The 57,394-nt window shown below is 73.2% G+C and carries 47 protein-coding genes (1 of these 47 cut by a window edge); 17 read left to right on the plus strand and 30 right to left on the minus strand.

The genetic code is table 11. The features are described from left to right. Positions 1-288: 288 nt before the first annotated feature. The 5 genes from ACFYZL_RS35760 to ACFYZL_RS35780 form a co-directional block, all read right to left on the minus strand. Positions 289-2,154, minus strand: a complete 1,866-nt coding sequence (locus tag ACFYZL_RS35760) for a glycoside hydrolase family 3 protein (protein WP_384744815.1) — start codon at positions 2,152-2,154, stop codon at positions 289-291. A gap of 133 nt (positions 2,155-2,287) precedes the next feature. Next, entirely contained in the window at positions 2,288-4,357 is a 2,070-nt protein-coding gene (locus tag ACFYZL_RS35765; protein ID WP_384744813.1) for a SpoIIE family protein phosphatase, read from the minus strand. Positions 4,358-4,431: 74 nt separating this feature from the next. Next, the gene (locus tag ACFYZL_RS35770) at positions 4,432-6,528 is read right to left on the minus strand and encodes a SpoIIE family protein phosphatase (protein WP_388684865.1); all 2,097 of its coding nucleotides are present in this window, start codon (positions 6,526-6,528) and stop codon (positions 4,432-4,434) included. Between the two features lie 249 nt (positions 6,529-6,777). Then, on the minus strand, positions 6,778-7,803 hold the full coding sequence (locus ACFYZL_RS35775) for an arylamine N-acetyltransferase (protein ID WP_384744808.1): 1,026 nt from the start codon (positions 7,801-7,803) through the stop codon (positions 6,778-6,780). 22 nt (positions 7,804-7,825) lie between these two features. Then, positions 7,826-8,062 (minus strand): hypothetical protein, encoded by a 237-nt coding sequence (locus ACFYZL_RS35780; RefSeq protein WP_384744807.1) that lies wholly within the window; start codon positions 8,060-8,062, stop codon positions 7,826-7,828. Positions 8,063-8,123: 61 nt separating this feature from the next. On the opposite strand from ACFYZL_RS35780, the gene ACFYZL_RS35785 reads away from it, so the two are divergent. Next, a complete protein-coding gene (locus tag ACFYZL_RS35785; RefSeq protein WP_388684868.1) occupies positions 8,124-8,666 on the plus strand; it encodes a hypothetical protein in 543 nt (180 codons plus the stop codon). Here ACFYZL_RS35785 and ACFYZL_RS35790 read toward each other — a convergent pair. The 4 genes from ACFYZL_RS35790 to ACFYZL_RS35805 all read right to left on the minus strand — a co-directional run bounded on the left by ACFYZL_RS35790 (position 8,663) and on the right by ACFYZL_RS35805 (position 15,978). Further along, the gene (locus ACFYZL_RS35790; RefSeq protein ID WP_384744803.1) at positions 8,663-9,988 is read right to left on the minus strand and encodes a M1 family metallopeptidase; all 1,326 of its coding nucleotides are present in this window, start codon (positions 9,986-9,988) and stop codon (positions 8,663-8,665) included. The two genes, ACFYZL_RS35785 and ACFYZL_RS35790, sit on opposite strands and share 4 nt — an antisense overlap. 56 nt (positions 9,989-10,044) lie before the next feature. Further along, entirely contained in the window at positions 10,045-14,025 is a 3,981-nt protein-coding gene (locus tag ACFYZL_RS35795) for a Pls/PosA family non-ribosomal peptide synthetase (RefSeq protein WP_388684871.1), read from the minus strand. 454 nt (positions 14,026-14,479) lie between these two features. Continuing rightward, entirely contained in the window at positions 14,480-15,343 is an 864-nt protein-coding gene (locus tag ACFYZL_RS35800) for a 2'-5' RNA ligase family protein (protein WP_388684874.1), read from the minus strand. 59 nt (positions 15,344-15,402) lie between these two features. Further along, entirely contained in the window at positions 15,403-15,978 is a 576-nt protein-coding gene (locus tag ACFYZL_RS35805; RefSeq protein ID WP_384744797.1) for a hypothetical protein, read from the minus strand. Between the two features lie 318 nt (positions 15,979-16,296). Here ACFYZL_RS35805 and ACFYZL_RS35810 point away from each other — a divergent pair, with 318 nt between their 5' ends. Then, positions 16,297-17,598 carry a cytochrome P450 gene (locus ACFYZL_RS35810; RefSeq protein ID WP_388684876.1) on the plus strand — a complete coding sequence of 434 codons (1,302 nt, stop codon included), beginning with the start codon at positions 16,297-16,299 and terminating at the stop codon, positions 17,596-17,598. Positions 17,599-17,629: 31 nt separating this feature from the next. Next, complete coding sequence (locus ACFYZL_RS35815) at positions 17,630-18,664, plus strand: amidohydrolase family protein (protein WP_388684878.1); 1,035 nt, start codon at positions 17,630-17,632, stop codon at positions 18,662-18,664. On the opposite strand, the gene ACFYZL_RS35820 is transcribed toward ACFYZL_RS35815, so the two are convergent. Next, a complete protein-coding gene (locus ACFYZL_RS35820) occupies positions 18,632-19,879 on the minus strand; it encodes a glycosyltransferase (protein WP_384744792.1) in 1,248 nt (415 codons plus the stop codon). The two genes, ACFYZL_RS35815 and ACFYZL_RS35820, sit on opposite strands and share 33 nt — an antisense overlap. 333 nt (positions 19,880-20,212) lie before the next feature. On the opposite strand from ACFYZL_RS35820, the gene ACFYZL_RS35825 reads away from it, so the two are divergent. After that, positions 20,213-20,515, plus strand: coding sequence for a DUF1876 domain-containing protein (locus ACFYZL_RS35825; RefSeq protein ID WP_384583892.1), 303 nt, complete (start codon positions 20,213-20,215; stop codon positions 20,513-20,515). A gap of 108 nt (positions 20,516-20,623) precedes the next feature. On the opposite strand, the gene ACFYZL_RS35830 is transcribed toward ACFYZL_RS35825, so the two are convergent. After that, on the minus strand, positions 20,624-20,875 hold the full coding sequence (locus tag ACFYZL_RS35830; protein WP_384744790.1) for an acyl carrier protein: 252 nt from the start codon (positions 20,873-20,875) through the stop codon (positions 20,624-20,626). A 125-nt stretch (positions 20,876-21,000) separates the two neighbouring features. Between ACFYZL_RS35830 and ACFYZL_RS35835 the strand changes: the two genes are divergently transcribed. Continuing rightward, positions 21,001-21,783, plus strand: a complete 783-nt coding sequence (locus ACFYZL_RS35835; RefSeq protein ID WP_384744789.1) for a lysophospholipid acyltransferase family protein — start codon at positions 21,001-21,003, stop codon at positions 21,781-21,783. 45 nt (positions 21,784-21,828) lie between these two features. Here the strand turns inward: ACFYZL_RS35835 and ACFYZL_RS35840 are convergent, their stop codons facing one another. After that, positions 21,829-23,403 (minus strand): hypothetical protein, encoded by a 1,575-nt coding sequence (locus tag ACFYZL_RS35840; RefSeq protein WP_388684882.1) that lies wholly within the window; start codon positions 23,401-23,403, stop codon positions 21,829-21,831. A 23-nt stretch (positions 23,404-23,426) separates the two neighbouring features. Further along, positions 23,427-24,872 carry a hypothetical protein gene (locus ACFYZL_RS35845; RefSeq protein WP_388684885.1) on the minus strand — a complete coding sequence of 482 codons (1,446 nt, stop codon included), beginning with the start codon at positions 24,870-24,872 and terminating at the stop codon, positions 23,427-23,429. 291 nt (positions 24,873-25,163) lie between these two features. Between ACFYZL_RS35845 and ACFYZL_RS35850 the strand changes: the two genes are divergently transcribed. Continuing rightward, positions 25,164-25,826 carry a DUF2278 family protein gene (locus tag ACFYZL_RS35850; RefSeq protein WP_384744785.1) on the plus strand — a complete coding sequence of 221 codons (663 nt, stop codon included), beginning with the start codon at positions 25,164-25,166 and terminating at the stop codon, positions 25,824-25,826. A gap of 20 nt (positions 25,827-25,846) precedes the next feature. Then, positions 25,847-26,083: a hypothetical protein gene (locus ACFYZL_RS35855; protein WP_384744783.1), complete on the plus strand. Its 237-nt coding sequence runs from the start codon at positions 25,847-25,849 to the stop codon at positions 26,081-26,083. A 13-nt stretch (positions 26,084-26,096) separates the two neighbouring features. On the opposite strand, the gene ACFYZL_RS35860 is transcribed toward ACFYZL_RS35855, so the two are convergent. Genes ACFYZL_RS35860 through ACFYZL_RS35870 form a run of 3 tightly spaced genes read right to left on the minus strand, consistent with a single transcriptional unit; the run spans position 26,097 to position 29,534 of the window. Continuing rightward, a complete protein-coding gene (locus tag ACFYZL_RS35860) occupies positions 26,097-27,110 on the minus strand; it encodes a TolB family protein (RefSeq protein WP_384744817.1) in 1,014 nt (337 codons plus the stop codon). Between the two features lie 16 nt (positions 27,111-27,126). Further along, positions 27,127-28,650 (minus strand): MFS transporter, encoded by a 1,524-nt coding sequence (locus ACFYZL_RS35865; RefSeq protein WP_388684887.1) that lies wholly within the window; start codon positions 28,648-28,650, stop codon positions 27,127-27,129. Between the two features lie 2 nt (positions 28,651-28,652). Beyond that, the gene (locus ACFYZL_RS35870; protein ID WP_384744779.1) at positions 28,653-29,534 is read right to left on the minus strand and encodes a glycosyltransferase; all 882 of its coding nucleotides are present in this window, start codon (positions 29,532-29,534) and stop codon (positions 28,653-28,655) included. A gap of 309 nt (positions 29,535-29,843) precedes the next feature. On the opposite strand from ACFYZL_RS35870, the gene ACFYZL_RS35875 reads away from it, so the two are divergent. The 7 genes from ACFYZL_RS35875 to ACFYZL_RS35905 all read left to right on the plus strand — a co-directional run bounded on the left by ACFYZL_RS35875 (position 29,844) and on the right by ACFYZL_RS35905 (position 39,397). Continuing rightward, complete coding sequence (locus ACFYZL_RS35875; RefSeq protein ID WP_384744778.1) at positions 29,844-30,944, plus strand: Gfo/Idh/MocA family protein; 1,101 nt, start codon at positions 29,844-29,846, stop codon at positions 30,942-30,944. A gap of 67 nt (positions 30,945-31,011) precedes the next feature. Then, entirely contained in the window at positions 31,012-32,013 is a 1,002-nt protein-coding gene (locus tag ACFYZL_RS35880) for an NAD-dependent epimerase/dehydratase family protein (RefSeq protein WP_388684891.1), read from the plus strand. Further along, positions 32,010-33,152: a DegT/DnrJ/EryC1/StrS family aminotransferase gene (locus tag ACFYZL_RS35885; RefSeq protein WP_388684892.1), complete on the plus strand. Its 1,143-nt coding sequence runs from the start codon at positions 32,010-32,012 to the stop codon at positions 33,150-33,152. Before ACFYZL_RS35880 ends, ACFYZL_RS35885 begins: the two co-directional genes overlap by 4 nt. Next, on the plus strand, positions 33,149-33,919 hold the full coding sequence (locus tag ACFYZL_RS35890; protein ID WP_388684894.1) for a NeuD/PglB/VioB family sugar acetyltransferase: 771 nt from the start codon (positions 33,149-33,151) through the stop codon (positions 33,917-33,919). The genes ACFYZL_RS35885 and ACFYZL_RS35890 overlap by 4 nt, the downstream gene beginning before the upstream one ends. After that, positions 33,916-35,031 carry a DegT/DnrJ/EryC1/StrS family aminotransferase gene (locus ACFYZL_RS35895; RefSeq protein WP_384744771.1) on the plus strand — a complete coding sequence of 372 codons (1,116 nt, stop codon included), beginning with the start codon at positions 33,916-33,918 and terminating at the stop codon, positions 35,029-35,031. The genes ACFYZL_RS35890 and ACFYZL_RS35895 overlap by 4 nt, the downstream gene beginning before the upstream one ends. 17 nt (positions 35,032-35,048) lie before the next feature. Further along, positions 35,049-38,351 (plus strand): DUF4082 domain-containing protein, encoded by a 3,303-nt coding sequence (locus ACFYZL_RS35900; RefSeq protein ID WP_388684897.1) that lies wholly within the window; start codon positions 35,049-35,051, stop codon positions 38,349-38,351. Beyond that, positions 38,348-39,397 (plus strand): glycosyltransferase family 2 protein, encoded by a 1,050-nt coding sequence (locus tag ACFYZL_RS35905; RefSeq protein ID WP_388684899.1) that lies wholly within the window; start codon positions 38,348-38,350, stop codon positions 39,395-39,397. The genes ACFYZL_RS35900 and ACFYZL_RS35905 overlap by 4 nt, the downstream gene beginning before the upstream one ends. A gap of 17 nt (positions 39,398-39,414) precedes the next feature. On the opposite strand, the gene ACFYZL_RS35910 is transcribed toward ACFYZL_RS35905, so the two are convergent. Continuing rightward, positions 39,415-40,041, minus strand: coding sequence for a hypothetical protein (locus tag ACFYZL_RS35910; protein WP_384744765.1), 627 nt, complete (start codon positions 40,039-40,041; stop codon positions 39,415-39,417). An 88-nt stretch (positions 40,042-40,129) separates the two neighbouring features. On the opposite strand from ACFYZL_RS35910, the gene ACFYZL_RS35915 reads away from it, so the two are divergent. Beyond that, entirely contained in the window at positions 40,130-42,151 is a 2,022-nt protein-coding gene (locus ACFYZL_RS35915; protein ID WP_384744763.1) for an O-antigen ligase family protein, read from the plus strand. After that, positions 42,097-43,068 carry a glycosyltransferase family 2 protein gene (locus ACFYZL_RS35920; RefSeq protein ID WP_384744761.1) on the plus strand — a complete coding sequence of 324 codons (972 nt, stop codon included), beginning with the start codon at positions 42,097-42,099 and terminating at the stop codon, positions 43,066-43,068. Before ACFYZL_RS35915 ends, ACFYZL_RS35920 begins: the two co-directional genes overlap by 55 nt. A 10-nt stretch (positions 43,069-43,078) precedes the next feature. Here ACFYZL_RS35920 and ACFYZL_RS35925 read toward each other — a convergent pair whose 3' ends face one another. From ACFYZL_RS35925 to ACFYZL_RS35975, 11 genes are all read right to left on the minus strand, one after another. Beyond that, positions 43,079-44,059, minus strand: coding sequence for an SAM-dependent methyltransferase (locus ACFYZL_RS35925; protein ID WP_384744759.1), 981 nt, complete (start codon positions 44,057-44,059; stop codon positions 43,079-43,081). Continuing rightward, entirely contained in the window at positions 44,053-44,667 is a 615-nt protein-coding gene (locus ACFYZL_RS35930) for a class I SAM-dependent methyltransferase (RefSeq protein WP_384744757.1), read from the minus strand. The genes ACFYZL_RS35925 and ACFYZL_RS35930 overlap by 7 nt, the downstream gene beginning before the upstream one ends. Before the next feature lie 104 nt (positions 44,668-44,771). Next, the gene (locus ACFYZL_RS35935) at positions 44,772-45,581 is read right to left on the minus strand and encodes a glycosyltransferase family 2 protein (RefSeq protein WP_384744756.1); all 810 of its coding nucleotides are present in this window, start codon (positions 45,579-45,581) and stop codon (positions 44,772-44,774) included. Next, complete coding sequence (locus ACFYZL_RS35940; RefSeq protein ID WP_388684903.1) at positions 45,578-46,684, minus strand: hypothetical protein; 1,107 nt, start codon at positions 46,682-46,684, stop codon at positions 45,578-45,580. Before ACFYZL_RS35940 ends, ACFYZL_RS35935 begins: the two co-directional genes overlap by 4 nt. Before the next feature lie 5 nt (positions 46,685-46,689). After that, on the minus strand, positions 46,690-48,273 hold the full coding sequence (locus ACFYZL_RS35945) for an oligosaccharide flippase family protein (protein WP_388684906.1): 1,584 nt from the start codon (positions 48,271-48,273) through the stop codon (positions 46,690-46,692). After that, on the minus strand, positions 48,245-49,165 hold the full coding sequence (locus ACFYZL_RS35950; protein ID WP_388684908.1) for a Wzz/FepE/Etk N-terminal domain-containing protein: 921 nt from the start codon (positions 49,163-49,165) through the stop codon (positions 48,245-48,247). The genes ACFYZL_RS35945 and ACFYZL_RS35950 overlap by 29 nt, the downstream gene beginning before the upstream one ends. A gap of 27 nt (positions 49,166-49,192) precedes the next feature. Then, the gene (gene wecB, locus ACFYZL_RS35955; RefSeq protein ID WP_388684911.1) at positions 49,193-50,287 is read right to left on the minus strand and encodes a non-hydrolyzing UDP-N-acetylglucosamine 2-epimerase; all 1,095 of its coding nucleotides are present in this window, start codon (positions 50,285-50,287) and stop codon (positions 49,193-49,195) included. Positions 50,288-50,317: 30 nt separating this feature from the next. Further along, entirely contained in the window at positions 50,318-51,574 is a 1,257-nt protein-coding gene (locus ACFYZL_RS35960; RefSeq protein WP_384592596.1) for a nucleotide sugar dehydrogenase, read from the minus strand. Next, entirely contained in the window at positions 51,574-52,344 is a 771-nt protein-coding gene (locus ACFYZL_RS35965) for a WecB/TagA/CpsF family glycosyltransferase (RefSeq protein ID WP_384744748.1), read from the minus strand. Before ACFYZL_RS35965 ends, ACFYZL_RS35960 begins: the two co-directional genes overlap by 1 nt. Continuing rightward, entirely contained in the window at positions 52,341-53,507 is a 1,167-nt protein-coding gene (locus ACFYZL_RS35970; protein ID WP_384744746.1) for a hypothetical protein, read from the minus strand. Before ACFYZL_RS35970 ends, ACFYZL_RS35965 begins: the two co-directional genes overlap by 4 nt. Positions 53,508-53,910: 403 nt before the next feature. Further along, positions 53,911-54,510 carry an acyltransferase gene (locus ACFYZL_RS35975; protein ID WP_384744744.1) on the minus strand — a complete coding sequence of 200 codons (600 nt, stop codon included), beginning with the start codon at positions 54,508-54,510 and terminating at the stop codon, positions 53,911-53,913. A 225-nt stretch (positions 54,511-54,735) separates the two neighbouring features. Here ACFYZL_RS35975 and ACFYZL_RS35980 point away from each other — a divergent pair, with 225 nt between their 5' ends. After that, complete coding sequence (locus ACFYZL_RS35980) at positions 54,736-55,881, plus strand: hypothetical protein (RefSeq protein WP_384744742.1); 1,146 nt, start codon at positions 54,736-54,738, stop codon at positions 55,879-55,881. A gap of 6 nt (positions 55,882-55,887) precedes the next feature. Here ACFYZL_RS35980 and ACFYZL_RS35985 read toward each other — a convergent pair whose 3' ends face one another. After that, entirely contained in the window at positions 55,888-56,838 is a 951-nt protein-coding gene (locus ACFYZL_RS35985; protein WP_384744741.1) for an FAD binding domain-containing protein, read from the minus strand. After that, a protein-coding gene (locus ACFYZL_RS35990; protein ID WP_388684915.1) for a molybdopterin-dependent oxidoreductase crosses the window boundary here: on the minus strand, positions 56,835-57,394 show its final stretch. The gene runs 2,026 nt beyond the window's last position; the window shows 560 of its 2,586 coding nt (coding positions 2,027-2,586); the start codon falls outside the window, past its right edge — the gene reads right to left on this strand; the stop codon is at positions 56,835-56,837. Before ACFYZL_RS35990 ends, ACFYZL_RS35985 begins: the two co-directional genes overlap by 4 nt.

Below are 57,394 nucleotides of genomic sequence, written 5' to 3' on the forward strand. Positions count from 1 at the left end.
TTCGGGCCAGAGGGGAAAGGGCGGGAGCCGATCACGACAGAACGTGTCGACATGCGCAGACGGGGAGAGCTCCATGGGGCGGCACCTCAATCTCGGGGCAGCGGGGGGAGAGTGGAGCAAGTATCTCGCCAAAATGGCGACCGTCAACAATGCGCGATATCTGATTTTGGTAACGAGGGGTTATACGTATGACCTCGTGGGTCGCGGGAAGTACGGGCCGGTGGAATCCGCTCCGACCGTCGGGGGTGGCGGCGGCCGCCGAGCCGCCACCCCCGTGCGGAGCCGGGGTCAGCCCAGCCGGAGGCCGTGTCCGTAGGGGAAGAGCGGGTCGCCCGAGTCGTTGGGCACGTCCTCGTGTCCCGCGACGACGCTCTCCATCGAGCGGGGCAGTTCGAAGGGCAGCCGCCCCTCGGCCGCCGCCCGGCCGAAGAGCACGTCCAGCAGTGCCCGGTCCGAGGCGCCGAAGTTCGCCACGAGGGCCGCCGCCCGGTCCGCGATCTCGGGTAGGACCGCCGCCCGGTCCAGGAAGACGTCGACGACGGTCGGAACGGCGGCGGCGACGTCGAGCACGGGCTTCAGCTCCTCCTCGGTGAAGTCGAGGCGGCCCGCCCGGAAGAAGGACTCGAAGCCCGTCGTCCGGTCCTTGTCGTACGGCGCCGCGATGCGCAGCACCGCGACGTCCGCCTCGCCGGGCGCGTCCACGACCGTCGCGTACTCGGCGGCGACGGCACGGTCCACGCCCTCCGTGTAGATCCGCACCCCGGGGGCGAGCGGCAGCAAGGGCCGGTCGGCGCCCGCGGGGCGGTCCTTGAGGACGGTGACCGAGCGGCTCTGGGCCGCCAGGCCGGCCTCGGTGAACCGGGGGTTCCCGCAGATCCGGGCGGCGGCGTCGGGGTCCGCGTAGGGATCGTCGAAGAGGCCGAGGACGAACTTCTCCTTCAGCAGCCGCAGGACGGAGGAGTCGATGCGCCGGGCGGCCACCCGGCCGGTGCGGACGAGCTCCACGACGAGTTCGGGGGCCGCCTCGCCGCCGAGCTGGTCGGCTCCGGCCTCCAGGATGAGTTCCACCCGGGCGAGCCGGTCCAGGTCCTCCACGCCCCAGGCGCGCGCGGGGAAGGGCGCCCCGAAGATCTGCGTGTCCGTGACCAGGCCCCAGTCGGTGCAGACGATGCCGTCGAAGCCGTACTTCTCGCGCAGCAGGCCGGTGACGACGCCCTTGTTGAAGCCGAAGCCGACCTCGTCGTAGGGGGTGCCGACGGGCATGGCGTAGTACGGCATGACCTGCGAGGTGCCGGCGGCGAAGGCGGCCTCGAAGGGGATGAGGTGGTAGTCGAAGTTGTCGCCGGGGTAGACCTGTTCGCGCCCGTAGGGGAAGTGCGCGTCCTCGCCGTCCAGCTGGGGCCCGGCGCCGGGGAAGTGCTTCGTCATCGCCGAGACGCTGTGGGTGCCGAGGCTCTCGCCCTGGAGCCCCCGGACGTAGGCGGCGACCATGCGGGCGGCCACTTCGGCGTCGGAGCCGAAGGTGCCGAGGACGCGCGGCCAGCGGGGTTCGGTGGCCAGGTCGGCCGTCGGATGCAGGGCGAGGCGGATGCCGACCGCGCGGTACTCCTGGCGGACGATGTCGGCGTGCTCCCGTACGAGTTCCTCGTCGCCGACGGCGGCCAGGCCCGGCGGCTCGGGCCACAGCGAGAACCCCTCGGTCTGGGCGCTCGCCGCGGGATTGTCGACGAAGCCGTTGCGGGGGTCGGTGGAGAGGGTCACCGGGATGCCGAGGCGGGTGGCGGCGGCCAGGTCCTGGAGCCGGTTGTTCCACTCGGCCATGCGGCGCGGCGCCGCGGCCCCGAGCAGGTTGAAGTGGTTCATCAGCTTGCCGGTCACCATCGCGGAGGTGGAGGCGTGCATCGGGTCGTCGTCGGGGGCTCCGGGCTCCGGTTCCACCAGCGAGCCGTCCGGATTGATGGTGATCATGGTCTGGAAGAGGAGACCCGCCTTCTCCTCCAGCGTCATGCGCATGAGGAGGTCCCGGGCCCGCTCGGCCGCGGGCAGACGGGGGTCTTCGTAGGGTTCCATGACGCCGTTGCCGTTCAGATCACGGAACGACGTACCGTCCGGAGCGGTCAGGATGCGCGGCCGGGCCGCCGGAGTGTCTGCCATCGCATGCTCCTCGAAGCTTCACTTCACAAGTCGTACCGCCGGAGATTACACGTGTAACCACTCCCGGAACAGACCTGCGGAACGCACACTTCCCGTAACGGCCCGACTCCCATGACGCGACGCGAGCCGCCCCTCAGACCTGGGGACCGCCGATGGCCTGCTCCGTCCAGATCGTCTTGCCCGTGCCGGTGAACCGGCTGCCCCAGCGGTCGGCGAGCTGGGCCACGAGGAAGAGGCCGCGCCCGCCCTCGTCCGTCTCCCGCGCGCGGCGCAGGCGGGGCTGGGTGCTGCTGGGGTCGGAGACCTCGCAGACGAGCACCCGGTCGCGGATCAGCCGGAGCCCGACCGGTCCGCCGGCGTAGCGGATGGCGTTCGTCACGAGTTCGCTGGCGACGAGTTCCGTCACGAAGCCCAGTTCGTCCAACTCCCAGTCGGAGAGCTGCCGCACCACCAGCTCACGGGCGCTCGCCACGAGGGACAGATCGGCTTCGAGCTGCCACTCGGCGACCCGGTCGGACGGGAGCGCGCGGGTGCGGGCGAGCAACAGCGCGACGTCGTCGGCGGGTTCCTCGGGGAGCACTCCGTCGAAGACGCCCTGGCCGACCTCCTCCAGGGGCAGGCTCCGGTCGGCGCCGGCGAGGGAGGTCCGCAGCCGCTCCAGTCCCTCCTCGATGTCGCCGCCGCGGCTGCCCACGACTCCGTTCGTGAAGAACGCCAGCAGGCTGTCGGGTTCCACCGCGAACTCCGTCACCTCGAAGGGCACTCCGCCCACCCCGAGCGGGGGTCCCGGCGCCATGCCGACGAAGAACGGCTCCCCGTCCGGCGGCAGGAGGGCCGGCGGCGGATGGCCGGCCGTGGCGGCGGCGCAGGTCTTCGTCACCGGGTCGTAGACGGCGTACAGGCAGGTCGCTCCGAGCACCGCCCGCTCGGAGGGAGAGGCGCCGCTGGTGTGCTCGTCGGAGAAGCCGAGGACCAGGTCGTCGAGGTGCGTGAGCAGTTCACCCGGGTCGAGGTCGAGATCGGCCAGGGTCTGCACCGCGGTCCGCAGCCTCGCCATGCCCGCGGTGGCGTCGAGCCCGTGGCCGACGACGTCGCCGACGACGAACGCCACGCGCAGGGACGGCAGGGGGATCACGTCGAACCAGTCCCCGCCGACCCCCACACCGCCGCCCGCGGGCTGGTAGATCCCCGCGGCGTCGGCGGCGGGCGTGTTCACGGCGGAGGTCGGCAGCAGGCTCCGCTGCAGGGCCACCGCCGACCGGTGCTCCTTGGTATAGCGGCGGGCGTTGTCCACGCCGATCGCCGCCCTGGAGACGACGTCGAGGAGGAGCGCGGCGTCCTCCTCCCCGAAGGGGGAGGGCAGTTGACTGCGCCAGATGGTGACGCAGCCGAGGACGAGCCCCCGGGCGTAGAGCGGTACCGCCACGGACGAGTGCGACCCGCCGGGGATGAGGAGCGGCAGGGACGCGCGGTCCACTCCGAGGGCCGTACGGAGCACGGACACGTCGGGGACCAGAACGGCCCGCCCCTCCATGAAGGGACGCATCAGATCGTTGTCGGGTACGGGCGGGACGGCCTCTCCGACGGGCAGGAGCTCCTCCGCGGAGATCCCCGGGCTCTGCGCGGCGGCAGCCCGGCGCAGCCGGACGTCACCGCCGGAGTCGAGGTGCGGCGGTTCGTCGCCCACCAGTACCGGCTCGGCGAGGTCGACGGTCGCCAGGTCCGCGAAGTCGGGCACGATCAGGTTCACCAGGGTTTCGGCCATCACCGTGACGTCCAGGGTGGCGCCGATGGTCGCGGCCGCGACCCGGGCGAGGGAGCTCCGGCGTCGCTCCGCGTCCCGTTCGGCCGTGTCCGCCGTCGACGCGGCGGGCACCAGCAGCACCAGCCACTGCCCCGGCGCAGCGCCGTCGTCCGGAGCCCGCGCCGCGAGGCGGACCACCTCGAACGCCGGACCGGACCGGGGGCCCGGCGGGTCCGCGCCGGGCAGGGACACCGGGCGCCCGCCCGGGGCCGCCCCCGTGTCCCCGGGCGGGAGCAGCGCGAGCAGCGGGGCGCACACCCGGCCCGGCGAGCAGTCGAGCAGTGTCACGGCCGCTTCGGAACAGGCCAGGACCACGCCCGCGTCGTCCAGTACGACCGCTGCCGTGCCACCGGCGGACGTCGGGGCCCGGCCCGGGCCGCCGTGCTCCGTTTCGCGCATGTCGCCTCCACGCGGCGTGACATCCAGTATCGCCCCCGGTGGGTCGCCCGGCGACCGGGCACCCGGTGCCCGCCTCAAGGGGCTCGGCGGACACGGGCCAGTACGAGGACGGTGTCGTCGGTCGGCGGGATCGGCAGCAGGTTCGTGAGGATGCGGTCCGCCAGTGCCTCCAACGTTCCGGGTGGTCCGGCCAGTTCGGCGCGCAACGCGTCCAGGCCGGTCTCGATGTCCCGGCCGCGCGCCTCGATGAGGCCGTCGGTGTAGAGGGCGAGGGTCGCGCCGGCCGGGAGTTCGATCTCGGTCGTGCGGAAGGGGAAGCCTCCGACGCCGAGCGGGACTCCCGAATCCGCGTCGACGGTCTCCACCGTGCCGTCGGGGTGCAGCACGAGGGGCGGTGGGTGGCCGGCGAGGGCCACCCGGGTGAGGCCGTTCGTCGGGTCGTGGACGATGTAGAGGCAGGTCGCGAGCTCGATCCCGGCCACCTGGGCGCAGGAGTCGAGTTCGGCCAGCATCTCGGCGGGGTCGTCGACGTGCCCGGCCAGGGCGTCGGCGGTGATGCGGAGGCGGCCCATGGAGGCGGCGGCCGACACCCCGTGCCCCATCACGTCGCCGACGACGAGCGCGACCCGGCCGTCGCGCAGGCTGCTCACGTCGTACCAGTCGCCGCCGACTTCGGTGATCCGGCTTCCGGGCACGTACCGGTGGGCCACTTCCACGTACGGGCCGGTCTCCAGGGCGCGGGGCAGCAGGGCCCGCTGGAGGGTGAGGGCGATGTCCTGGACGCGGCTGTACAGGCGGGCGTTGTCGAGGCAGATCGCGGCGCGCGAGGCGAGTTCGCCGGCGAGGAGGACGTCGTCCCGGGTGAAGGCCGGCCGCTCCCCGGAGCGGCCGAACATGGCGATCCCCTGGACGGTGTCCCGGGCGATGAGCGGGGCGACGAGCACGCAGGCCACCCCGCTCTCGGCCATGATCCGGGTGCGGGACTCGGTGAGGACGGTCCGGGCCAGGAACTCGGGGTTCACCTCGGCGGAGATGGCGCGGCCGGTGCTCAGCATGTCGTGGATGACGGATCCGGGCGGGTAGCGCACCTTGCCCACCCCGCTGACGAGCTCCACGGCGGGCGGGGGCAGGATCGTCCCGGAGGCGATCCTGCGGGTGATCAGCGGCAGCTCCGGGTCGAAGTCCTCCGAGTCGTCCATCCATTCCACGATCTCGACCACCGCACCGTCGCAGAAGTCCGGCATCGACACGTCGACCAGTTCCTGGGCCGTGAGGTTCACGTCGAGGGTGGTCCCGATGCGCGCGGAGGCACCGTCGAGCAGTGCGAGGCGCCGGCGGCCGGCGGTGGCCTCCAGGATGGCCCGTTCCCGGTCGGTGACGTCCACCATCAGCCCGCCCACCCCGGGGCGGGAGCCGACGGCCTGGCTGAGGGGGAAGAAGCTGACCGAGCGGACCTGGTCCCGGTCCGGATATCCCCGCGGGCGCGTTCCCACCAGGGCGCCGACGACCGGCGCCCCTCCCCCGGCGACGGCGCGGAGCATGCGCTCGTACTCGCCTCCGTCGGACATGATCATGATTTCGTCCATGTGCCGCCCGAGGTGCGCCTCGATGGAGAGGCCGTCCATGTCGGCGAGCGCCTGGTTGAGGTGGACGTACCGCAGGTCGGGGTCGAGCATGACCAGCCCGATCGGGCAGGTCTCGAAGAGGGCGTCGAGGAAGGCGAGGTTGGTCTTCACCCGGTCGAGCTCGTCGCTGCGGCTCGCCAGGACCATCACCACGGAAGGCCCTCCGGCTCCGGTCACGGAGAAGGACCGGAAGCCGCAGGGGAAGGCGCGGCCGGAGCGGTCCCGTGCCTTCAGCCGGCCCCTCCAGTACCCCAGGGTCCGGCCCCGCTCCGTCAGCCGGGCGCAGGAGACCGAGGAGCCGTGGCGCTCGTCGGCGAAGAGGCCGGCGCCGGGTCGCGCCAGGACGTCTGCGGAGTCGTACCCGAAGAGTTCCCGCGCTCCGGGGCCCCAGTAGCAGACGCGGTCGTCGTCGTCGAGGCCGAAGACGGCCACGGGCACACGTTCGAGCAGCGTCCCCGGTTCGGACCGGAGCGGACCATGAGCCTGCGCGCCCCCCGGCCGAGCCGATGGCACGAGACGTCCCCTTCCACCCGCCGATCTGTCCATCCATTATGCGAAGACCTCGGGAGTTGCGCGGCGGGAAGCACGCCGGGGCGCCCGGCGGCAGAGCCGGCGGGCGGGTTCGGGCAAGGGCCTGGTGCTCTGGCCGGAAAGGTTTGCCGACTCGCGGCGTCCGGTGCGGCGCATCGCAAGGCGGAGGGCCACGGCTCGTTGTGGACGTACTTGCGTGGCCCGACAACGCGGCGAGGTGCCGTGCCGGGCGTCGTGAGGCGGTGAACCTTTCCGGTCAGAGCACTAGCGAGCGGGACCGGTGGCGGATCGGCGGGCGGCGATCTCGTGGAGCTCCTCCTCCGTGAGGGCGATCCCGAAGACCTCGCGCAGGGTCCCGTCCAGGGCCTGCGGGGCGAGCTCCTCGGTGGTGCTCGTCCCGTCGGGGCGGGTGGTGACGAGCTTCAGGTCGTCCAGGCTGTGGTGCGCGGCCGGGGTCAGGCGCTGCGCGAAGAGCCTGCGGACGAACGGGGAGCGCGCGTGCGTGCCCACGAAGTGGCTGCCGACGACGTAGTCGATCGGGTACTGGGGGGTCAGGGTGAAGGTGTGCCGGTCGATCCAGGGGGTCGGGACCCGCTCGGGGTCCTCGTCCGGGCCGGACGGGCCGGGGGCGGTCTGATACAGCCACCACTGGTCGATGCCGTGGGCGCCGGGCCTCCGCTCCAGCCGGTGCCGCCAGCCGTCGTAGGCGACCTGGGCGCCGTCGGCGAGTTCGATCGGGCCGAGCGGACCGGCCCCGAAGCCGACGTCGCACAGCCACTCGCGGTCGTCGTCGCGGGCGGTCACGGCGAGCAGGCCGTGGGTGGCGGGCAGGACCTTGGGCGCGCCGAGGCTGACCCGCCCGATCATCCCGGTGACGTGGAACCCGAGGCGTTCGACGGCGGCCGCGAAGAGGAGGACGTGCTCGAAGCAGTAGCCGCCGCGGCGGTCGCGGACGAGGCGGGCCTCCACGGAGGGCAGGTCGAGCGGCAGGTCCCGGCCGAGGACGGCGTGCACGTTCTCGAAGGGGATGCCGGTGGTGTGGGCGCGCTGGAGGTCGCCCAGGACGGCGAGGGTGGGCTCGCGGGGGCCTTCGTAGCCGATCCGGGCCAGATAGGCGTCGAGGTCGAGCAGTTCGCCGGACCACCGGTCGGGCCGGTGGTCGGTCGGGCTGGGGTCGGGGACGGGGAGGAAGTCCGCGGGCCGGTCCCCCGGGCGGGTCCCGGGGGTCGGGTGGTCGGTGGTGGGGGCGGCGGTCGGCGCGCCCCCGGTCTCTGCCGGCAGGATGTTCATGATCCAAGCCTGCAACCTCCACCTACCTCGAGGTCAAACCGGAATACGGGCCTTCGGTGCACAGCCGCAGGCCGAGCCGGGAGCGCAGGGCCCGGGCGGTGGACCGTACCTCCTCGTCCATGGGGCCGCCCGCGACGACGTCGAGCACGGCGAGCGCGAGGTCGGCCTCCGCGCGGGTGAGGAGGGGCAGGCGTTCGGGTTCGGCCGGGGATTCGATCTCCTCGGCCACGATGCTGGTGTACAGGTCGTCGAGCGTCACGTCGGGGGAAACGCGCCGGCCGGAACCCGGTCACGCGACCCGGAGAAGACTTTGCCGCCCGATGACCGATCCGGTTTGGTCGGCGGGTGCCGCCGGGACGGTCGGGGGTACGCGCACTGCGGCGGTGGAGCGGTCCGGCCGCGGCGCGGGGCACGAGCGCGTCGCGGCGGAGGGCGCGACCGGGCTGCTGGAGGGCCCGGCCCCGGCACCGGATCCGGCCCGGCCCGTGCAGGTCCTGGACGTGCGCGGCGACGGTGCGGGCGCGCACGTGGTCGCGGTACCGCTGGCCGCCCGTGACGAGGTCCACGGGAGGGTGCTCGCCGCCCGGGCGCACGAGGGCTTCGGCGAGGACGAGCCGGCGACGCTGCGGGTCGCGGCGCGGCTCGCGGGCATCCACGTGGGCCATGCCCGGCGCTTGGCGGCCGCCGAGCAGACGGCGGTCGATCTTCAGCCGGCGCTGGTCACCGAGCCCGGCCGGCCGGGCTCGAACCTGGGCATCGCCGGCCGCTACCTGCCCCTCGGCGGGCGCGCCCTGATGGCCGTGTACGCCGGCGCCGGGCACCTGCCGCCCTCCGTGTTCACCGGCACCGGCACCGGTGGCTAGCCCACGGGCAGTGGGGGCAGGGACGGCTCGTACAGCCAGGCCTTGAACAGGTCGTCCATCGGCTCGTCCGCGTACCGCGCCGCGTGGGCGGTGAAGCCGGCCGTGGTCACCGCTCCGCCCCGGTGCACGGACGCCCAGTCGCGCAGCATGCGGAAGAAGGCCCCGTCTCCCAGGGCGACGCGGACCGCGTGCACGGCGAGGCCCCCGCGCTCGTACAGCCGGTCGTCGAACATCAGCTTGCGGCCCGGGTCGGCCAGCTTCAGGTCCTGCGGCTGCGTGGACAGCAGCCGGTGCGCGATGGAGGCCAGTTCCTGCGCGGTGCGGCTGCCGGAGCGCTCCGACCAGAGCCATTCGGCGTACTTGGCGAGCCCTTCGTTCAGCCAGATGTGCCGCCAGTCGGCGATGCTCACGCTGTTGCCGAACCACTGGTGCGCCAGCTCGTGCGCGATGAGGCGTTCGGAGCCGCGCGCCCCGTCCACGTGGTTGGCGCCGAACAGGGAGAGTCCCTGGGCCTCCACGGGAACGTCGAGCTCCTCCTCGGCGACGACCACGGCGTACTCGCCGAAGGGGTAGGGCCCGAACAGTTCCTCGAACAGCCGCATCATGGCGGGCTGCCGGGCGAAGTCGCGTGAGAACCTCGGCAGCAGGTGCGCCGGTACGTGGGCGCTCTGCGGGACCCCGCCGAGCCCCGGGTCGCCGAGCAGCACCGTCTGGTACATGCCGATGGCCAGGCCGACCAGGTAGCTGGAGGTCGGCGCGGACTGCTCGTACACCCAGGTGGTCGTGCTGGCCTTCGTGGTGCGGGTGAGCAGCCGGCCGCCGGCGACCACCGTGTAGGCGGACGGGATGTTGACGGAGATCTGGTACGAGGCCTTGTCGGCGGGCCGGTCGTTGCACGGGTACCAGGAGGGCGCGCCGACGGGCTGGCTCGCGACCAGCGCGCCGTCCGTGAGCTCCTCCCAGCCGAGGCCGCCCCAGGGGCTGCGCACGGGCTTGGGGTTGCCCGCCCAGTGCACCTCCACGGTGAAGGCGGCGCCGGCGGGCACCTGCTTGGCCGGTCGGATGCGCAGCCTGCCGCCCCGGTGCGTGTAGTGCGGGGCCCTGCCGTTCACCAGGACGCGGCCTATTTTGAAGTCCGCCAGGTTCAGGTGGAACTCGGTGAGCGGCGCCCGCCCCGCGATCGCGCTGAGCCGGGCCGTCCCGGCCAGCCGGTTCGGGCCGGGACGGTATTCCAGAGCGAGTTCGTACCGGTGCACGCGGTAACGGGCATCGCCGTTGGCCGGGAAGTACGGGTCCGCTACCGCTGTCTGCTGGCCGCTCACTGCCGGTTCCGCTCCCTGCGCTGTGCTCGTACGACGTGCTGGTGCGGGCCGCCCGGTCAGGAGCGCCACGCCTCGATCGGATTGCCCAGCCAGCGGGTGTCGGCGGGGACCGATTCCCCGGCCATCACGAGCGATGCCGGCCCGAGCGTGCTGCGGGCCCCGATCGTGCTCCCGGGCAGGACGATGCCGCCCGGGCCCAGGGTGGCGCCCTCGCGGAGAACCACAGTATCCGTCCTCAAGATCCGGTCGTGGAAGAGGTGGGTCTGCAACACACAGCCCCGGTTCACTCCGGCCGCGTCGCCCAGCGAGACCAGGTCCGTCTCCGGCAGCCAGTAGCTCTCGCACCACACGCCGCGGCCGATCCGGGCCCCCAGGGCGCGCAGCCACAGGCCCAGCAGCGGGGTGCCGGGGACCGATCCGACCAGCCACGGCACGGCCAGCACCTCCACGAAGGTGTCGGCGAGCTCGTTGCGCCAGACGAAGCCGCTCCACAGCGGGTGCTCCCCCGTACGGTGGCGGCCGACCAGGAGCCATTTGGCGGCCACCGACACCAGGCAGGCGGCGAGGCCGGCGGCGATCAGGACGGCCCCGGACAGCAGGGCGGCCCCCCATGTCCCCGGGCCGTCGGTGATCAGCGCGCAGAACGCCGCCGCGGTGAGCACGGCCAGCGCGGCCGAGCAGAAGACCGGCACCAGTCGGCAGAGTTCGACGATTCCGCGCGCCCACAGCAGGCGCGCGGGCGGGTCGTACGTCCGGCTCTGGTCGGCGTCGGCCGCGGAGCGGGGCAGCCTGACCGGGGGCAGGCCCAGGTACGAGCTGCCCTTCTTGGCCTTCTTCGGCGTGGCGGACAGCACGCCGACCAGCCCGTCGTCGGGCACGCTGCGCCCGGGCGCGGTCATTCCGGAGTTGCCGAGGAAGGCGCGGCGGCCGATCTCGGAGTGTCCGATCCGCATCCAGCCGCCGCCCAGTTCGTAGGGGGCGGTCAGCGTGTCGTCGGCGAGGAAGGCGCCTTCGCCGACGGTGGTGAGGCTCGGCAGCGCCAGCACGGTGGAGACCTCCGCGCCGCGGCCGATCTTCATGCCGAGCAGGCGCAGCCACACCGGGGTGATGAGCCCCGCGTACAGCGGGAAGAGCGTCTCCCGGGAGAGGTCCATCAGCTGGGTGACGGTCCAGGCCTGCCAGCCGACCCTGCTGTGCGTGGGGTGGCTGCCCGTGCGCAGTCCGAGGCTGAGCAGGCGTACGGAGACCAGCAGGAGCAGCGCGTACGCGAATCCGTAGGCGAGCGCGGCGGGCACCACCGCGATCAACGCTCCGCGCGTCGCGTCGGCGAGGGCGGCGTCGGAGGGCACGAAACGGCTCGCGACGAGCAGGGCGGGCAGCGCGGCGAGCACGGGCAGGGCCGTCAGGCAGAAGCCGGTCAGCCCGTATATGGCCCGCCAGGCGAGCCCGCGCGGCGGGCGTTCCTTGGGCCAGTTGTGCTTGGCCCGGCCCAGTTTGACGGCGGGCGCCCCGGCCCAGCGCTGGCCGGTGGGGACCTGCCCGACGACGGCGGAGCCGGGGGCCACTTCGGCCCGCTTGCCGACCCGGGCGCCGGGGAAGAGCATGCTGCGGGTGCCGACCACGGCGCCCGCGCCGACCTTGACGGCGCCGATCACGAGGCGGTCCCCGTCCAGCCAGTACCCGGAGAGGTCCACCTCGGACTCCACGGCGCAGCCGCGGCCGAGCTTGAGCATGCCGGTGACCGGCGGCAGCGAGTGCAGGTCCACCTCGGGGCCGACCTTGGCGCCGAGCGCCCGCGCGTACCGCTCCAGCCAGGAGCCGGTGAGCGAGGTCGCTCCGACGTACTCGGCGAGCCGCTCGGCCGTCCACAGCCGCAGGTGCACGCTGCCGCCGCGCGGGTGGCGGCCGGCCTTCACCCCGCGCAGCAGCAGGCGTGCGCCGCCGGCCGCCACGGCGAGCCGGCCGGGCGGGCTGAAGAGCACGACGGCACCGGCGGCGACGAGCCACCACGAGGCGGTCGGCGCCCACGGATACGGCCCGAGGAGGTGCAGTACGTTGCCCAGCACCAGCAGCGCCAGTGTCCAGCGCAGTCCGACCACGGTGAACAGCGGGAGCAACAGCAGCGACTGCGCCACTTGGGCGCGGCGCGGCACCGGGGCCACGGTGCGGGCGGCGCCGTCCTCCTGTACGGACTTCTCCAGGCGCCGGGCCAGCTTGCGCAGCACCGGCTGCTGGTAGATGTCGAGCACGGCGGCGCTCGGGTAGCGGGTGCGCAGCCTGGTGGTGAGCTGGGCGGCGGAGAGGCTGCCGCCGCCGATCGCGAAGAAGTCGTCGGCGTGGCTGGTGACGGCCACGCCGAGGGTCTCGCTCCACTGCTCGGCGAGCCAGGCCTCGGTGCCGTACAGCTGCTCGGCGGGGCCGGCGGTCTCCAGGTCGGGGAGCGGCCAGGGCAACGCGTCGCGGTCCACCTTGCCGGAGGTGCGGGTGGGCAGCTCGGAGACGGGCGCGAGCAGCGGTACGAGGGCGGCGGGCAGCTCGGCGCGCAGCCGCCCCACCGCTTCCGCGTGGTCCCAGCCGTCCTGGGTGACCAGGTAGCCGACCAGCAGCTGGTTGCCGCTGCGGGCGGTGCGCACGGCCGCGGCCGCGCCGGCGACGCCGGGCAGGGCCTGGAGCGCCGCGTCCACCTCGCCGAGCTCGATGCGGCGGCCTCCGAGCTTGATCTGCTCGTCGCCGCGACCGAGGAAGACGAGGCCTTCCGGTTCGGCGCGGACCAGGTCTCCGCTGCGGTAGGCGCGGTCCCAGCCCAGGGATTCCAGCGGGGCGTACTTCTCGGCGTCCTTCTCGGGGTCGAGGTAGCGGGCGAGGCCGACGCCGCCGATCACGAGCTGGCCGCTGCCGCCCATGGGCACGGGCTCGCCGGACTCGTCGACCACGACCAGTTCCCAGCCGTTCAGCGGCAGCCCGATCCGGATGGGCTCCTCTCCGGTCAGGAGGGAGGCGCAGGCGACGACGGTCGCCTCGGTGGGGCCGTACGTGTTCCAGACCTCGCGGCCCTCGGTGACCAGGCGCTGGGTCAGTTCGGGCGGGCAGGCCTCGCCGCCGAAGATCAGCAGCCGGACCTCGGCCAGGTCCTCGGGCTCCCACAGCGCGGCCAGGGTGGGCACGGTGGAGACCACGGTGATCTCCTGCTCCACCAGCCAGGGGCCGAGGTCGGCGCCGCTGCGCACCTGGGAGCGGGGGACGGGGACGAGGCAGGCGCCGTAGCGCCAGGCCAGCCACATCTCCTCGCAGGAGGCGTCGAAGGCGACGGACAGCCCGGCCATGACCCGGTCGCCGGGGCCGATCGGCTCCTCGGTGAGGAACAGCGCGGCCTCGGCGTCCACGAAGGCGGCGGCGCTGCGGTGGGTGACGGCGACGCCCTTGGGCTTGCCGGTGGAGCCGGAGGTGAAGATGATCCACGCGTCGTCCTCGGGCCCGGGCCGCGCGGCGATCCGGCCCCCGGCAGAGCCGTGGGGAGCGGTGGCGCCGTTGGGAGCGGTGGCGCCGTTGGGAGCGGTGGCGCCGTTGGGGCCGGTGGCTTCGGCCGGGCCGGCGGCGTCGATGCGCCGTCCGGCCCCCATCACGGCCTGCACCCCGGCTTCGCCGAAGACCAGTTCGGCCCGTTCGTCCGGGTCCTCGGCGTCCACCGGGACGTACGCGGCGCCCGCGGCGAGCACCGCGAGGATCGCCACGTACAGCTCGTTGGTCCCGGACGGCACGCGGACGCCGACCCGGTCGCCGAGCCCGACACCGGCGGCCGCGAGGGCGACCCGCCGGCGCTCGACCTCGACGGCGAGCGCACGGTAGGTCAGTTGGGTGGTGCCGTCGTCCAGGGCGGGTTCTTCGGGGTGCTCCCTCACGGAAGCCTCGAAGATGTCGACGAGGGTGCGCTTCGGGGAGGCCGGCCCGGCGAAGAACCGGGCCGATTTGCCGGACTCCTCATGGTTTTCCCCGTCGCCCGGCGGGGTGAGCGCACCGCTCTGAGGTGTGGCTGCCATCGGCCCTCGCGTCTCGTTCCCGGAAACGTCCGGGTCGCCGGCGGAGACCGGGTCTGCCCGGGTTGTTCCGATCCAGCGCCAAACAGCCCGTCATTTTAGTCCGTCACCACGGAAATCCTGGCCGACACCTTGCGCGTGGCTGGGAAAGGACGGTAGTGAGACGTCGCGAGCGCATCAGCCGACGACCCGTGCCGTGTACTGCCCCGCCGCCTCGATCGCGGCGGTCAGGGCCGCCGGATCGACCTCGGCCGATTCCTCCAGCCGGTGCAGTGCGTACCCTCGATCAGGAGCTCCACGCTCCGGGCGGAGCCGCCCTGTTCCGGCCGTGCAACACCAGCGTGGTGGGCGCCCCGGCTCGCGCGGCGAACCGCGTGGGGCTGTAGAAATCGGTCACGGTAAGCGTGACGACCTGCCGCCCACCGGCCCACCGGGGAGACCCGGCGCGGGCGCGGGGTCAGTCGAGCGTGGGGACGGCTCCGCCTTCGGCCCAGCCGATCTCCACGCCCGGCAGCCGCCCCAGCCAGTCCGCGGTGATCCCGGCGAGAAGGGACCCGTCCGGCGGGTTCCGGCCCAGGCCGACCGCCAGCCGTGCCCCGTCCGGGAGGGTCTCGAACGGCCGGGGCCACGCGTCGGCGTCGGTCGTTCCCGCCCGCGCGAGGGTTTCGAGCAGCTCGGGAAGCCGTTCCCGTACGAGGTCCAGGCGCGCGCCGGGTTCCTCGTCCCGCTCCGTGCGCACGGTCAGTACGGCCCACGCGGCGTGGTGCCGGTGGGAGGGGGGTCCGCCCGGGGCGCCGGGGGCGGGCTCCACCCGGCGCACTTCGCCCGTACCGAGGACGACGGTGGCGCGGGGGCGCATCGGCTCGGAGCCGCGGCGTGAGAGGACGACGAGCTCGTCGACCCGCACCGGCATGCCGCCCAGCCGTGCGGCGCACTCGGCGGCCAGCCGGCGCGGGTCCCGGGTGCGGCCGAGGGAGAGGTGCGGGGTGAAGCGGGGAGCGCGGCCCCGGCAGAGCGGGAAGCGTTCCACCAGTGCGCGTTCGAGCCCGGTCCAGGGGGCCGGGTCGGCGGCGGCGGGGTCGAGCCAGACGGTCGAGTAGGCGCGGTGCCGGAAGCTGTGGACCCCGGCGAGCCGCGCGTCGAAGGGCGCGCACTCGGCCGCCGCGGCCGCCGGCGGGGCGGCGGCCGCGTCGAAGTCCGACTCCGGGACGAAGCCGAAGAGGAGGTTCACGTGCGGGGGCCACCGGCGGATCTGCGGATCGTGCTCCTCGCGGATGCGCTGGATCACGGGCCACAGCTCCGCCGGGGGGATCCAGGCCACGGCGGTCCTCGGCGTGCCGCCGGCCGCGAGGACGTCCGCCGCTCCCGGCGGGGGCCGCACTACGCCGGGGGCGCGGGCGCGGGACGCGTGGTTCCGGGGAGGCAGGTCACCGCCGGGTTGAAGGTCTCGTACGCCCCGAGCGGGTTCTTCTTCCAGAGCCACAGGTGCAGGGCGTAGTGGACGGGTTGGCCGGGGAAGTTGCCGCGGTGCGGGCCCGTGAAGGGCATGCCGAACATGGAGGGGCGGTCGTCGTCCGTCGCCGGGTTCCGGTCGCGGTCGTAGACCAACCACTGGACGCCGACGAGGCGCTTGCCGCCGTGGCCGTCGTCCTCGTAGTAGAGCGCGGCGGGCTTGGTCGGGTCGACGGAGTTGTCGTAGGCGTGGTTGAAGTGCGGGTAGCCGAGTGCGCCGGCACCGCTGCGGTTGGCGACGCAGTACTTGTCCGGTACGTATCCGGCCCGCACCGCCTCGGAGTGCCGCTGGTAGCGGGCGGTCGCCCGGTAGACGGCGGCGCGGGCCGCGGCGGCCCGGGCGGCGTCCGCGTCGGAGGCGGCGGAGACGGTGGCGTTGGCGGCGGGTGCCGGCAGGGCGAGCGAGGCGGCTGTCGTGAGCACCAGGGCGAGGCTTCGGAGCATGCGCGGACTCCTTGGGACACCGGCCGGACGAACGGGATGGTCGAGCCGGGCGGACGGGGCGAGTGGTCGAGCCGGGTGGTCGCGTCGGGTGGACTGGGTGCATGTCCCCGGCCGCGCGGGCGTGCCACACCGCCGGACCGGACGGCCGACGTCCGATCGGCCGACCGCCGGGCGCGCACCCTCGCGGGCCACCGCACGCGAAGGGCCCGTATCCGGCGCGGAGAAGACCACTCGAACGGGACCGCCGACGTTTCGCGGGCCGCCGACGCGGGGAACCGGTGTGTCGCCGAAACGCGAGTGTGACGGAAGGTGCGGAGCATGGCGCAGGACAAGACGGCACCGGCGGGTGGCGACACCCTCGACGAGATCGTGGCGGCCGTGGCCGGCGGGGCTCCGGGATACCGGACGTGTCCGCATCCCGCCTACGCCGCCCTGCGCGAGCAGGCGCCGGTGTGCAGGCTGACGCCTCCGCACGGGATCGACACGTACCTCATCACCCGCTACGACGACGCCCGGGACGCCCTGTCGGACCCGCGGTTCAGCAAGGACATGCACGGGGCCCTCGACACCTATCACGCGGTGTACGGCAGCGTCTTCGACGCACTGGACGACAACGTGCTGTTCGCCGACCCGCCCCGGCACACCCGGCTCCGGCGCAGCCTGCGGACCGCGTTCACGCCCCGCCGGGTGGAGGAGATGCGGGCGGGGATCACCGAGATCGCCGAGCGGCTCCTCGACGAGTGCGAGGGCGGCGAGCCCGTCGACCTGATGTCGCAGTTCGCCTTCCCGCTGCCCATCGCGGTGCTGTGCGAACTGATCGGCATCCCCGACGGCGAGCGCGCGGAGATCACGGAGCAGTTCTCGATCGTGGCGCGCTCCCGGTTCGATCCCCGACTGAAGGCCGAGCTGCTCGCGGCCGAGGAATGGCTGCGCGACCGCTTCACGCGCCTGATCTCACACACGCGCGAGCACCCGTCGGACTGCTTCCTGAGCGACCTGATCCGGGCGGAGGAGGGACTCGACGAGACGGAGCTCCTGTCCTCGCTGTGGGTCGTCTTCTTCGCCGGACACAAGACGACCGCCTTCCAGATCGGCAACACGGTCCTCAACCTGCTGCTGCGTCCCGATCAACTGGAGCGGCTCCGAGCGGACCCGCTGCTGATCCCGCAGGCGGTGGAGGAGAGCGTCCGGTTCGAGGGATCGGTGGAGACGTCGACCTTCCGGTACGCGGCCGAGGACGCCGAGATCCGCGGAACGCGGATCCCCAAGGGATCACTCGTACAGATCGCCATCTCCTCCGCGAACCGGGACCCGGAGAAGTTCGACCGTCCCGACGTCATGGACGTGACGCGCGAGGGACTCCAGGGTGCGCACCTGGGCTTCGGTCACGGCACGCACTACTGCCTGGGCGCGCCGCTGGCCCGGCTCGAACTCGAGGTCGCGCTCTCCGCGCTCCTGCGGCGTTTCCCCGGGATGGCGCTGTGCGACGCGGAGGAGAGCAAGGCGGCGTGGCTCAAGGGCCCGATGGCGGCGTTCCGGGGGCTCCAGCACCTCCGACTCGTCCTGGGTCCGTCGCGGATCGTCCGGGAATTCGCGTCGGTACCCACGGCAGGAACCTGATCCAGACCTCGACGAAGGACGGCGGACCGGTATGCCCGACTCCACGAGTACCTCCGAACTGCACCTGCCGGGACTGGCGTCGGCCGAGGCCGAGGCCGCCGCCGGACAGGCGGTGCAGGCGAAGATCGACATGCACCATCACTTCTGCGCTCCGGAGTGGCGCGAGTGGGCCGAGCGCCACGAGCTGGTCAACCCGCGGCAGCTGCCGCCTTGGGCCCGGTTCGACGCGGAGGACTCGATCCGCTTCATGGACCGCGTGGGCATCGCGACGGCGGTGCTCAAGCCCATGCTCCCGGCGAAGTACCACTCGTCCGCACAGCTGCGCGAGGCGGTCAACATCACGCTCCTGTCCATGCTGGAGGTGGCGAACTCGCATCCGGGGCGGTTCTCTTTCTACGCCCCCCTCTTCCTGGAGGACGCGGAGGCCTCCTCCTGGGCCGTGCGCCGCGGCCTCGGCCAGTTCGGGGCGGTCGGGGTGAACGTGACGGCCAACCACGGCGGCGTGTACCTCGGCGATCCCTCCTACGACCGGGTGTTCCACGAGTTGGACGACCTCGGCGCCGTGGTGGACACCCACCCGCACAACCTGCCGGGGAGCCCGCCCGGCGGGGCGGCCGTCCCCGGCATCCCGAACTTCGTGTGCGACTTCCTGCTGGACACCACCCGCGCCGCCGTGAACATGATCAGCCACAGGACGCTGGACCGCTTCCCGAACATCAAGGTGATCCTGCCGCACGCCGGCGGGTTCCTGCCGTACATCGCGCCGCGGATCCAGGCCCTGGGACGGTTCTGCGACCCGGCCGTCGACCCCGGCGCCGTCCGCGACCACCTGCGGCGCTTCTACTACGACACCGCGGGGCCGATGGCGCCGGCGGCGGCCCTCCTCGCCCACGTGCCGGCCGAGCACATCCTGTTCGGCACGGACTGGCCGGCCGCCCCCGCCGACACGGTCGTGGACCTGGCGCTGCCCGCCCTCGACGCGGACCCCGCCTTCACCCCGGAGCAGCTGACGGGCGTCTACCACGACAACGCGCTAAGCCTGATCCCCCAGTTGGCGACGGTCTGAGCCGTACGTCGCGAACAGCAGGTCCGCGGCCACCGCCGCCCCGTCGGCGCTGAACCTGCCGGCCACGGCGCCGGCCCGGGCGGCCGTCTCGGGCGCCAGGGCCGAACGCAGCGCCTCCGAAAGGGACTCGAAGGTCGGGGTCGGACCGTCGTGTGCCGCTCCGATGCCCAACTCGACGATCCGGGACGCGAAGTAGGGCTGGTCGCCGCCTTGCGGCACCAGCACCTGCGGCACCCCGGCCCAGGTGGCCGTCGTCGTGGTGCCCGCGCCGCCGTGGTGGACGACGGCGGCCGACCGGCGGAACAGCGCCTGGTGGTTGACCTCGCCGACGACGAAGCAGTCCTCCTGCTCGTCGACCCTGGCCAGCTCCGCCCAGCCGCGGGAGAGGACCACGCGGCGGCCCTGCGCGCGGATCGCCTCGACCGCCGCCCGGGCGACGTCTCCCGGGTCGCGCACGGGCACGCTGCCGAAGCCCACGTACACCGGCGCCGTCCCCGCGTCCAGGAAGGCCACCAGCTCCGCGGGCAGCGGGCGTTCGTCGGGCAGCACCCATGCGCCCGTCTGCAGCACGTCGAGGTCGGCCGGCTGCCGCCACGGGGCCAGGACCGGGTCCGCGGCCAGCCACGGGCGGTCGGTGAAGACCTGGTCGCGCAGGTCGTCCAGCGGCGGCAGGCCGACCGACGCCCGGTGGGTGTTGATCGCCTCGCCGAAGACCTCCTGCGCGTCCCGGGCGTCGCGCTCCCACAGCTCGCGGTGGTCGGTGACGTCGGCGGGCAGCGGCCGGCCCGGCCGCGGGATGGGCGGGTGGTGCGGCGACGGGAGGCTCACCGGCTGGTAGCTCGCGTACACGTAGGGAATGCCGAGCGTCTCGGCGGCCGACCGCACACCGGCGACGGCCGGTACGAGCCCGGTCGCCACCAGTACGTCGAAGCCCTCCGCCACCGCGGTGACGTTCTCGTGGAACGCCGCGACCAGCTCGGCCGCCCGCCGGGGCACGCCGCCGGGCGTCGGCGGGGTCTTCCCGCTGACGAGGTCCCGCACCGACGCCCCGGTCGGCACCATCTCCACGCCGACCTCGGCCAGCCGCTTCGCGAACTCCTCGTCCGGCGGTGCGCACACGAGCACCTCCGCGCCGCGCTCCCGCAGCCGCACCGCGAGCCCCACGAGCGGCTCGACGCCCCCGCGCGAGTCGTACGCCGACAGCACCACACGCATGATCGAACTCCCCCGTTCAATCGGTAACCTGCAAGGATCCAGGGTGATTTGATCACACCGCGCCGCGCGGGCGAAGTGCGACCCGGGCGGGCGGTCGACCGGCCCCTTCCGCACCCGGGGGATCCTGCGCCGGCGGGGGCGTACGCCCTCGACGCCCGTTCCCGCGCACCGGCGTCACGCTGAGCGACGGCTTCGTGCCGGGCAGGTCGTCCACGCGGTCCACGGCCGTCCCTCGCACCGGCCCCGGCCCACCGCCGGCGGCCGCGGATGGCCGGACCGGCCCGTACGGGGGGATTCTGGAACCAGTGGGATCGGAGTGTGAGGAGGCACGTCATGACACACGCCGAGGAATGGCAGGTGGGCGTCTACCTGACCGAGGAGGACGGTACGACCAAGGCGCGGGCCGTGCTCGACAACGGGAAGACCACCATGGTCGGGCGCGGGAAGGCGCGCTGCAATCCGACGGACGTGGAGGTCCCCGCGATCGGTGACGAGCTGGCCGCGAGCCGGGCCATGCGCGATCTGGCGGGTCAACTGATGCGGGCGGCGGACAAGGACCTGGCCGCGGTGGGCGGCGTGCCCGAACCGCCGCGCACCGGTTACGGCTGGCCCGAGGACACGGGCCCGGCCAAGTAGGGTGCGGCGCGGCCCGGAGGGCCCGCGGGGTTCGGACGGCCGGCGGGGTCCGGGCGGGGCCGCGGGCTCACCCGCGCGACAGGCGTTCGACCGTCGCCGGGCCCGGGCTCAGCGGGCGGCCCGGCGGGCCGCCACGGCCTCGGCGAACTCCCCCAGGGTGCAGTCGTCGAACTCCGCCTCGTCGATCTTCACACCCAGCCGCTCCTCCACCGCGATGGCCAGTTCGACGACGACGAGCGAGTCCTCCACCAGGAGGCGCATCGGTGCGTCCGCCCGTACCTCCTCGGCGGGCACCTCGAGCGTCTCGGTGAGCAGTTCGGTGATCACGTCGATGACGGATTCCTGCGCGGAAAGGGTCACGGCACCTCGCATGGAACGGCGGGAATGGATCTCGTGGTGGAATAACTACCACGTCGGCGAATTCCTGCAAAACCCTTGGTGGGGCCGATTGTTGACGTTCCGAAACATGAGAGCGAGAGTCCTCGATGCCCGAAAGCCTGACCGATTTCCTCGAGGCGGCCGCAGTCGAATTCCGGCTCTTTCGGCGGCTGTTCGGGGAGGCGGGCGAGATCGCCTGGGACCGGACCCTGGACTGGCTCGTCGACGAATACTTCCGGCTGGACGTCCTGGGGCTGGAGAACGTGCCGCCGCAAGGCCCGGCGGTCCTCGTCGCAAACCATTCCGGCGCCTGGGGGCTGGACGCCTTCGTGCTGATGAAGGTCCTCACCCGGAGCCTGCGCCGGCCCCTGCACGTTCCCGCGGCCCCGCTGACCTTCCGCGTGCCGGTGCTCGGCTCGTACGCGCGGAAGAAGGGCGCTTTCCCGATCGACCCGACGCTCGGACTGGAACACCTGAACGCGGGGGAACTCGTGGGAGTGTTCCCCGAGGGAATCTCCGGTCTGGAAAAGCCCCTGCACGAGCGCTATCGGCTCCGCCCCTTCAGCCCGGGATTCGCCGTGACCTCGATCCGCTCGGGCGCACCCGTCCTGCCCGTGGCGATCGTCGGCGCCGAGGAGGCGTACCCCAAGCTCGGGGAGATCCCCGCCCTGGCACGCCTCTTCGACCTGCCCTACTTCCCGCTCACCCCGGCGTTCCCGCTGCCCGCGAAGTGGCTCATCACCATCGGCGAGCCGATCGAGCCGCCCGCCCGGCCCTCGTCGCTCGCCGAGCGCTCGACGGCGGCCCGCTCGCTCTGCGCCGAGGCACAGGCCGCCGTGCAGGGCATGCTCGACCACGAGGTCGGCCGCCGGGAGACGCCCTTCTGGTAGGGCCGGGCCCGGGGCCCGGCGGGCGCCTGTCGTCGACCGGGTTCCTCAGCCCGCCAGCCGCTGCGCGGCCCGCCGTACGTCGGCCGCGGCCTTCGCACACCGGTCGGCGTGGCCGAGGAGCACCATGCGGAAGTGCTCGCCGGCCTCGTCGTCGTTCCAGCCGGTGTGGCCGGCGCAGGCCGCGAGGCTCTCCGCGTGCCGTTCCAGCCGCTCCGCGCTGGCCTGCGCCAGCGCCGCGTACGAGGCGGGCGCGTATCCGTGGGCGGCGACCGGCAGCGCCGTCGGCAGGCCGACCGTGATCCGCCCGTCGCCGGACCGTCCCTCGCGGTCGGTCAGGGCCACGAGCAGTTCGCCCGGCTCCAGGGTGTCCGGCAGCCGGTCCGGACCGAACCGGGGGGAGATCAGCACCGGCCGGGCCCCGGCCAGGACCGCCCGCACGGTCTCCGTCGCGACGAGTTCCGCGAAGGGCGCCCACGCGCAGCCGGCGGGCGCCGTGCAGAGCGCTCCGGGCCAGGGGGCCGGGCCGTCGCCGCCCGGTTCGTGCGGCAGCAGTCCGGGGGCGCACAGGATCTCCGTCCCGGACTCCACCGCCAGGTCGTGCCAGACGAACGACGCACGCACCGGGTGCGCGGCGGCGGCCACGGGCGGCCAGTGGCGCAGCGCCTCCGCCACCGCCCGTTCCGGGGAGTCCGCGGCCCCCGCGGCGTCCAGGGCCAGGGCCTGGAGCGCGGTGGCGGAGGCGGCCTCGGACACCACGGCGAGCGCGTGCGCCAGGGAACCGACCAGGGTCTTTGCGGCCTCGCCGCCCGGCGACAGCCGGCCCGCGAGCGAGGCGGGGTCCGGGTCGGTCAGGTACGGCGCGAGGCGACGGCCCAGGGCCGCGGTCCTGGCTTCGCCGGACCGGCTGTCGACGGCCGACGTCGCCGCGGCGAGCACCTCGCTCAGCAGGGTGTCCTCGGCGGCCGCGGCCCCCGCCACCACCCGCCGGGCCAGGCGCAGCGTCCCGGCACGCCAGACCTTCCAGTCGAGGGTGCCGTCCCCGCGCCGGGCCCCCGTGATCCCGTCCACGTCGTCGCGGACCAGGGCCCGGAGCGCGTCGGCGGGCGGGGTGGCCTCCCGGGCGCGGGCGGCGTCGGGGGCGGCGTGCGGGGAGAGCCCGTAGCGGCGTCCCCCGGCGTCGATCCCGATCGCGGTGCCCAGGGCGCCCTCCCGCTCCGCGTGCGCGAGCAGGGCCGCGGCGTCGCCGGCGCGGAGCGGTACGAGGAAGGAACCGAACGGCGTGCGCAACCGTACGGGCCGCCCGGACCGGGTGCGCTTCAGGTGCCCGAGCAGGGCGCGGGTCATCCCCTCGTGGGTGAGCAGGTCCAGGCCCAGGGCGCGGGCGGGGGCATCCGCCCAGGGCAGCCGCCGGGCCAGCACGGCGGCGCTGAACAGGGCGTTCTCCAGGGGCCAGGCCGCGGCGGGGCCGCGGACCGCCGCCGCGGCCCGGGTCTCCCCGTCTTCGTGGCCGTCGTGCCCGTCGCGGGTGTCGTGCCCGTCGCGGTCGCGGCCGTCGCGGGTGTCGTGCCTGTCGTGGGTGTCGCGGCCGTCGTGGGTGTCGCGGGTTTCTTCGTCTGCCATCGGTCGTTCCCTCTCCCTCGCGGTCACTTGTCGCGCAGCATGTACGGCTGGTTGGCGGTGATCTCGCCCTCGTAGGCCCCGATCAGCCCGTTGACCCGCTCCCGGTGGTGGGCCATCGGGCCGCGCAGGCTGTCGGAGTACGCCTGCGGGGCGTGCGACAGCGGGTAGTCGTACGACTCGTCCAGCCAGGACAGTTCGACCCAGTCGGCGGGAATGTCGTTGGGGGAGGCCGGGCCGCGCCCGTCCAGCGTCGGGATCACGTCGTGCTCGTTGACCAGGCTGATCACCCGCGTGGTGTGGTCGGCGGGCCGCTTGGCGTCGATCGGCGAGCCCACCGCGATCACGTGGGTGAGGCGGTACGTCGAGGAGAACACCGGGTCCGAGGCCAGGTTCATCGCGGTCAGTCCGCCGAGGCTGTGGCCGACGATCATCAGCTCGGATCCGGCCGGGACGCCCGCACGTTCCACGAGGTTGCGGACGGCGCGGGTGTAGGTGGTGTCGGTGCGCAGGCAGCCGTCGAACGCCCCGATCACGTCCTGGGGCGTGCTGTTGCTGAGCAGCGCGAAGCTGGTGCCGGGCAGCAGGAGCACGTGGCGTACGGACCCGTCGGCACACCGGACCCGGCGCAACAGGGCCAGTCCGTGGTTGCCGAGGGCGCCGATGTCGTTGACGTAGCTGACGATGTCGTTGCGGGAGGTCTCGAGGACCTTGGCCAGGATGGAGTCCGGCTCGGTCCGCTCGGCCCGCCCCGGCCCGGGGTTGAGGTATTTGATCAGGGAACTCGGCAGTCCCATGAAGGGGTCGGTGGTCGGGACCCCGCCGGCCAGGGTGACCCAGGAGAAGGAGTCGTTGACCGGGTTCTCGTCGAGGAGCCCGAGCAGGGCGAGGAGCTCCATCATGACGGGGCTCAGGGTGGTCAGGGCGCGGGTGATGCCCAGCCGTTCGACGAGCCCGCGCAGGGCCCGGAGTGCCTCGATCCGGTTCCCGGCCACCATGGCGTCGGTCAGGCGCCGGGCCGCCGGCGCCGCCAGGTTCGGGTGCTCGGCGGCGGCCGCCCGGATCCGGAGGGCGAAGGCGTCCACGGCCATGGCCACCTTGGCGGGCCGACGGTACGTCACGCTCCCGGCGAACCGGGCGAGTTCCCCGAAGAGGCCGCCGTTCGCCCCGAATCCGAGGCCGGCCGGGTTCGTCAGCGCCCTGGCGCAGGAGAACGCGGCATCGAGCGCCCAGGTGGGGCGGCGCAGGGCCGCCAGCCCGAAGAGCCGGCTGCCGAGGGCTCCGGTCAGCTCCGCGCCGGCCTGCCGCGCCGTCAGCGCCGCGTCGGCCAGCAGCACGGAGGCGGCGATCAGCAACTCGGCGTCGGTGCGGCCCGGTTCCGGCGGGACGGCGGGTTCGTTCTTCGCGGCGGCTTTCGGCTTCTGCCGCTCGGGAAGGCGCCGTGTCGCTTCGTCGACCACCTGAGGGGTCACGTCCCCACCTCTCGTCCGTGCGCTGATGTCGTCCGTGCGCTGGTTTCTTGATCGCGCACGCATGGTGGCACCGAACGGGGACCGCGGATCGCCGCTCCGGCGCCGCGCACCCGCGCCCGCCCGGGCACGGCCGCGGGTGGGGGCCGCGCGCCCGTGGGGCGGTCGGCGGCCCGCGGCTCCGGGGGCGGCCGATCTGCGGGAGGGGGTGAGCACGCCGTCCCCGTGTTGACACGGGGACGGCGGGCGGCGTCCCGATGGCCCGCGGCGGCGGCCGGTGCTTCACTGGAAGGCATGCCATTCGACCACTACGGCGTACTGGCCGGGACGCTGTCGCAGCACTTCCGCGACACCCCCGACGACGAGGGCGCCTGGTTCCACGTCAACCTCAGGGTGGACGCGCCCGACGGGCGGTACAGGTGCGCCGTGGACGTGGACAGCCACGACTCGGCGACGGGTGTGCGGTGGCGGTCCTTCACCGTGGACGCCTCGATGCTCGGGCCGGTGACCGCACTGGCGCAGGCGCAGGGCTACCACGAGCTGGCGCGCTCGTCCTCGTCCGGGGCGCTCGACTACCTGCGCCATCCGGCCCTGCGGGACCGCCCGGCGTGGCCCGCGTGGTTGCCGCGGGCGCTGCGGGACCGCCTCGACCGGTGGGTGCGACCGACGCGGCCGTGGCAGACGGGTTCCAATCTGGACGCGGCCCTGGCCCTCGAACGGATCCTGGAGCTCGGACGGCCGATCCTGGTCTTCGGCGAACCCTTCGACGCGGGCCTCGGCATGCACAACGTCCACCAGAACCAGGGCGACCCGTACGGCAGCGAATGGTGGCCCCAGAACGGCACCTGGCAGGACGGCGCGACCCTGACCCTGCGCCCCGACGGGCGCTGGGACGTTTTCCTGAACCGGTTCTCCACCCAGAAGGACCACACCGACTCCGACGGGCACCCCGTCTGAGGCTGTGCCACTGTTTCCTCATGACCGAAGGTTCGGCACCGTACATGCACCCGGCGCGGGTCACCGTCCTGGGGGTTCAGACCGGCAATCCGCCCTTCCGCATCGTGGAGGTCGACGGAGAGTTCGTCGGCAGGGCGATGTCCATGACGGACGTGCTGTTGATCGCCGCGGAGTTCGGGATCACCATCCACGACCTGGACGACCCCGACGAGGTCCGGTGGGTCGCGGGCGGCAAGTTCACCTGGAACCCACGCTGATCGTGCCGGTTCCTCAGCCCAGGCGGGCCGGGGAGGAGGCTCCCGGGGCCAGCAGGCGCGGGCTGCCGCTGCCGTCCGCGGGGACGGTCCACAGGTCCGTGCCGTCGGTGGCGCCCTCGGTGGGCAGGGCGTAGGCGAGGGTCCGGTCGTCGAGCCAGGCGGCCTGGTCGTCGACGCTGCGCTTCTCCGCGAGCGGCTGGTCGCGCAGGGTCTTCAGGTCCAGTACGTGTTCGCGCCACAGCGAAGCCCCGCGCTGCACCCGCTTCTTGTAGACGACGCGGGTCTCGTCCGGGGACAGGGACGGGCATTCGACGTTCTGCGCGAGGGTGGTGACGGTTCGGGCGGAGAGCGAGCCCCTGACCAGGTGGGTCTGGCCCGCGGTGGCGAGCGTGGCGTAGAAGGTGTCGTCGTCCTTGGAGAAGGTCACGCCCCAGAAGTTCACGTCGCCCGCGCTGTACTTCTTGCCGTCCATGAGGACGGTGAACTTCTCCAGGTCCGGTTCGAGCTGCCAGGTGGTGGTGTCCACGATGCTGGTGCGGGTGGAGAAGAACGCGGCGCCGTAGGACTCGCCCGCGACGAAGACCGTCCAGGCGGCGAACCGGCCGCTCGGGGAGACCCGGGCCCGGCTGGGGGTGCCCGCGAGGGGGAAGCTGTGGCGGGTCTTCAGGTCGGCGCCGACGATGATCGCCTGATTGTCCTGGGCGAGGGCGCCGGGCGTGGAGCGCAGGCACACGCCGGTGCCGGCGGCGGCGTGGAAGCGTTGGCAGCTGAGGTCCGAGGCGGTGCGTTCGCCCTCGGGGTCGTCGGCGGGGACGGAGGCGAGGGTCCCGCGGTGCGGGCCCTGCGCGGTGTTGAGCAGCAGCAGCGTGCCCGGCCGGCCCAGCGAGACCTGGCCGGCGGCGATGGCGGGGCCGCCCCGCCGCGGCTGCTCGGCGCGGTCGGCGGCGCGCAGCACCATCGCGGTGGCGGCTCCCCCGAGGAGCAGCACCGCCAGGGCGAGGACGAGCAGGCGGCGCTTGGGAGACAGCGTCATCGGGGGGTCCTCACGGGCGTCGGGGCGGGTCGGTACGAGGGGTGTCGCGCGGGTCGCGCGGGTCGCGCAGTACGAAGCCCGCGACGGCCGCGCAGCACAGCAGCCCGGCCGCGGCGGCGGCGAGCGCCGGGCCGGGACCCCAGAGGGACCAGGCGCCGCCGAAGGCCAGCGAGCAGGCGACCCGGGCCAGGGCCTGGCCGGTGCCGACGAGGGCGAGGCCGGTGCCCCGCAGCTCCCCGGGGACGGTGGCGGCGACGGCGGCGGGCAGGACGCCGTCGGTGGCCGCGTAGAAGACCCCGTGCAGGGCGAGGACGAGGTAGGGCAGGGCGGGCCAGGCGGGCGCCCAGAGGAGCAGCCCGTAGCCGGCGAGGAGCAGGGCGTGCCCGGTGAGGAACACGGTGCGCCGCCCGATCCGGTCGGCCAGTGCCCCGGCCGGTACGGCCAGCAGGAGGAACACCGTGGCGGTGCCGAGCGGCAGCAGCGGGAACCAGCGCGCGTCGAGGCCGGTGCGGTCCTGGAGGAGGAGGTAGACGAAGGCGTCGCTGACGGTGGTCAGCCCGAGCAGGGCGGCACAGACCGCGAGCGCGCGCAGCCGGGGCAGGCGCAGCAGCGCCAGTGCCTGCCGCAGGCCGACGGCGGGGGCAGCGGCATCCCCGGCGGCACCGGCCGGAGCGGGACCCGCCGGAGCGGCTCCGCCTCCGGCCGGACCGGTCCCCGCCGAGCCGGCCTGCCCGGGGACGGCCTGCGTGGCGGCGCCCCGCGCGGCGCGAGCCCGCCCGGGGCCCGCCTCCGTCGAAGGGGCCTGCGCGGCGCGAGCCCGCCCGGGGCCGCTCTTCGCGGTGCGCGCCTGCCCCGGGCCGGACCCCGCGGAACCGGATCCCGCCGGGCGCGTCCGCGGGCTGCGGCTCGGGACGAAGAGGACGAGTACGACCACGCCGAGTGCGGCCACGCACGCGCTGACGCCGAAGACCGCGTCGTAGCCGCCCACCGCCGCGCTCAGGATGAAGAAGGCGGCGAGGGGGCCGAGCAGGGCGCCCGTGGTGTCCATGGCGCGGTGGACGCCGAAGGCCCTCCCCTGTTGTCCGGCGGGGGTGGACAGGGAGATCAGCGCGTCGCGCGGGGCCGTGCGCAGGCCCTTGCCGGTGCGTTCCAGGGCGAGGACCACGCCGATCGGGCCCGCGCTGTGGGCGAGCAGCAGCAGCGGTTTGCACAGGGCGGACAGGCCGTAGCCGAGCCCGGCGATCAGCTTGTGGTTGCGGACCCGGTCGGCGAGGTGCCCGCCGGTGAGCTGGACGAGGGCGCTGACCCCGTTGTAGACGCCGTCCAGGGCGCCGAAGCCGAGCGGGCTCAGGCCGAGCCCCACGATCAGGTAGAGCGGCAGGACCGCTGTGACCATCTCGGAGGAGATGTCGGTGATCAGGCTGACGGTGCCCAGGGCGAGCACGGTCGAGGCCACCGCGGGGGTCCGTCCGGGGGCGGTGCCCGGCGCGGTCTTCGCCCCGTCGGCGGGGGCGGAGCGGTCCGCGAGGTACATGGTCAGGCGCTCCCCTGCCGGCTGCTCTCGTCCCGCAGCCAGGTGGAGAAGTCCCCGTCCCTGATGGCCTTGCGGGACCCCCGGCGGGCGGCGAGGGCCGCCACGACGAACACCACGACCCCGGGCAGCAGCCCCGGCCGCTCCCGCAGGACGGCGCGCAGATCCGCGGTGCCGGTGCGTGCGGACGGCGCGGGCGGCTCCTCCCCGGTGCGCTCGGCCGCCTGTACGCGTTCCAGCTCGGCGGAGGAGGTCGACGCGCGGACCTTCCGCTTGATCAGGTCGGACCAGGTGCGCGGCGGCCGGACGACGACCCGGGCCGCCTCGATCACGCTCCGCTCCCCCGGTCCGAAGGCCAGCGACGCCGCCAGGTCGTCCGCCATGAGCGGCGGCAGCGCGGCGATCCGCGCGTGCCCGGCCTCGGTCACGGCGATGACCCCCCGCCCGAACAGGCCCTCGCGGACGGCCGGGAGCCGCTGCCACACCCGGTAGTACGCCCGCACCGGCCAGGCGCAGCCGGCGAGCGGGATGTCCCGGCCGGGGGCGGCGGCGAGGAGCTCCGGGTTCCCGTCGAGGGCGGCGGTCAGGGCGCGTACGTCGGCGGCCCCGAGGATGACGTCGGCGTCCACGTAGAGCCGGGGGAAGCCGCGCGCGTGCTCGTCGCCGACCCGAAGTGCCGTGTGCTTGGAGGGAGTCGGGATGTCGACCACCCGTACGCGGGGGCCGCGGGCGGCGGCGACCCGCGCGGTGTCGTCCGTACAGCCGTTGCAGACGACGACGATGTCGTCCTCGCCGGGGTCCCTGTCTGCGGTATCGGCCAGGAGTGCGTCGAGGAGTCGGCCGATGACCACGCCCTCGTTGTGGGCCGGTATCACGATGCTGGTCACCCGGGCAGTATGCACGTTCGATCAACGGACTCGGGTGATTCCCCCAACTCTCCCCAGGCGTAGGCAAGGTGGTCTAGATTGAGCGCGCTGTAGCGGTTCGGTCGCCTGGGGGAACAAGCGGCCGGTCCGGGGGGCGGAAGCACGCGGTTTACGCAGCATCGGTTGTGGGGGGCCATCACCGTTGAGCAGGTCACGCACGGGACGCGCAGGCGTCCGGGCTGCCCTCGACGGCCCGTCCCTCCATCACACGCGTCCCGGCCACGAGTTGTCGACGCACCGTCAGGTGTGCGCGGAGGGAAGGGGAACGCTGTGAAGGACACCGCGAAGAACGCGGGGCGGGACGCCGTCGCCGCCGGCCGGGAGCCCGGGGCCGCGTTAGGCGTCGCCGTGGTCGGCGCGGGCTACTGGGGCCCCAATCTCGTCCGCAACTTCCAGTCCAGTCCCGCGTTCCGGCTGCGCTGGCTCTGCGATCTGAACGTGGACCGGGCCCGGCAGGTGCTCGGCGCGTACTCCACCGTCCAGGCCACCGCGGACTACGCGGCGGTCCTCGCGGACCCCGAGGTCGACGCGGTCGCCGTGGCCACTCCCGCGGGCACGCACCTGGACGTGGCGCTGGCCGCCCTGCGCGCCGGGAAGCACGTGCTCGTGGAGAAGCCCCTCGCCGCCACCTACGAGGACGGGCTGAAGCTCGTGCGGGAGGCCGAGGAGCGCGGTCTGACCCTGATGTGCGACCACACGTACTGCTACACGCCGGCGGTGGCCCGGATCCGCGACATGGTGCACTCCGGGGAGCTGGGCGACATCCAGTTCGTCGACTCGGTCCGGATCAACCTGGGGCTGGTCCAGAAGGACATCGACGTCCTGTGGGACCTGGCCCCGCACGACCTGTCGGTGCTCGACTTCATCCTCCCGGACCACGTCCGGCCCGTCGCGGTCGCCGCGCACGGGGCCGACCCGATCGGGGCCGGGCAGTCCTGCGTGGCCTATCTGACGCTCCAGCTCAGCACCGGCGCCATCGCCCACGTGCACGTCAACTGGCTCTCCCCGACGAAGGTCCGCACCACGATGGTCGGCGGGTCCAAGCGCACGCTGGTCTGGGACGACCTCAACCCCTCGCAGCGGGTCGCGGTGTTCGACCGCGGGGTGGACCTGACGGCGCCGCAGGAGATCGGCGTGGACGAGCGCCGCGACATGCTCGTCTCGTACCGCACCGGCGACATGGTGGCGCCCGCGATCGGCGAGAAGGAAGCCCTGCGCAGCATGGTGGAGGAGTTCGCCGACTCGATCAGGACGGGGCGCGCCCCGCTGACCGACGGCCGGGCGGGGCTGAAGGTCCTGGACATCCTCGAAGCCGCCTCGCGGAGCCTGGAGTTCCGTGGCGCGGTGGTCGGACTGCGCACCGGGCGTTGATCTTCGGCCCGGCTGCGGCCGGGCCGTTCGCACGACAGACGATGAACGATTCAGTGGGGGCAGGGCGTTGAGCAGCGTACGAGGCAAGAGGATTCTGGTCACCGGAGGGGCGGGGACCATCGGTTCGCACGTGGTGGACCTCCTGGTGGACAACGGGGCGCGCGAGGTCGTCGTACTCGACAACTTCGTGCGGGGGCGCACGGCCAACCTGGCCCGTGCCCTGCCGAGCGGTGTGGTGGAGCTCGTCGAGGGCGACATCCGCGACGTGGCCGCCGTGCGCAAGGCCACGGACGGCGCGGACCTGGTGTTCCACCTCGCGGCGATCCGGATCACGCAGTGCGCGGAGGAACCGCGGCTGGCGAACGAGGTGATGGTCGACGGCACGTTCAACGTGCTGGAGGCGGCGGCCGCGGCCGGGGTGGGCAAGGTGATCGCCTCGTCCTCGGCCTCGGTCTACGGGCTGGCCGAGACCTTCCCGACCACGGAGCGCCACCACCCCTACAACAACGACACCTTCTACGGTGCGGCGAAGGCCTTCAACGAGGGGATGCTGCGCAGCTTCCACTCCATGTACGGGCTGGACTACGTCGCGCTGCGCTACTTCAACGTCTACGGGCCCCGGATGGACATCCACGGCCTGTACACCGAGGTGCTGATCCGCTGGATGGAGCGGATCTCGGCGGGCGAGCCGCCGCTGATCCTGGGCGACGGCACCCAGACCATGGACTTCGTCGACGTCAGGGACATCGCGCGCGCCAACCTGCTGGCCGCCGAGTCCGACCTGACCGACGAGGTCTTCAACATCGCGAGCTCCACCGAGACCAGTCTGCTCCAGCTCGCGCAGGGCCTGCTGGAGGCGATGGACGCGGACGGCCTGGACCCGGAGCACGGCCCGGCCCGGGCCGTGAACGGGGTGACCCGGCGGCTCGCGGACACCTCGCGGGCCCGGGAGCGCCTCGGCTTCACACCGGAGATCGACCTGCGCACCGGGCTGCGGGACCTGGTGGAGTGGTGGCGGGCCGAGCGCGCCGCCGACGCCGCCGGCGCGGACGGCGAGGCCGGCCGATGAGCGCGCCCGAGCGGATCCCCGTCATGGTGCCGTGGCTGGGCGAGGAGGAGGCGAAGGCCGCCGCCGACGCGGTGCTCTCCGGCTGGGTCGCCCAGGGCCCCCGGGTCGCGGAGTTCGAGCGGGCCTTCGCGGAGCGCGTGGGCGCCGCGCACGGCATCGCGGTGAGCTCGTGCACCACCGCCCTGCACCTGGCGCTGATCGCGCTGGAGCTCGCGCCGGGCGACGAGGTGGTCGTCCCCTCGCTGTCGTTCATCGCCACGGCCAACGCGGTGCGCTACGTGGGGGCGACGCCGGTGTTCGCGGACGTCGAGGAGGCCACCGGCAACCTGACCCCGGCCACCGTCGACGCGGTCCGCACCCCGCGCACCAAGGCGGTGCTCGCCGTGCACCAGGGCGGGGTGCCGGCCGACGTGCACGCGCTGCGCACGGCCTGCGCCGACTGGGACCTGGCGCTGGTGGAGGACGCGGCCTGCGGGATCGGCGCGACCGTCGGCGGCAAGTCCGTGGGCCACGGGGCGCTGCTCGCGGCCTGGTCCTTCCACCCGCGCAAGGTGATCACCACCGGCGAGGGCGGCATGGTCACCACGGACGACGCCGAGTGGGCGCAGCGGTTGCGGCGGCTGCGCGAGCACGGGATGAACGTGTCCGCGGCGGACCGGCACGCGAGCGGCAAGCCGATCGTCGAGAGCTATCTGGAAGTCGGCTACAACTACCGTATGACCGACATCCAGGCCGCGGTCGGCCTGGTGCAGCTCGGCAGGCTGGACGAGATCGTGGCCCGGCGCCGGGAGCTGGCGGCCCGCTACACGCGGCTGCTGGCCGAGGTCCCCGGCCTCACGCCGGTGCGGGATCCCGAGTACGGCGAGGGCAACTTCCAGTCGTACTGGGTGCTGCCGTCGGCGGACTTCCCGGTCGGGCGGGACGCGCTGCTCGCGGCGCTCTCGGAGGCCGGCATCTCGGCCCGGCGCGGGATCATGGCCTCGCACCTGGAGCCGGCGTACGCGGGCCACGGCGCCGCACCGCTGCCGGTGACCGAGCGGATCAGCCGGGACTCGTTGATCCTGCCGCTGTTCCACACCATGACCGAGGCCCAGCAGGACCGGGTGGTGGCGGTGCTCCGCGAACAGGCCCGCGCATGAGCGGCGGCCGGCCGGACACCGAGGACCTGGTGATCGTGGGCGCCGGCGGTTTCGCGCGGGAGACCGCTCAGGCGGTTCGGGACGTGGCCGCCGCGGACCTGGCGTGGGGCCGCCGCCCGCGCTGGCGGCTCGTCGGGCACCTCGACGACGACCCGGCGCTGACGGGCCGGGAGGTGGACGGGGTTCCGGTGCTCGGCGGCTGCGAGGAGGTGCACCGGCTGGGCGGCGCCCGGGTGGTGGTCTGCGTCGGCAGTCCGCGCGACTACGCGGTGCGGGCGCGGCTGGTGCGGCGCCTGGGGCTGCCGGTGAACCGGTACGCGACGGTGGTCCACCCCACGGCGGTGGTGTCGGACAGCTCGATGCTCGGCGTGGGCACGGTGCTGCTCGCGCACGTCGTGCTGACCGCGTCCGTCCGGGTCGGATCGCACGTGGCCGTGATGCCGCAGACGGTGCTGACCCATGACGACGTGGTCGGGGACTTCACCACGCTCGCCTCGGGCGTGCGCCTCGGCGGCGGGGTGCGGCTGGGGCGCGGCGCCTACGTGGGTGCGGGTTCGCTGGTCCGCGAGTACGGAGTGGTCGGCGCCTGGTCGCTGATCGGCATGGGGAGCACGGTCCTGGCGGACGTGCCGCCCGGCGAGGTGTGGGCCGGGAGCCCGGCCCGCCGGCTGCGGGCCGCCGACGGCCCGGCCCTCGACGAACTGCGGGCCGATGGGGAGGGGACCGGCCTGAGGCCGGAGACACGGATGGGGAGTCACGTCGCATGAACCAGATACCGCTCGTCGACCTGAAGGCGGCGCACGCCGAGGTCGCGGACGAAGTACGCGCCGGGTTCGACCGGGTGCTGGCCGGTACCGCCTTCATCGGCGGTGAGGAGGTCGCCGCCTTCGAGCGCGAGTACGCGGAGTTCTCCGGGGTCGGGCACTGCGTGGGTGTCGCCAACGGCACCGATGCCCTGGAACTGGCCCTGCGCGCGAGCGGGGTGGGCGTGGGCGACGAGGTGGTGCTGCCCGCGAACACCTTCATCGCGACCGCGGGCGCCGTCGCCCGCATCGGGGCCCGCCCGGTGCTGGTCGACTGCCTGCCCGACTCGCTGCTGATGGACCCGGGAGCCGCGCTGGCCGCGGTCGGGGAGGCCACCCGCGCGGTGGTCCCGGTGCACCTGTACGGGCAGTGCGCCGACACGGCCGCCCTGGCCGCGGAGTTGCCCCCGCACGTCCGGGTCGTGGAGGACGCCGCGCAGAGCCAGGGCGCGACCCGCGAGGGCCGCTCCCCCGGCAGCGGCGGGATCGCCGCGACCAGCTTCTACCCGGGCAAGAACCTGGGGGCGTACGGGGACGCGGGCGCCGTGGTCACCGACGACGAGGAGACGGCCGCCCTGGTGCGGGCGATGGCCAACCACGGCGGTGTCGCCAAGTACCGGCACGACGTGACCGGGTTCAACAGCCGGCTGGACGGTCTGCAGGCCGTGGTCCTGCGGGCGAAGCTGGCCCGGCTGGCCGACGGGAACGCGGCCCGCAGGGCCGCCGCCGCCCGGTACGACGCCCTGCTGGCCGACCTCGCGGCGGCCGGCCGGATCACCCTGCCGGTCACGGCCGCGGGCAACGTCCACGTGTGGCACCTGTACGTCGTACGGGTCGCCGGGGCGGACCGGGACGCCGTGGTCGGCAAGCTGGGCGCGGAGGGCATCGGGGCGGGCGTGCACTATCCCGCGCCCGTCCACCTGACCCCCGCCTACCGTCACCTCGGTCACGACCGCGGCGACTTCCCCCACGCCGAACGGGCCGCGGACGGGATGCTCTCCCTTCCGCTGTTCCCGCAGATCACCGCTGCCCAACAGCAGCGGGTCGTCGACGCGCTCGCAGGCGCGCTGCGCTGACGCAAGAAGAGGTACAGATGAACAGACGGAGAAGGCTACTCCGGTACGGTCTCTTCACCGTGGTCGCCGCTCTCATGGCCACGGTCCTGCCGCCGTCCGCGGTGGCCACCGCGGCCGATCCCTGCGGCCCGGGGAGCAATGCGATCGTGTGCGAGAACTCCAAGCCGGGCACTCCCATGTCCGACTGGTTCGCACCCAGCGCCTACGGCGACATCAAGGGGTTCCCGGCCCAGACGAGCGTTCAGGCCGGCGAGACCGTGCAGTTCAAGATCCAGTCGTCGACCGCGTACCACGTCTCGGTCTACCGGCTCGGCCACTACGGGGGCAACGGGGCCCGCCTGATGTCGACCGCCGCGCAGGCGGCGCAGACGTATCCGGCGAACTTCGCGCAGGGCGGCAATCCCAAGAGCTGCACGACCAAGGCCTCCACGGGGCTGGTCGACTGCGGGAACTGGCCCGTCACCGCGACGTGGACCGTACCGGCGGACGCCGTCTCCGGCCTGTACATCGTCAACTTCGACCAGGCGGACGGCAACGGCGTGATGCCCTATCCGTTCGTTGTCCGCAACGACTCCAGCCACTCCGACATCGTGGTGCAGACCAGCGACCAGACCTGGCAGGCGTACAACAACTACGGCGGCCAGGACCTGTACGACGGCGCCGGGCCCGCCCCGGACGGGCGTGCGTACGAGGTCAGTTACAACCGGCCGATGGACATCGGCGGCGAGAACGGGATCTACGGCTCCGAGTACCAGATGGTCGCGTGGCTGGAGCGCAACGGGTACGACGTGAGCTACATGTCCGGGATCGACGTGTCGACCCGGGGTGCCGCGCAGCTCCAGAACCACAAGGTCTTCATGTCCTCGGGGCACGACGAGTACTGGACCCAGGACCAGTTCACCAACGCGCTGAACGCGCGCCGGGCCGGGGTCAACCAGACGTACTTCAGCGGCAACGAGGTCTTCTGGAAGACCCGCCTCGCCCCGAGCATCGACGGCGCGAACACCGCCAACCGGACGCTGGTCTGCTACAAGGAGACCAAGCTGTCCTTCCCGGTCCCGAACGGCGTGCCCGACCCGAGCGGGATCTGGACGGGCACCTGGATGGACCCGGCGAGCGGTACCAACGGGCGCACCTACCAGCCGCAGAACCAGCTGACGGGCTCGCTGTTCACCGTGAACGGCTACCGCGCCGACGCGATCACCGTGCCGGGCTCCTTCGCCAAGATGCGGCTGTGGCGAAACACCACCGTCGCGGCCCTGACCCCCTCCCAGACCGCCACGTTCCCGGTCGGCACCCTCGGCTACGAATGGGACAGCGACGTGGAGGACGGCTACCGGCCGCCCGGGCAGATCGCGATGTCGTCGACCACGGTGGACATCACCGACGGCAAGCTCCGGCAGGACTACGGGAACAACTACGGCAACGGCACCGCGACGCACAGCCTGGTCGCCTTCCGCGACCAGACCTCGCACGCCCTGGTGTTCGGGGCGGGCACGGTGCAGTGGTCCTGGGGTCTGACGAACATGCCCACCGGCAATCCGGACGACGCGGTGGTCACCGAGGACAAGCGCATGCAGCAGGCCACGGTGAACGTCTTCGCCGACATGGGCGTGCAGCCGAAGTCCCTGCAGGCCAACCTGGTCGCCGCGACGGCATCGACGGACACCGTCGGCCCCTCCGTCACCGTGACCAGCCCGGCGTCGAACGCCACCGTGCCGGCCCTGCGGCCCGTGACCGTCAAGGGCACGGCGAGCGACACCGGCGGCGGGGTGGTGGCCCGCGTGGAGGTCTCCACCGACGGCGGGACCACCTGGAAGGCGACCACGGGCATCGGCTCGTGGACGTACACGTGGACGCCCACCGTTCCCGGCGCGGTCCAGATCAAGGTCCGTGCGGTCGACGACAGCGTGAACATGGGCGCCACCACCACGGTGCCGCTGACCGTCGGTCCGCAGCAGTGCCCCTGCACCGTCTGGCCGGCCGCGACCGTGCCGGGCACGGTCAACGCCGGTGACGGCGGCGCCGTCGAGCTCGGCGTGAAGATCCGCTCCTCGGTGCCCGGTTCCATCACCGGCGTCCGCTTCTACAAGTCCCCCGCCAACACCGGCACCCACACCGGCAGCCTGTGGAGCAGCACCGGCCAGCGCCTGGCCACCGGCACCTTCACCAACGAGACGGCGTCCGGCTGGCAGCAGCTGAACTTCTCCTCGCCGGTGCCGATCAAGCCCAACACCACCTACATCGCCTCCTACTTCGCACCCCACGGCGGCTACTCCTACGACACCACCTTCGCCTCGTCCGACGCGGGCCTGGCCCCGTTCACCGCGTTGAAGAACGGCACCGACGGAGGCAACGGCGTCTACCGCTACAGCGGCACGGGCGGCTTCCCGAACAACGCGTCCTCGGGCAGCAACTACTGGGTGGACGCGGTCCTGGACACGGCCACGGCCAGTACGACACCGCCCACCGTCACCGGCATCTCCCCGCAGTCCGCGGCGACGGGGACGGCGATCACGGCGTCCGTGTCGGCGACCTTCAGCGGGGCCGTCGACGCGGACACCCTGGTGTTCACGCTGAAGGACTCCGGGGGCAACACGGTGCCGGGGACCAAGACGCTGCCGGCGTCGAACAGCGCCACCTTCACCCCGGCCGGCGAGCTCGCGCTCAGCACCACCTACACGGCGTCCGTGCAGGCCTCCGACCTGTGGGGCAATGCCATGGCCGCGCCGGTGACGTGGAACTTCACCACCAGCACGACACCGCCGACGGTCAACTGCCCGTGCACGCTGTGGACCGGCACGACGACCCCGAGCACCGCCAACGTGGGTGACGACACCAACTCCGTCGAGCTGGGCACCCGCTTCCAATCGGCGGTGAACGGCTACATCACCGGCGTCACCTTCTACAAGGGCCCCAACAACACCGGCACCCACACGGGCAGCCTCTGGTCCGCCAACGGCACGCTGCTGGCCACCGGCACCTTCGGCAGCGAAACGCTGACCGGCTGGCAGCAGCTCAAGTTCGCCACTCCGGTGGCCATCACCGCGGGGACCTCGTACGTGGCCTCCTACCACGCGCCGAACGGCAACTACTCCGTGGACGGCGGCTACTTCACGGCGGCGCACCGCTCCTACCCGCTGGTCGCCCCGGCCGACGGCACGGGCGGGGCCAACGGCCTGTACAAGTACGGCGCGTCCTCCACGTTCCCCACCAACACCTTCGGCTCGGTGAACTACTGGGTCGGTCCGATCTTCACCACCACCGCGCCCGCGACGCTCGCCGAGTCCGCCGCCCCCTCGGAGGTGTCCGGCCAGTGAGCACGGTCAGCGTGGTGATCCCCTGCTACAAGTACGGCCATTTCCTGGCCGACTGCGTCAAGAGCGTCCTGGACGAACAGGAGGGCGTCGACGTCCGGGTGCTCATCATCGACGACGCCTCGCCCGACGACTCCGCGGAGGTGGCGCGGGCCCTGGCGGCCAAGGACCCGCGGATCGAGGTGCGGGTCCACGAGCAGAACCGGGGCCACATCGCCACCTACAACGAGGGGCTGCTGGAGTGGGCCGACGGGGACTACGTCGCCCTGCTCTCGGCGGACGACCGGCTGGTCCCCGGCGCGCTGGTGCGTGCCGCGGCCCTGCTCGACGCCCACCCGGAGGCGGGCTTCGCCTACGGCAGGCCCCTGCGCTTCCGGCACGGCGGTCCGTTGCCCGCCGCCCGCACCCGGTCCACCGGGTCGGTGGTCTACCCGGGCCACTGGTGGCTGGAGCGCCGCTTCCGGGAGGGCACCGGGTGCATCACCTCGCCCGAGGTGGTGGTGCGCACGAGCCTCCAGCGCAAGGTCGGGGGCTACGATCCGGAGCTCCCGCACGCCGGTGACATCGAGATGTGGATGCGGCTCGCCGCCCACGCCGACGTCGGCTACGTCAGCGGCGCCGACCAGGCGTTCTACCGCGTCCACGGCAACAACATGTCCACCACGGACTTCGGCGGGCAGCTCGACGACCTCCGCCAGCGCCTCGTCGCCTTCGACTCGGTGCTGGAGAAGTGCGGCGGGCAGCTCCCGGACGCCGAACGGCTGTCACGGGCGGCGCGCACCCGGCTCGCCCGGTACGCGCTGCGGCGCGCCTACCGGGCGTACGACCGGGGGCGCACCGGGGTCGTTCCGGTGGACGAGCTCGTGGCGTTCGCCGCCGAGTGCCTGCCCGGCGGCTACACCGGGCTCGGCGAGTACCGGGCGCTGCGCCTGCGCCGGCGGATCGGGGCGCGGGTGATGCCGTACCTCCAGCCGCTCGTGCTGTCGGCCGTCGCCGAACGCGGGCGCGAGTGGCTGTGGTGGCGTTCGTGGAAGCGCCGAGGGATCTGATGACCCGTCCGTTCCATTCAGCTGCTCGCCCGTCGGGAACGGCGGGCGAGCAGCTGGTCGGTCCACAGGGCCACCGGCACTCCGGCCACCAGGGCCAGCAGGACCAGTCCGGCCAGTCCGCGGCTCTTGGTGCCGCTCTGCGCCACGGAGTTCGGCGGGACCAGGAGCGTGATGCTCATCCGCGCCGCCTCGGGTATCCCCTGCTGGACCTGGAGGTCCGTCAGGTGCTTCGAGTAGACCTCGATGATCTTCTGCACGGTCGCGTCGGCAGCGGCCGGCGCGGGCTTCTCCGCCTGGATCTGCAGGGAAGGGATCAGGTAGCGCGGAGTCACGCTGGTGCCGCTGTTGCGCGGGATCAGCCGGTAGGTTCCCTCGACCCCCGCGGCGCGCAGCTCGTCGGTTCCGGCACGCGACTCCAACTGGCGCACGGCCGCGTAGGACACGGCGGCGAGCGGCGGTTGCAGGTTGGCGAGCTGGTTCGGCTGGGTCCCGGTCACCGGGGGTTTGAGCACGACGATCGCCGAGCTCAGGTAGGTCGGGCTGGGGCGCAGCACCTGGAGGGCTCCTGCGGCCGCCAGCGCCATCGCCACGACCAGGACGTACCAGCGCCGGAGCAGCGCTCGGACCAACTCACCAGGCGACACACGATTCCTTCCGTTCCCCACGTCGTGATCGATCCTGTCAGGACACGTGTCGGCGCGCCATCAAATCCGGTAGCTCTCAGGGGTGTTCGTGACCATCGGTGAAATACTCGCGGTGCTCCGGCGCCGCTGGTACGTGATGGTGCCGATGGCACTGATCGGGCTGCTCGCGGCCGGCCATCTGTACCGTTCGGTGCCGGTGTCGTACCAGTCGCAGAGTTCGGTGGCGCTGATCGATTCCAAGGCGGTGGCCGAGCTGGCCCCCGCGTTCGGCAATCCCATCGCCAACGCGGGCGGGACGCTGGTCGTGACCGCGGACGTGCTGATCAGGACCCTGTCGGGGGCGGACGCCGCCCGGGACCTCCACGGCCTCGGGGTGACGGACCCGTACACGGTCTCCTTCGCCGCGAACGCCTCGGGTCCGATGCTCACGCTGACCGTCACCGGGACCGACCGGGAGAAGGTCCTGCGGGAGACGAAGATCCTCACCGAGTTCGCCGGGGAACAGCTCGGCGCGCTCCAGGCGGCGGCGAAGGTCGCGCCCGCGTACTTCGTCCAGACCACCCCGGTGGTGCTGCCGCAGATCCCGCGGCCCCAGCTCAAGACCCGCTACCAGCAGGTGTTGAGCGTCCTCATCATCTGCACCACGGCCGGGTTCGCGCTGTCCTTCGTGACCGAGACCCTGGTGGTGACGGTGCGCCGCAGGCGTGCGTCCGGGGTCGGCGGCGGGGTGCGCGGATGGCGCGCCCGCAGGCGGGCCCGGGGCCGTCAGCTGGACGCGGTCACGCTGCTCACCGGCTATCTGGTGCTGGCCTTCTTCATCCCGTCGAACATGACGCTGCCGGGGATGGGCGGTGTCGGTACGCCGGCCAACGTGTTCGCGCTGCTGGGCCTGTTCTGGTACCTGGCCGCGTGGATCACCGGCCGGATCCGGCCGGCTCCGGGCACCCGGCTGCCCCGGATGGTGATGCTGCTGCTGGCGGTCGCGGTGCTCGCCGCCTACCTGTCGAACGCGACCCGGGGCGCCTCCCGCAAGGAGCTCCTGGGAGCGGACCGCGGGCTGATCGGGTTGCTGGTGTGGGTGTCCCTGGTGGTGCTCGTCTCCGCCGCGATCCAGGACCGGGCGCGGCTCGACACGCTGCTGCGCCGGGCCGTGGTGATGGCGTCGGTGGTGGCCGCCATCGGCTTCTACGACTTCTTCGCCGCCACGAACATCGCCGACCAGATCAGCATCCCCGGCCTCTCGAACAGCGTCCCCCAGCTCGCCGCCATGGACCGCGGCGCCTTCACCCGGCCGCGCTCCACCACGGCGCACCCCCTGGAGTTCGGCGGGATGCTCGCCCTGCTGCTGCCGTTCGCCATCCAGCAGGCCTTCGATCCGGTGCGGGCGCACCTGAAGTGGTGGCGGCGCTGGCTGCCGGTGGTGCTGGTGGGCGGCTCGCTGCCGCTGACGGTGTCGCGGACCTCGATCATCGGCGCTTTCATCGTGGTGCTGGTGATGGTGCCGCGGTGGAAGCCGCAGCGGCGGTGGACCGCGCTCGGGCTGCTGCTGGGTTCGGTGGCCTGCTTCAAGGTGATCGTCCCCGGGCTGATCGGCACCATCACCACCCTGTTCGGGTCCTTCTTCGCCAACTCCGACAGCAGCACCCAGGCCCGTACGGTCAAGTACAGCGCGATCGTCCCCTATCTGGAGGGGCGGCCGTGGTTCGGGCAGGGGCTGGGGACCTTCATCCCCGAGCTCTACTTCTTCACCGACAACCAGTACATGCTGACACTGGCGGAGATGGGCTTCCTCGGGCTGGCCGCCCTCCTCGTCCTCTTCCTGACCGGGATCCACCAGGGCGGCGCCATCCGCCGGCTGGCCCGCGACGAGTCCGACCGGGAGCTCGGGCAGGCGTTCTTCGCCTCCGCCCTCGTCGCCCTGGTCAGCGCCGCCACCTTCGACGCACTCAGCTTCCCGATGTTCGCGGGGATGTTCTTCCTGACGATCGCCGCGGGCGGCAGTTACCTCGGCTTCATCCGGCGCGCGGCGCCGCAGCCACCGACCCTGGAGTCCTCATGCGGTTCGACAACCCAGCCCCCCGCCGCCCGGCCGGCGGTTCCGGTCCCGTAGCCGTCCTCGTCGTCACCTGGAACAGCGCCGCGGTGCTCCCGGAGTTCCTCTCCTGCCTGCCGGAGGCCATGACGGGGCTCGACTGGCGGCTCGTCGTCGCCGACAACGACTCGGCCGACGACACCGTGGAGGTGATCCGCTCGCTGGCCCCGGACGCGACGATCGTGCAGACCGGCCGCAACGCCGGGTACGCGGCCGGGGTGAACGCGGCGCTGGGTGCCGCCGCCGACTGGGAGGACGGGCCGCGGGCGGCGCTCGTCTGCAATCCGGACATCCGGATGCGGCCGGGCTGCGCCAAGCTGCTCGTGGACGGGCTCGGCGCGCCCGTGGGCGACGGCGACCGGGTCGGGATCAGCGTGCCGCTGCTGTACGAGGAGGACGGCCGCACCCTCGTGCACTCGCTGCGCCGGGAGTCGAGCGTGACCCGCGCCCTCGGGGAGGCGGTGATCGGCAACCGCCGGGCGGGACGCTTCCCCCACCTGAGCGAGCTGGTCACCGACTCCGCCGCGTACGAGCGGCCGACGCGGGCGGACTGGGCGACCGGGGCGCTGATGGCGCTGTCCGCGGACTGCCTCGCCGCCTGCGGCCCGTGGGACGAATCGTTCTTCCTCTACTCGGAGGAGACGGAGTACTGCCTGCGGGCCCGGGACCGGGGCTTCGTGACCCGTCTGGAGCCGGCGGCCTCGGCGACCCACCTCGGCGGGGACTCGCAGGTCTCGCCGCGCCTGTGGACCCTGCTGACGCTGAACCGGGTCCGGCTCTACGAGCGCCGGCACGGCCCGGTGGCGACGGCGGCGTTCCGGGCCGCCGTCCTGCTGCGGGAGACCTCGCGGGCAGCGCTCGGGCGCCCGGCGGCGCGCGCGGCCGCGGCCGCACTCGTCCGGCCGGGCGCCCTGCGCGCGACGCCGGGGCCCTGACCGCCGGTGGTCAGCCGCTGCGGGGGCGGCAGACCATGGCGATGAAATCGTGCCCGACTTCCGGGAGCGCCGCGTCCTCCGCGGCGAAGCACTCCTCCAGGAGCTCCAGCGTCCGCGGCTCCTGGTCCCGGAAGTTGTGCGCGATCCCCGAGAACGCGATGTGCAGCACCGTGCCCCCGTACGGCCGTTCCTCGACGACCTCGAAGTGGCGGCGCAGGCCGGGCAGCAGCGCGGCCGCGTCGACGGCCTCGGAGGGGTCGTCCAGCACCATCGACAGCTTGCTGGGCCGTACGACGCGGTGCTTGATCCGACCGTCGGCCAGCCGCCGCCGCTCCTCGGGGAGCTTGGCCAGCAGCGCGTTCGCCGCGTCCAGCTGGGCGTCGGTCCACTGGAAGCGGGTCGGGCCGACGAACTCGTCGATCACGAACGTGCCGCCGGGCTCTATCAGGCGGGACAGCCTGGGCAGGGTCTCGCCGAGGTTGTCGAAGTGGTGCAGCGACTGCAGGCCCAGCAGTACGTCGAAGCGTTCCCCGTCGCTGGTCATCCGGTTGACGTCGGTGACGCGGAAGCGCAGGACGTCGGCGAGCCCCTCCTCGGCGGCGGTGCGGGTGGCGAAGTCGATCCGCTGCTGCGCCACGTCCACGCCCTCCAGGAGACCGAACGCGCCGGTCTTCGCCCAGAGCAGTTCGTTGCCGCCGGTGCCGCAGCCGAGGGAGAGGCCGCGCAGGTCGGTGCGCGGCGCGAAGTGCCTGGCGGCCACGTACTGGGGATAGGAGGTCTCCGCGTCCCCGGTCATCAGCAGGTTCCAGCGCTTGATGACGGCCGGGATCGCCCACCACTCGGTCAGCGAGGGATCGACCTGGGACCAGTGCTGGACCACGCGCGCGCCGCCGCGCACCCGCAGCTTGGCGAGCACCGGGTCGAGGTCCAGCTTGCGCACCTTGCGCAGCAGCCGGTCCGCGTCGTGCCGGTTGATCAGGTTGTTCAGCATGCGGGCTCCCTCCGTACGGCGATGAGCGACTTCGTGGCACCGACGATCCGCTCGCTGAGGAGCACCGATCGGGGGAACAGGTAGCTCATTTCGGTGCGGGTCAGCAGCTCGATGTTGATCACCGCGTTCATCGCCGACTCCGGGCTGTCGGGGCGGCTGTGGACCAGCGGCCAGCGCCGCACCAGGCGCGCCCTGGCGGCCAGGGGCAGGAACTGGAAGCCGGGCGCCACGAAGTGCGGCTCGACCGGGAAGTAGCGGTACGGCGTCTGGATCCAGTGCAGCGGCGCCAGTTGCTCGACGGCGGCCACGAACAGCCGGCGTTGGCTGTGGCCGCCCACGTGCTCGATGGTCGAGTTGGAGAACACCAGGTCGTATCCGCCGCGGGCGCTCAGTTCGGCGGCGACCTCCGGGTCGGTGACGTCGGCGATCTCCGCGCTGATCCAGTCGGGCAGTTCGGCGGGGTGTTCCTCCAGGTTGATCAGGTGGACGTGCTTGGGGCGCACCTGTGCGCGCAGCCACATCTCGGCGGTGCCGCCCAGGTCCACGACGCTCATGTTCTCGATGCCGGGGAAGCAGCGGTGGAACCGCTCCCAGCGTGCGATGCGCATGCGTTCGCCCAAGGAGCCGGGCGCGTCGACGAATTTGTTTCTGAGGGCCCGGGATCGGGGCATCGGATCAACCACCTGTGGTCGGAGCGGAAGAGAGGCGGGCTTCAACTGGACTGCTGCCATTGCGTGTAGAAGCTCGCCGGGTTCATGAGGTAGCGGACGGTGGGGTGCGGCAGGTGGCGCACCCGGTGCCGGCGGGCGTACCGGCGGATCAGCTCCCAGTCCTCGCGGGGCAGCACCTGCGGGGTCCGGCGCAGACGGCTGAAGTGGAGGGAGCGGTTGCGGCGGGCGACGAAGGCGTTGGTGTCCAGGAAGGCCTCGCGGGCGGCGCGGCGCCGGTCCCAGGGCACCGACAGGACGTCCTGTTCGGTTCCGTCGGGCAGGACGCGGCGCAGCGCCGTGTAGACGGCGTCGGGGCCTCCGGCGGGTTCCAGGGCGGCCAGGGTCCGTTCCAGGTGGTCGGGTTCCCACAGGTTGTCGTCGTCCAGGAACGCCACGTACCGCGAGCGGGTGAGGCGGATGCCCACGTTGCGCACGACCCCCGCGACGCCCGTGTTGTGGGCGAGGGAGACGGCGAAGAGCCGTGGGTCCTCGGGGAGTTCCCCGAGTCCGGCGCCGTCGTCGACCACGATCACGACCTGGTCCCGGACGGTCTGCTCCAGGGCCGAACGCACCGCGGCGCGCAGCTGCTCGGGGCGACGGTGGGTGGCGATCACCGTGGCGACCAGCGCCGAGGGCGGGGAGGCGAGGACGCGGGCCAGCCGCCGGGTCTCGGCGTCCTCGACGCGGCGCAGCCGCAGCGCGGTGGGGGCCAGCAGGACCTTGTTCCTGGTCTCGAAGAGCACCAGCCAGCCGAACAGCGCCTTGAGGAGGGTCCAGGGCGCCCGCGCGAGGCCGCGCACGAGGCCGCTCACGGGGCCGGCTCGGGTTCGATCGGGCGGCCGTCGGACATCCGGTTGCCCCGCCACACGTTGCCGGGGCCGCTGTGGTTCCAGTGGGCGACCACGCCGTATCCGCCCGCGGCGGGGTGGTACTCCGTCGAGAAGACGTTGTCGGTGACCTTGATGCCGGTGGCGCCGGTGCTGCCGCCGTAGAGGGCGTAGGCGCCGCCCGCGATCCAGTTGTCGTCCACCGTGACGTTGCGGACCACACCCGTGTCCGCGAAGAGGCCGATGCTGCCCGAGGCGCCCTCCTTGAGGCCGGTCGGGTTGAGCAGGGTGTTGTGGCGGATGATCAGCTCCCCGGTGTTGCCGCCGCCGCTGATCACCGCGTTGGTGTGCTGCCACTCGCCGCCGAGGTTGACGAAGGGCACGATGTCGTGGACGTAGTTGTCGTGCAGGTTGCCCTGCCCCATGGACAGGGCGTCGCCGAACACCGAGACGTCGCACCAGCCGACCTCGATGGAGCTGCCCCCCATGTTCGACACCGCGTAGTCCACGCCTCCGTTGTCCGGGCCCTTGCCGGGCACGGCCGTGATGGTGGAGTGCAGGACCCGCAGGCCGCTGAAGCCGGGGCGCAGGTTGACGCCCCACCAGCTGTCCGAGGTGATCTTGGAGTCGATGATCGTGACGTCGTTGGCGTAGATGTCGAGCGAGCCGGTGATGTCCCAGCCCCGGATGACGAGCCCGTTCTCGCGGACGGCCATGTAGCCGGTCTTGTGGGGCGTGAGCGGGATCCGCGGGCCGGTGGTGGAGGCGTCGGGGAAGCCGCAGGCGCTGAAGGAGGCACAGGCTGCCTTGGCGGCGGGTGAGCCGGAGGGAGTGCCGGCGGCCGCCGTCGCGGTGGGCTTCGCCGTCGGTGACGCGGAGGTGGCGGGGCTGCCCGTGGTCTTGCCGTCCGGGCTCGGCGCGGCGGAGTCCGGTGACGCCGGGGACCCGCTCGCGGGGCAGGTCCGCGCGGAATCCGGGCAGTCCGGCAGCTCGGACCGGTCCGGTCCGGAGCAGGCCACGCCCAGGACCGCGAGCAGGGCGAGTAAGAGCAGTCCCGCGAGCGGGTTTCGGCTGGTGCGCCGTGGCATCGGGTTCACCTCGTGTCCTGTGGGGTGGGCCGGGCCGGTACGGGCGACCGGCGCCGGCCGGGGCGGGGCCGGTCGCCGCCGGGCCCGTCGCCGCCGTCGGTGCCGCGCAGGAAGCCGCGGCTGGGCAGTACGCACACGGTGTAGCCGGCCAGGGCGATCGTGCCGGTCGCCGCGAGCGCGAGCGGGCCGTCGCCGAGCAGGCGCTCGAGGCCCAGGACGGTCGCGGCCATCACGGCGCCGCCGAGGAAGGGCCACGCGCACGCCCTCGCCACCCAGCCGACCCCGATGCCGCCCCGGTTGAGGGCGTAGAGGAACACGGGCACCACCAGGCCGCCCGCCACCAGGACATGGGCCTGGGAGGCTCCGACGATGCCGTTCAGGCGGGCGCCGACGAGGAGCACCGGGATCAGGGCCGCCAGCCACAGGCCCTGCACCAGGAAGAGCGACCGGCGCTGCCCGACCGCGATCAGGCAGTCATAGGCGAGTTCGCTGCCGATGCGGATCAGGCCGAGGGCCATCAACCAGGGCAGGGCCGGTGCTGCGGCCGTCCACTGGCTCCCGTAGATCAGCTCGATGGCCGGCGCCGCGAAGCCCGCCAGCAGGACGCACAGCGGGACGGTGCCGGTGACCACCACGCCCAGGGCGCGGCTGAAGCCCCGTGCGAGCTCCTGCGGCGACTCGGCCAGGCGGGAGAAGCCGGCGAAGGCGACCCTGCGGGCCGCCTCGGAGATGATCCGCACGGGCCAGCCGGAGATGTTGAAGGCGAGGACGTAGAAGCCGAGGGCCACGTCGCCCACCGTCGCGCCGACCAGCATGGTGTCGACGTTGACCACCGCGAGGGCCAGCAGGCTCGCCCCCGCCAGCGGCAGCCCGAACCTCAGGAGCTCCCGGGCCTGCCCGCGGTCCCAGCCGTACTTCAGGGTGCCCGGTGCGGCCAGCCGGCACCCGATGAGCGTGACGGTGTTCCCCGCCACGGCTCCCCAGGCGAAGCTCATCGCGCCCCAGCCCGCGAAGGCCAGCAGCAGCGTGACCGAGGTGCTGACCACGAAGTTGAGTCCGTCGATGACCATCCGCTTGCCTTGGGCGAACTCCCGGGTGAGGAACGCGCCGGGCACCGCCGCCACCCCGCCGATCAGCACGCACAGGCACAGCACCCGCAGGACACCGGTGGCGTCCGGCGAGTCGAGCAGGCCCGCCACCATCGGCGCCGCCGCGAACAGCGCCAGGTACAGCACGCCGCTGGAGAGGGTGCTGAGGGTCAGCACGGTCGGCGCGAACCGGCGCGGGTCCCCCTCCCAGCGCACGATGGCCAGGCTCACTCCCAGCTCGTTCGCGGACAGCAGGACCAGCAGCACGGTCTGCGCGACGCCGTACACGCCCCACTCCGCCGGGCCCAGTGCGAAGCGTGCCAGAACGATGCCGGTCGCGAAGTTGCCCAGGCGCAGGACCAGGGTGTTGATCAGGCTCCATCGGGCCGCCGAACGGACCTTGCGGCCGAGGGCGGGAGGAACGGTGGATGCGGGAGGGGGCGGAGCGGGGGCCGCGCCCGGCGCACCGGTCTCACTGTCCGGGGTGCGGACGGTGTCCATGGGTCGACTCCTCGTCGAGCGGCTCGGCGGTGGTCGGCGCGGCCATGACGGACTGTGGTGCCTCGGGCTGCGCGGCCGCCGGCCCGTCCGCGTCGGACCGCGCCCAGGAAGGCGGCCGTCGGATGCCGAGCGTCCGTTCCACGGCCGGTTCCTCCGTCCGGGAGACGGGGGCGGGGACAGGGGCCGGGGCGCGGGCGGGGGCCGGGGCGGCCGGTCGCTCCTCCGGCTCGGGCGCCCGTGCCTCCGGCCCCTCCCCCTGGTCCTCGGCGGGGTCGGGCCGGTGCTTGCCGGGGCCCCGGCGCTTGCGGGCCTCGACGAAGAAGGTGGCGACCAGGCTGAGCACGAAGCCCAGTGCGCCCGCCATGACGAGGAACTGGATCCGGGACTTGGTCTGGGCCTGCGGCTCCTGGGGCGGCACGATCGTGGCCATCCTGATCATGGCCTCGGGCCGCACCGTCTGCTGGGTCTGGAACTCGTCCAGCCTCTTCTGCGCGTACTTGGTGAGGATCTCGTCCGATTCGAGGACGGCCGCCCGGTCGGTTCCGGTGACGGTCAGCCACATGAACGGGCCGAGGGCGTTGTCGGCGATCTTCGCCTCGTGCTTGCCGGTGAGGCCCAGGGCCTTCAGGTCGGCCACGGCCCCGTCGGAGTTCAGGTTGCGGGCCAGGCCGTCGGCCATTCCGGTGAGCGAGGTCTGGGTGCTCAGGAAGGGGTTGCCGTCGAAGGCCTCCGTGGCCTTCTTGGAGTTCAGCAGGGTCACCGTGCTCTGCGACTGGTACTCCACCGGGACGAGGAAGTGCACGGCGGCGGCCAGCACCGCCGTGATCACCAGCCCGGGTATGAGTACGTACCAGCGCCTGCGCATGACCCGCCAGATTTCGGCGAGATCCAAGGTCTTCCCCTTCTCTGAACTGCTTGTCTACTGCGGTACGAGGTCGGTGGGCCGGGGCCGGGTGTGCCGGCTCCCGCCCTCCAGCAGGACCTCGGCGATGCGCTCGCTCGCCCGGCCGTCCCAGAGTTCGGGGCAGCGGGGCGCGGGCGGATCGTCGAGCACCCGGTTCACGGTGGCCACGACGCGGTCCGGGTCCGTGCCCGCGAGTACGTTGGTCCCCTGTTCCACCGTGATGGGCCGCTCGGTGTTCTCCCGCAGGGTCACGCAGGGCACGCCCAGCGCGGTGGTCTCCTCCTGGACGCCCCCGGAGTCGGTGAGCACCAGGCGGGCGGAGTCCTGCAGGGCGATGAAGTCGAGGTATCCGGCGGCCGGTACGAGCCGGATGCCGCCGGGTACGCCCAGTTCGGCCAGCCGCTCGGCCGCCCTCGGGTGCACGGGCAGCAGCAGCGGGCAGCGGTCCGCGATCTCGCCCAGGGCCTTGAGCAGGCCGCGCAGGGCCCCGGGGTCGTCCACGTTGGCCGGCCGGTGCAGGGTGACCAGGCCGTATCCGCCCCGGGTCAGGCCGTGGCGGTCGAGTACGTCCGACTGCCTGGCCCGCCCCAGGTTGGCGAGGAGGGTGTCGATCATGACGTTGCCGACGACGTGGATCTGGTCCTCCCGGTAGCCCTCGGCCCGCAGGTTCGCGGCGGCGTCGGGCGAGGGGGCCAGCAGGTAGTCGCTGAGCCGGTCGGTGGCGACCCGGTTGACCTCCTCGGGCATGCCCCAGTCGCGGCTGCGCAGGCCCGCCTCGACATGGGCCAGCAGCGGGCCGGCCTTGGCGGTCACCAGGGCGCAGGCCAGCGTGGAGTTGATGTCGCCGACCACCACGACGGCGTCCGGTGCCAGTTCGTCCACGAGCGGCTCGAACGCGGCCATCACCCGGCCGGTCTGCTCGGCGTGGGTGCCGGATCCCGCGCCGAGGTACCGGTCGGGCTTGCGGATGCCGAGGTCGCGGAAGAAGACGTCGTTCATGGACTCGTCGTAGTGCTGGCCGGTGTGGACCAGGATCACCTCGGCGCCGCGGCGCTCCAGTGCGTCCATCACCGGTTTGATCTTCATGTAGTTGGGTCGCGCTCCGGCCACGCAGATGATCCTCTTCGGGCTGCCCACGGCTCAGAGCACCTCCACGTTGGGTCCCGACAGCCGGTTGCGGCAGTCCAGTACGAACGAGGCGTGCTCGCCGATCAGCTTGTAGTCGAAGGAGTCGTGGTCGGTGATCAGGACGACGACGTCGGCCGCGGCGATCTCCTTGCGGGTGGGTTCGACGCGGACCAGCCGCGCGTCCACGGCGATGCTCTCGACCACGTGGGGGTCGGCGGCCCGCACCTTGGCGCCCATGTCGATCAGGAGTTGTGAGATCCGCACCGCGGGCGATTCGCGGGCGTCGCCGGTGTTCTTCTTGTAGGCGAGCCCGAGGAGCAGGACCCGGGAGCCGTTGACGGACCGGCGTTTGGTGTTGAGGGCGTCGATGACGCGGCGTGCCACGTACTCGGGCATGTGGCTGTTGATGTCGTTGGCGAGCTCGACGAAGCGGAAGTTCTGGCCCAGTTCCCGCTGCACGCGCCAGGACAGGTACGAGGGGTCGATGGGCAGGCAGTGGCCGCCGACGCCGGGGCCGGGGGTGAACTTCATGAAGCCGAAGGGCTTGCTGGAGGCCGCCTCGATGGCCTGCCACACGTCGATGTCGAGGTGCCGGGCGAACATGGCTATCTCGTTGACGAGGGCGATGTTGACGTGCCGGAAGGTGTTCTCCAGCAGCTTGGCCAGCTCGGCCTCCTTGGGCGAACTCACCGGCACGGTGGTGTCGACGAGTTCCCCGTAGAAGGCCTCGACGGCCTTGAGCGAGGCCGCGTCGACGCCCGAGACCACCTTGGGGGTCTGCTGGAAGCCCCAGACGGTGTTGCCGGGGTCGATGCGTTCGGGGCTGTAGCCGAGGTGGAAGTCGGCGCCCGCGGTGAGCCCGGAGCCGTCCTCCAGGATCGGGGCGAAGAGTTCCTCGGTGGTGCCGGGATAGGTGGTGGACTCCAGGACGACGGTGGCGCCCGGGCGCAGGAAGCGGGCCAGGGTGCGGGCCGACTCCTCGATGTAGCGCAGGTCGGGCGTGCCTTCCCGGAGGGGGGTGGGGACGGTGACGACGGCGACGTCGAAACCACCGCAGTCCCGGGCGAGTTCGCTGGGCCGGTAGCTGCCGCGCTCCAGTGCGCGGGCGATCCGTTCGGAGGTGACGTCCTCCACGAAGGACTCACCGGCGGCGAGGCTCTTGACCCGCCGGGAGTCCACGTCGTAACCGATCACCTGGTGGCCGACTTCGGCGGCCCGGATGGCGAGCGGGAGACCGACGTATCCCTGTCCCACGACGACGACGCGCATCAGTTACTCCTGTTCGCAAGGCCGGCAGGCGGTGTGCGGCGGACGAGTTCCCGGGCCGTCATGGCGAGGAAGGCGGCGTTGGTGGTGAAGTAGCGCTTGGCGAGCCGGCGGGGCTCCTGGAGGGTGCGGTAGAACCATTCGAGCCCCATCCGCTGCCAGACCAGGGGGGCCCGCTTGGTGATCCCGGCGAGGATGTCGAAGGAGCCGCCGACTCCGTGCACGACGTGCACGCCGGTGCGCTTGCCGTAACCGGCGGTGAAGATCTCCTTCTTGGGCGAGGTCATGCCGAGGAACAGCAGACCGGCGCGGCTGTCGGAGACGGCGTCGGCGATCGACTCCTGGTCGGAGTCGTCGAAGTAGCCGTTGCGGCTGCCCGCGACGTACAGCTTCGGGAACTGCTCGGAGATCTGCCGGAGCATCCGCTCCAGGACGTCCTGCTTGGCCCCGAGCAGGTAGACGGGGATGTCCGCCACCTCGGCCGCGGCGAGCAGCCGCATGAACAGGTCGATGCCCGCGACCCGTTCGGGCAGCCGGACGCCCAGGACGCGGCCGGCCCAGACCACGGCCTGGCCGTCGGCCAGGACGAGGTCGCAGCCGGACACGGCCTCGGCGAGGAGCGGGTCGCGCCGCATGTTGACGAGCTTCGCGGCGTTGACCATGCCGATCTCGATCTGCTCGCCGCGCCGTACGGCGTCCAGGCAGCGCTGGACGGTCTCGTCCATGGTCAGGGGGTCGACTCCGACCCCGAAGAGGAACTGGCGTCCGGTCATCTGGGACCCCCGAGCCAGGCGAACAGCATCCAGCCGAACTCGTACGGACGGCACTCGCGGTCCACCGCGAGCGGCCGGAAGAGCCCGTCCAGGGGTGCGAGCCGGGCGCGCGGCGCGACCCGGGTGGTGAGCCCGCGTGCGGCCCGGACGGCCTTCTTCGGGTCGCCCCGGTAGACCTTGCGCCAGGTGACGCCGAGTTCGTCGCGGATCATCGGCTCGCGCGGGGTGCCGGTGGCGCCCGCGATCTCGGGCACCTCCGTCATCCAGCGCAGCCCTCGGCGGATCTCCGTACCGAAGTCCGTCCCGCCCGCCTCCGTGAGGTCGAACAGGGCGGTCGGGGCCATCGCGTGCTGGTGGACGCTGTAGACGGGGTAGCCCTCGACGACGGTGCCGTGGCGGGCGTCGTAGTGCCACCACCACTGTCCGCCGTCGCCCTGGAGGGCGCAGATGCGGGCGGCGCAGGCGTCGGCGGCCGTGAGGGCCTCGTGGTCCTCGCCGCTCGCGTGCAGCCGGGCCAGGGCCTGGAGCGGATAGGTCTGGTCGGCGAAGCAGGCCACGTGCGACCGGTAGCCGGGCACCAGACCCGGCGCGGTGGCGTGCGGGAACAGCGGGCTGTCCGCGGACCGGGCCGCGAGCAGGCGGTCGCGGGCGGCCGGGATCCGGTCCTCCACGTCCACCGCGGCGCGGGCGGCGGCGAGGGCGGAGAGCACCCAGGCCGCCTCGACCGTGTACTGCGGCCGGCCCGGCAGGTCCAGGGCGGCCACCCGGTCGAGGGCGTCGGACAGCTTGGCGTGGCCGGTTTCGGCGGCGGCCCAGGCGATGAGCGCGGCGTCGCCGAGGTTGACGACCCCGGGCAGCCGCTGCACGAGGAGTCCCGTGAACTCCTCGGCGGTGCGCCCGCCGAACAGCGCGCGCTGGCGCTCCTCGGGCAGGAACCGGGCCCCGAGCGCGGTGATCGCCGCGTATCGGGTGCTGGTCCCCCGCTGCTCCAGCCCGCGCGTGCCGTCGGGCGACACCTTGCCCACCCGGGTGAACACGAAGGTCTCTTCCCCGGCCAGGTACATCGCGGGCAGACCCGACTCGGCCAGCGCGAGCAGCCGCTCGGCGAGGGCGTGCAGCGCCGGGTCCTCGTGAGCCAGTGCTCCTAATCGTTTGGTGGTCATCGGGTCCCCACCCCGATTCCCCGGGTGCTCCTCGCACCCCGCATGTCCGAGCCGTAGCGCTCCAACACACCTATCCCCTCTGCTCGCTCGGCGGAGGGGGATCGCGCATGACGACGTTCCGGCCCGCGGCGGCGTGCGCCGTGGCCCGAACCGTCCGACGGCTGCGTCTGGAACCCCCCAGCGATGCCGCGGACCGGGGCACGCGGATCGGCAGTGTCCCGTCCGGCGCGGTGGCGCCGCGCCCGGACATGACACTGCCCCGGTGCCTCGTCGTGTACAACCCCCCACTGAGCATGGCCTGTTGCCTGCTCAGATCCCGTTGTGCAGGGACACGGTATGCCCACGGATGTTCGTTGATTGTGGTTTTGAGGAAATGGCGTTGCCTCAAATTGCCGACATGTCGTCAGCCGGCCTCGGCCAGCACGCCGTCCTTCTCCTCGTACAGCGCGCCGGTGCTCGGGCACTCCCAGACGCCGGGCTTCCCCCCGGCCTCCACCAGGCGGACTCCGGCCTTCCCCACCCAGCCGATCCGCCGGGCCGGCACACCGGCCACGAGTGCGAAGTCGGCCACGTCCCGGGAGACCACGGCTCCGGCCGCGACGAGGGCCCAGCGCCCGATGCGCACCCCGGCCACACAGACGGAGCGGGCCCCGAGCGAGGCGCCCTCGGCCACCACGACGCCGGCCGCCTCCCAGTCGCCGTCCCGCTTCAGCTTGCCGTCGGGGTCGACCGCCCGCGGGTAGAAGTCGTTGGTGAGCACGGCCGCGGGGCCGATGAACACGCCGTCGCCGAGTACGGCCGGCTCGTAGACGAGCGCGTAGTTCTGCAACTTCACGTGGTCGCCGATGCGTACGCCGGGCCCTACGTACGCCCCGCGCCCCACGATGCAGCCACGCCCGAGCCGGGCCTCCTCCCGTATCTGCGCCAGATCCCAGATGGTCGTCCCCTCGCCGAGCTCGGCCGTCTCGTCGACCTGGGAGGAGGGTTGTATGCGGACGCTCACGGCGCGTTCCCCCTTCGTTCGCGAGGCCCCCCTGAACCACGGGCCCACGTGCGGAGCATATGCGCCGCCGACCCGCCGCACCCGGCGATCAACGCACTGTTCCGCAAACGAACTTGAGCTCGACGGCGAGGGGTCGGCCGGACCGGTGCGCGGCTCGCGCCGGCCCCGACGTAGCCTTCTTGACCAGCGGATTCACCGATCGACCGAACAATGCGGGGGCAGTTCATGACATACCGACGCGCGGCGATACCGGCACTGGTGGGAGGGTTGCTGCTCACGGCGCTCCTGTGGTGGGCGGGGGCGAGTGCCGAGGCGCTGCACCTGGCGGGCAGCCGCGGCGTGCTCGGCGTCGAGGTCACCGCGGAGCTGGACCGCTGGCTGGCCCCCTGGTCGTACGCGCCCTCGTCGCTCACGTCGCTCGGCGACCCCGGACGGTCCGGCGGGACCGGCGACTACGCCTCGCTCTACGCGACAGCGGCGCAGATCCGGTTCGCCGCGGTCTTCGCGTCCTTCGTGCCCGGCGCACTGCTGCTGATCCGCCGACTGCCGCCCGTGCAGGGCCGGGTGACGGCTTCGCTGCTCGCGGTGTGGGCCTGGGGGATGGTGGCCGGGATGCTGGCGATGACGGTCTCGGCGCCGTGGCTGATCGCCTCGATGGGCCACGGCAGTTACCGCCTCCTGCCCCAGCTGTCGAGCGTGATGGCCTCGGGGCGGCAGGTGCCGGTGGTGGCCGCGCTGGTGGCGGCGGCGGTGACCGTGCTCGTCGCGCGCGTCACGGCCAAGGGCGCCGGTCCGGTGCCGCAGAACATCGTCCCCGAGCGCGCCACCCGGCTCGCCGCCACCGTGGGCACCGCGGTGGTCGCCGTGTCGCTGGTGGTGCTCTCGTACCGGACGGTCGCGGCGGAGATCCAGATGTTCTCCCCGTTCGACGGGATGTTCTCCGAGCCGGGCGAGTTCCTGCGCCAGTGGCTGCTGCTCGGCTTCTGGGACTTCCCGTCGAGCGCGGGGGTCGGCAGCTGGCTGGTCCAGCGGACGGCCGACGTGCTGCTGCTCGCCGTGGTGTGGGTGGCGCTGCGGCGGCTGCCCGTGCTGCTCACCCGGACCACCCTCCCGGCGATGGCGCTCGGCGCGGTGGGCGCGACCGTCCTCGGTCTGCTGGTGAGCCGGCTCCTGCGGATCGCGATGGACGACTCGGGCGCTCCGTACGGGGTGCCGCAGCTCTTCGCGGGCCTCGGCGACGGCCTTCCGGCGGCCCTGCTCTTCGGACTGGCGGCGGGCGGCGCGGCCACCGTGGCGCTGCGGACCGCGGTGGGCCGCGCGGAGGCCGCGGCCGTCGGGGCCGACCGGTCGGCCGCCCCGTCCGCATCCTAGGGCCCGTCAGCCCGCGGCGGCCCGTTCCAGGACCTCCAGCACCGTGTCGCGGAACAGCGTCGCCTTGTAGCCGGTCTGCGGCAGGGGGCGGCAGCGGGTGAGGACCGTCGCGGCCGCCTCGGCGAGGAGTTCGGGGGTGGCCTCGCGGCCGGTCAGGGCGGTCTCCACCTCCGTCAGGCGCAGCGGGACCCGGGCCACGCCGCCCGCGGCCACGGCGGCGTGCGTGATCGTGGTCCCGTCGAACGCGATGCGGGCGGTGGCTTCGACGAGGGGCCATTCGGCGTGGGCCCGGCTGATGGACCGGTGGTACGCGGCGCGTTCGCCCGGGAGGGGCGCGGGCAGTCTGACCGCGGTGAGGATGCGGTCGGGTGGCAGCAGGTGGTCCGTCCGGAAGAGCAGGTCGCCGTCCCCGTACAGGTCGGCGACGTCGCGCGGGGATTCACCGTGGATCTCGGCCTCGGCGTCGTGGGCGAGGAGGGCCGTCGCGAGGGTGGACGGGTGCGGGGTGATGCACGGACCGTCGCCGCTGACCACGCCGAAGTGGTGGTCGCCCTGCTGCGCGGGGCAGCCGTCGCCGCCCTTCTGGAAGCAGTCGACGTGCGGGTTGCGGTAGTACCAGCAGCGGTTGCGCTGGAGCAGGTTGCCGCCCAGGGTGCCGGCGGCGCGGATCTGCGGGGTGGCCGCCGCCCCGGCCGCGAGTGCCAGGCCGGGCCAACCGGCGCGCACCTGGGGATCGGCGGCGAGCTCGGCGAGGGTGGTCAGGGCGCCGATCCGCAGCCCGCCGCCGGGCAGCGGGGTGCAGCCGCGCAGGCCGGCGGCGGCGCCGAGGTCGGTGAAGGGGCCCGGGGAGACGCCGCTGCGCTGCCGGGCGGTGGTGTCGGTGCCGCCGGCGCGGAGCTCGCCGCCGCGGGTGCGGACGGCGGCCGACAGGTCGGTGAGGGCGGGCTCGGTGGTCACGTACCCAGTCCTTCCAGGAGCCGGTCGGGGCGGATGGGCAGGTCGTACGGGCGCCATCCGGTGGCGTCGTGGACCGCGTTGGCCAGGCAGGCCGCGGTGGGCAGGGTCGCGATCTCGCCGAGGCCGACGCCGCCGCCGGGGACGTGCTCGAAGCCCTCTTCGTGGAAGTGGACGGTGATCTCGGGGGTGTCGCCGATGCCGGGGAGGCGGTAGTCCTCCAGGTTGTCGGTCAGCACCCGCCCGGTGGCCGGGTCGACGCGCCGCTCCTCGAACAGTGCGTAGCCGATGCCCTGGACCACGGCGCCCTCGCACTGGCTGCGGGCGAGCATGTCCTCGTGGATGCGGCCCGCGGCGATGCCGCTCCACACGCGCAGCGGACGGATCCGGCCGAGCCGGGTGTCCACCTCGACCTCGGCGACCTGTACCGATCCGGTGAACCCGCGGCCGATCGCGATACCGCCCATGGTCATGCCGAAGGGGGTCACGAAGCCCCGGTGGTCGCGGGGGCGTTTGCCGGTGACCCGTACGCCGTGCGCCGTGTCGAGCCGGGTGGCGA

The organism is Streptomyces sp. NPDC001717 (genome assembly GCF_042892775.1).
Classification (GTDB): domain Bacteria; phylum Actinomycetota; class Actinomycetes; order Streptomycetales; family Streptomycetaceae; genus Streptomyces.

What these genes read in the sequence shown, in the direction of transcription:
- ACFYZL_RS35760 (WP_384744815.1), bottom strand. Translation starts at nt 2,154, where the DNA reads ATGGCAGACACTCCGGCGGCCCGGCCGCGCATCCTGACCGCTCCGGAC.
- ACFYZL_RS35765 (WP_384744813.1), bottom strand. Translation starts at nt 4,357, where the DNA reads ATGCGCGAAACGGAGCACGGCGGCCCGGGCCGGGCCCCGACGTCCGCC.
- ACFYZL_RS35770 (WP_388684865.1), bottom strand. Translation starts at nt 6,528, where the DNA reads ATGGACAGATCGGCGGGTGGAAGGGGACGTCTCGTGCCATCGGCTCGG.
- ACFYZL_RS35775 (WP_384744808.1), bottom strand. Translation starts at nt 7,803, where the DNA reads ATGAACATCCTGCCGGCAGAGACCGGGGGCGCGCCGACCGCCGCCCCC.
- ACFYZL_RS35785 (WP_388684868.1), top strand. Translation starts at nt 8,124, where the DNA reads ATGACCGATCCGGTTTGGTCGGCGGGTGCCGCCGGGACGGTCGGGGGT.
- ACFYZL_RS35795 (WP_388684871.1), bottom strand. Translation starts at nt 14,025, where the DNA reads ATGGCAGCCACACCTCAGAGCGGTGCGCTCACCCCGCCGGGCGACGGG.
- ACFYZL_RS35805 (WP_384744797.1), bottom strand. Translation starts at nt 15,978, where the DNA reads ATGCTCCGAAGCCTCGCCCTGGTGCTCACGACAGCCGCCTCGCTCGCC.
- ACFYZL_RS35810 (WP_388684876.1), top strand. Translation starts at nt 16,297, where the DNA reads ATGGCGCAGGACAAGACGGCACCGGCGGGTGGCGACACCCTCGACGAG.
- ACFYZL_RS35815 (WP_388684878.1), top strand. Translation starts at nt 17,630, where the DNA reads ATGCCCGACTCCACGAGTACCTCCGAACTGCACCTGCCGGGACTGGCG.
- ACFYZL_RS35820 (WP_384744792.1), bottom strand. Translation starts at nt 19,879, where the DNA reads ATGCGTGTGGTGCTGTCGGCGTACGACTCGCGCGGGGGCGTCGAGCCG.
- ACFYZL_RS35825 (WP_384583892.1), top strand. Translation starts at nt 20,213, where the DNA reads ATGACACACGCCGAGGAATGGCAGGTGGGCGTCTACCTGACCGAGGAG.
- ACFYZL_RS35835 (WP_384744789.1), top strand. Translation starts at nt 21,001, where the DNA reads ATGCCCGAAAGCCTGACCGATTTCCTCGAGGCGGCCGCAGTCGAATTC.
- ACFYZL_RS35840 (WP_388684882.1), bottom strand. Translation starts at nt 23,403, where the DNA reads ATGGCAGACGAAGAAACCCGCGACACCCACGACGGCCGCGACACCCAC.
- ACFYZL_RS35850 (WP_384744785.1), top strand. Translation starts at nt 25,164, where the DNA reads ATGCCATTCGACCACTACGGCGTACTGGCCGGGACGCTGTCGCAGCAC.
- ACFYZL_RS35855 (WP_384744783.1), top strand. Translation starts at nt 25,847, where the DNA reads ATGACCGAAGGTTCGGCACCGTACATGCACCCGGCGCGGGTCACCGTC.
- ACFYZL_RS35865 (WP_388684887.1), bottom strand. Translation starts at nt 28,650, where the DNA reads ATGTACCTCGCGGACCGCTCCGCCCCCGCCGACGGGGCGAAGACCGCG.
- ACFYZL_RS35885 (WP_388684892.1), top strand. Translation starts at nt 32,010, where the DNA reads ATGAGCGCGCCCGAGCGGATCCCCGTCATGGTGCCGTGGCTGGGCGAG.
- ACFYZL_RS35890 (WP_388684894.1), top strand. Translation starts at nt 33,149, where the DNA reads ATGAGCGGCGGCCGGCCGGACACCGAGGACCTGGTGATCGTGGGCGCC.
- ACFYZL_RS35895 (WP_384744771.1), top strand. Translation starts at nt 33,916, where the DNA reads ATGAACCAGATACCGCTCGTCGACCTGAAGGCGGCGCACGCCGAGGTC.
- ACFYZL_RS35900 (WP_388684897.1), top strand. Translation starts at nt 35,049, where the DNA reads ATGAACAGACGGAGAAGGCTACTCCGGTACGGTCTCTTCACCGTGGTC.
- ACFYZL_RS35920 (WP_384744761.1), top strand. Translation starts at nt 42,097, where the DNA reads ATGCGGTTCGACAACCCAGCCCCCCGCCGCCCGGCCGGCGGTTCCGGT.
- ACFYZL_RS35925 (WP_384744759.1), bottom strand. Translation starts at nt 44,059, where the DNA reads ATGCTGAACAACCTGATCAACCGGCACGACGCGGACCGGCTGCTGCGC.
- ACFYZL_RS35930 (WP_384744757.1), bottom strand. Translation starts at nt 44,667, where the DNA reads ATGCGCATCGCACGCTGGGAGCGGTTCCACCGCTGCTTCCCCGGCATC.
- ACFYZL_RS35940 (WP_388684903.1), bottom strand. Translation starts at nt 46,684, where the DNA reads ATGCCACGGCGCACCAGCCGAAACCCGCTCGCGGGACTGCTCTTACTC.
- ACFYZL_RS35945 (WP_388684906.1), bottom strand. Translation starts at nt 48,273, where the DNA reads ATGGACACCGTCCGCACCCCGGACAGTGAGACCGGTGCGCCGGGCGCG.
- ACFYZL_RS35960 (WP_384592596.1), bottom strand. Translation starts at nt 51,574, where the DNA reads ATGCGCGTCGTCGTCGTGGGACAGGGATACGTCGGTCTCCCGCTCGCC.
- ACFYZL_RS35965 (WP_384744748.1), bottom strand. Translation starts at nt 52,344, where the DNA reads ATGACCGGACGCCAGTTCCTCTTCGGGGTCGGAGTCGACCCCCTGACC.
- ACFYZL_RS35970 (WP_384744746.1), bottom strand. Translation starts at nt 53,507, where the DNA reads ATGACCACCAAACGATTAGGAGCACTGGCTCACGAGGACCCGGCGCTG.
- ACFYZL_RS35980 (WP_384744742.1), top strand. Translation starts at nt 54,736, where the DNA reads ATGACATACCGACGCGCGGCGATACCGGCACTGGTGGGAGGGTTGCTG.